This is a genomic window from Enterobacter sp. 940_PEND (assembly GCF_001059415.1).
Lineage (GTDB): Bacteria > Pseudomonadota > Gammaproteobacteria > Enterobacterales > Enterobacteriaceae > Enterobacter > Enterobacter cloacae_M.
Map to the genome: position 1 here is coordinate 1 of NZ_JUMS01000087.1, position 45,060 is coordinate 45,060.

Here is a 45,060-nt window from a genome sequence, read left to right on the forward strand (position 1 = left end):
CTCAAAAACACCATCATACACTAAATCAGTAAGTTGGCAGCATCACCCGACAGTGGTTAAAAAACCCGGCTTCGGAGCCGGGTTTGTATATGTTATTGGTCTAATTTGATCATGGTAAGTACAGATTGAGCCAAGTTATGATAAACCCTATTAGCTTCCTCAATATTCACTTTTATTCCATTTTCCTTACCATTTTTTTCCCACATCCATCGTGCACCAGTCCAGTTCCCATCTTCTTTAGTGAGCTCGAAAATCGGTTTAGACAAACTTTGAGAAACGGGTACCAAACCGCTAAAGTTCTGTACACCTGCTAGATGGAATGGGGCGTCGTGCGTAACCGCTTCTGTAAAAATTGCATCCGAAATAACCATTTCTGACGCACTCAATGCAGGAATTAGTTTTTTATTAGCAACAGTTTTGATGCGTTCGAGCCAGTCGCTATAAGCTTTTGACATCTGCTTGGGTTGCTCCGCATCATCTCCGTCAGAAGAGCTGCTGCTAGTGGTATAGATTCTGTAGTTTTGAGTTATAAAGCCAAGCATTTTGGGATTGGCTTTTGGCAGTGGATGATCCCCTCCAACCTTGAAGGGGGAAATCTCATTGGCCCACTTAGGTAGTACATTACTTAGCGAATCTATAGCCTGATAGCAATAAAAATCAGGAGAAATAGGTATGATAAAGTAATCAGAACTCATCAAAATACACTGATTGGTTGACGACACACTGGGGCTCATGTCGACTAGAACAATATCGATACTATGCTCGTCAGCGATTTTCCTGACTAACTTATTGAAAGCACCTACGAATTTTCTCAATACTGGGAGTGTATTGCTACTTGTCATCGCTGTCGCGATTTGTGTATCAAGTTCAGAAAACCTTATGTTTCCGGCTAAAATGAATAAGTTAGGATTATTAGTCCCTGTAATAGGAGTATTGCCAACTGGCGTGTGTGGTGTGCTTTCTAAAGAAAACTCTGGCGCAAGACTATTGAAAAGATCTGTATTTTGCTTGCTGTCATAGAATTGAACCAGGGATTCATAATCATCCAAACCTAACGTCAGCCCAGTTAAGTTGCATTGAGGATCTGCATCGATGATCAGTACTCTTTGTCCAAGAGCAGCTAGCTTCCATCCGAGATGGAAAACAGTTGTTGTTTTGCTTACACCACCTTTATGGTTAAAAAGAGATATTACCTTAGCTACTATATTTTCCTTTAGCGGTTGAATGTTTATCTCATTATATGATAAGTGGTGATTTCGTTCTATTGTGAAAATTATGAAATGACGGCTGGATCCAATAAAACCCGGCTGCGAAGGCATGCATTTGCTTAACTTAGTAAACAATCCCAACTATTCATCTGTACTCTTGATTCTACCTTTCATGTATTTCTCATATAACTTGTCCAATCCTTTCAGGCGAAGCGCGAAGATTCGAAGCATGTTTTGCTTCTCCTCTTCTGGTAATTGGCGATAGTGCTCTAGTAGGCGCTGCTCATCAGGTTTAATGCCATCTTTTCCCCTACATCTTCACCGAGAAGCCAGGCAACCGAGATGCCTAGCGATTAAAGCCACAGGCTCAGCCAGAAATCTCAGCATCGCGCTTGGAGTAACAAGTATGTCTGTAAGTCATTGGAAGAATCGTGACCAAGGGATGGTCCCGCCAAGTTACATCTTTCCAATTTTCACAATGACAGGTGTAACTCCTCACGAATTACGCCCTGCTGACCTCTATCCAAATCCCACAGACGGTTTACCTAAACAGGAGCCTTAACAATGCAAACTGTTTCAGTTCAACAGAGTAGCAAAGCTTACTCTAATCCACTGATATTCCCGTGTCATCGAAGCGAATCGGCAACGCAGGATACCCTTCATGTTTTTCATGTCTGTGGAGCGCGTTACATGGCAGTCGCGCTGTTTTTTACCTTGGCGATGAGTGTTTCCGTTACGGCGAGGCCTTCCGCAATGTGCATATCAATCACATCGGTACCGAATTCGTTAATCAAATCCAGAAGTATTTCGTAAGTCTGGATGAGCTCAAGGAGATCAAAGAGCGCTTTTTGATCGGCGCGTGAGGGGGAGGAATGGCTAAGCGCAGCCTGATTAACAATCCATTCAAGATTGGTTTTGATGGCTTCTACCTGATTGTAGCTATACATATGCCATAGGCTTAAATCCTCATTTCAAGATTGTATGGGAGAGATATCGTAACGCTTCGCGGTGAAAGCGAGTCTACATGCAGTCGGGGCGAGCTGAAGAAAGGAGAGTGGGAGACTTAATTATGGAATAGTTCGCGTGCTTAGCAAGTCAATTGTTGCGCAAATGGATAAATAAACGCGCGAAAGAGAGGGCATCGGTGTTTAATCCCTTCATTTCGCGCAGGTTATGCTAACCGGATAACGGAGTCAGGTTTCCCAGGCGTGCGGGGCAAACAGATAACCCTTGTTACGCACGGTTTTAATGCGGTAGGGCTCGGTAGCGTTATCCTGCAGCTTTTTGCGCAGACGCGAAATCGCCACGTCAACGCTGCGGTCCATTCCGTCATAGCTCACGCCACGCAGGTTTTTCAGCAGCGCGTCGCGGTCCATAATTTGCCCGGCGTGCGTTGCCAGCTCCCACAGCAGGTCAAAGTCTGCGGTGGAGAGGGCGATAAGCTCGCCGGAGAGCAGCACCTGGCGGTTAATAGGGTCGATAGATAGCGTACCGAAGCGCATCGCTTTGTGCGGCGTCAGAGACGGCGCGGGCGCTTCGCGTTCGATGCTGGCGTGCTGGCGCAAATGCAGGCGCAGGCGGGCAAGCAGGACGGCAGGCGGTGTGGTTTTCAGAATGTAGTCATTGGCGCCCATCTCGAGCGACAAAATGTGGTTCATATCGCTGTCCAGTGAAGTGAGCAGAACGATAGGGCCCTCCCACCGGGCGCGCAGGTCACGGCAGAGCGTCATGCCGTCTTTGCCTGGCAGCATGATATCCAGCAGCACCAGATCCGGGTTTTCACGGACGACCACCTCTTCGGCACGATCGCCGCGAGGTTCAACAATGACGTCCATATCATGTTTACCCAGATAGGCGGCGATCAGTTGCCCGACCTCGGGTTCGTCTTCAACATAAACAATCTTATTCATACAGCGTCTGTTTTCGTGAAAAAAGCCAACATACACCGCGGAACCTTAACCTTCCATTAATCTTTCAAAATTAACGCCGGTTCCGTTATTCTGGCTCTTAATGTTATTTGATTGTTATAGGAAAAAGTATGGGGCTGGCGATCAAAGCCGCGCTGGGCGCGCTGGTGGTGTTACTGATTGGCATTCTGGCAAAAACGAAAAACTACTACATTGCCGGGCTAATCCCGCTGTTCCCGACCTTTGCGCTGATTGCCCACTATATCGTGGCTTCTGAGCGGGGCACGGAAGCGTTACGCACAACCATCGTGTTTGGCATGTGGTCTATCATTCCGTATTTTCTCTACCTGCTTTCGCTGTGGTATTTCACCGGTTTTCTGCGTCTTCCCCTGGCGCTGAGCGGGGCGGTGGTCTGCTGGGGACTCAGCGCCTGGGTGTTAATTTTCTTCTGGAGCCGCTTTCACTAGCGCAGCGGTCGGCCGCCGTCCACGGCAAAGGTTCTGCCGGTGACGTAGCAGCTGGTGAGCAGGTAATCCACAAGATCGATGACCTCTTTCTCGCCCGGGGCGATTTTCATGAGCGACTTATTCAGCGCCTGCTGACGATACTCTGCATCATCGTTTTCGTTAAACAAAATCATCGCCGGGGCGATGGCGTTCACCTTCACCTCGGGCGCGAGCTTGCGGGCAAACGAGCGTGTCATATTATCCAGCGCGGCTTTGCTGGCCGCGTAGGCGATGTGCTTGTCGCTGCCGCGCTCCACCACATAATCGGTAAAGTGAATAATGTCGCCCGCCGCGTGCCCATGACCGCGGAGCAGATCCTGCAGAGCGTGGTTAAGCAGATAAGGGGCATTGACGTGGATCTGCAGCATGGCGGAGAGCGTTTCGCTGAGTGACGTACCGGGTTTTTCGGCTCGCCATGCGCTGGCGTTATGGATCACGGCGCGCAGTCCCGTCGTGGCGGCTTTTACCTTTTCCGCGAAAGCCAGAATGCCTTCATCAGTCGAAAAATCAGCCTGAATGCAGACCGCCCCGGCTTTGCGTAACCCTTCAATCGACGGGTATTCCGTACGGTAGCTGACAATGACCGGATGGCGAAGGTTGAGAAAGTGATGGGCGAGGGCGAGGCCGATACGGCGGCCTCCACCGGTAATCAGTATTGGGCGAAGCGGTGCATTTCCCATCGTATTCTCCTTTACAGTTCAACAATGGGAAAGGCGATGCTAACCCATTAACATCCAGGTTGCCGGCAGGGCAGCAACCAGTAACAGTCCAATTAATGCCATTTCACGGCGTTTCAGCGCGTTCTCCAGCTGATGCGTACGGCGGGCGTAGATAAACACCAGCAGACCCGGTGCGTACAGCACCACCGACAGCAGCAGATGCATAGGCCCGGAAGCATACAACAACCACAGGCCGTAAATACAGGCTCCGACCCCCACGACATAATGCGCCGGGCGTGTGGCAATTTTTAACAGATACGCACCCACTAAGAAATAGGGTACCAGAATCATCTCCGAGGCGATGGTCAGCAGGGTGTTATAGTCAGAACCTGTGAGCCAGATCAGCACCAGACAGACCTGAACGCTGATGTTGGTCAGCCAGAGCGATGCCGAAGGCGCGCTGTTTTGGTTTTGACGGGCGAACAGGCGTGGAAACGCCTTGTGCGTCGCGGCCAGGAACGGCACTTCAGCCGCCATGATGGTCCAGCTCAGGTAAGCGCCGCAGACGGAGACGATCAGCCCTGCGGCAATCACCACGTCGCCCCAGGGACCGAGCATTTTCACCATCAGGCCTGCCATTGACGGGTTACGCATTTCAGCCAGTTCAGGACGCGCCACCACGCCCAGCGACAGCAGCGTCACCAGCAAATAGACCCCCAGCGCGGCCAGTACGGCCAGCAGCGTGGCGCGGCCCACATCGCGTTTATTCCTGGCCCGGGCAGAAACCACGACCGCGCCTTCTACGCCGATGAACACCCACAGGGTAATCAGCATCGTGTTTTTCACCTGCTCCCAGACGGGAACGCCCAGCGCAACGCCGCTAAAATCAAGCTTGAAAACGTCCAGACGGAACGCAATAAAGGCCAGAACGATAAACAGGCCGAGCGGAACCAGTTTCGCCAGCGTCGCCACAAGGTTGATGCTGGCGGCCGTTTGTACGCCACGCAACACCAGCCAGTGGACGAACCACAGCAACACCGAGGCGCCCACAATAGACTGCCAGGTATTCCCGTCGCCAAAGAGGCGCAGCTCAGGCGTATCGGTAAAGAAACTGAGCGCCGAGAAGACGATTACAAGATAAGAGACGTTGGCGATAACGGCACACAGCCAGTATCCCCATGCGGAACAGAAGCCAATCAGCTCGCCGAAACCTTCACGCGCATAGGTGAAAATGCCGCCGTCCAGATCGGGGCGAATGCGGGTGAGCAGCAGCATCGCGAAGGCCAGCAGCAGTATGCCGACACCCGTAATGCCCCAGCCAATGATGAGCGCGGAAGGGCTGGCGACGGCGGCCATATTTTGCGGCAAACTGAATACGCCTGCACCCAGCATTGAGCTTAAAACGAGTGCAGTCAGAGCACTCAGGCCAAGTTTCTTTTCCATTGGCTTCCTGTTATGAAAGGTCAAAATCCAGAATAATTATTTCGCTCAGGCGCATAAAAATGGTGGATCACACTAAGGCGCGGGATTTTACGGAGTGTAACGAATGCATGCAATGACGTGAGGCAGAAATTCAAAAAAAGTAACAAAAAAAGGCGGCATTGCGCCGCCTTTCGTAAACGATGTTGTTACTTGTACAGATCGGCGCTGATGGTCACGTTGTTACCACGTTCCTGCCACTGGCGGGTGATGTGGTAGTACTTCGCCCCTTTCTTCGCCGCACGCTTCGCGACCTGGTAAGAGACTTCCGTCATGTTGCCGTAGTTGCCGGTAAACTTGATGCTGCCGAACGGCACCATCTGCGCTGCAGTGGCGTTGTTCAACTCTTCAATTTTGGTACCGTCCGGCAGCGTAACGGAATAACGGCCACCTTTCGTGGACTGCGTTTCGAAGAAACGGCCCACTTCAGCGCTTGGAGCAGCCGTCGTTGCTACGCCTGGAATTTCAACTTTCTTCGCTTCTTCGCCGCCTTTAGCTAGCGCCGCGCGACCTGCTTCTGAATTCGCCGGGATGGCATCCGGGCTCTGCAGAACACGTTTTTTCGCATCTTTTTTATAGATGAACGCGGTAATACGCTGGTTGCCACCCTGGTTAGCATCGACCTGACGCACGATGAAGAAAGAGTAGGCCCCTTTCTCTTTCGCGGCTTTGGTAATGGCATCGTTCACTTCAGGCTGGCTGCGATAGAAGCCCTGAACGGTGACGGTGTCGTAAGGTTCCAGCTCAATCGCCTGATCTTTCGGCAGTTCAACAACACCGTTGATCACGCGGTTTTTTGGTGCGTCAGCTTTCGGCGCATTGTCTTTGAACAGCGCAATGGTCACGCGCTGGTTACCGCTGTTGCCGTAATCGGACTGGTCAACCACATAAAACGAGGCCGCTCCGTTTTTATCTGCGGCTTTTGATGCAGCGGCGACGGCGTCGCCAATAGAATTATAACGACCCACAATGACCGTATGGTCAAAAGGTTTTAACGCTGCCGCTTGCTCCGGCGTTAACTCTGTTGCGGCATTCGCAGACAGGGCGGTCGCGGAAAGAAGTGCGGACGCCAGGAGTGTGTTCTTAAGCTTCATAAAAATGATCCTTCGCCTTGCGCAAACCATGTACTGGTATTGTTGTTAATTTGAGACGGTCCCGATTATTGCATTTAAAACCCGTCGCTGTCTGCGCCATTTTTCACTGCCTGTGCTTACTGAATCACCGAATTCGATAACATTTAGTGATATGTTGAAAAAACACGCGTTTGACAAGTAAAACTGATAAAGCATATGACTTTTACAAGTTAATTTAATGTTAACAAGTTGTTCTCTTATGGCGCTATATCATGTTTTTACCGCTTCGCTTGCGCGTTTTATCGGTTCTGGCAGTGAATTTAAGGTAAATATCACTGTCAGTGACGCCGATCGCTTATTTTTCACAGATAAAGTAAGAAATAGTGTTTTCTGGCGGTAGATCACGGGCGCTATTTTCAGTAGGTTATAGACAGTTTGTTACTGTTTTATTTTCCGGGGTTAATCATCTCTCGTCGCTCGCGCGATGGCGAAAATTGATACAAACCGCGGGCATTTATCGATAAACCATCATCAAAAACCGATGGAAGGGAAAACTATGCGTATTGGGGTACCAAAAGAACGGTTAGCCAATGAAACCCGCGTAGCGGCAACACCGAAAACGGTGGAGCAACTGCTTAAACTGGGTTTTACGGTCGCGGTTGAAAGCGGCGCGGGCAAACTGGCGAGTTTCGATGACGAGGCCTTTATCCAGGCCGGCGCGGAAGTGGTGGACGGTGCTGACGTCTGGCAGTCGCCGGTGATTCTGAAGGTCAACGCACCGGAAGAGAGTGAGATTGCGCTGCTCAATCCGGGAACGACCCTGGTGAGCTTCATCTGGCCTGCGCAAAACCCGGAGCTGATGGAGAAACTGGCGGCCCGCGGCGTGACCGTGATGGCGATGGACTCCGTGCCGCGCATTTCGCGCGCGCAGTCGCTGGATGCCTTAAGCTCCATGGCAAACATTGCCGGCTACCGCGCTATTGTTGAGGCGGCCCACGAGTTTGGTCGCTTCTTTACCGGTCAAATCACCGCCGCGGGTAAAGTCCCTCCGGCGAAAGTGATGGTGATTGGCGCAGGCGTGGCGGGCCTTGCCGCAATCGGTGCGGCAAACAGCCTGGGCGCTATCGTACGCGCCTTTGACACCCGTCCTGAAGTAAAGGAACAGGTCCAGAGTATGGGCGCCGAATTCCTTGAGCTGGATTTCAAGGAAGAAGCAGGCAGCGGCGACGGCTACGCGAAGGTAATGTCCGAAGCCTTTATCAAAGCCGAAATGGAACTCTTCGCCGCCCAGGCGAAAGATGTCGACATTATTGTCACCACCGCGCTTATCCCGGGTAAACCGGCGCCGAAGCTGATTACCCGTGAGATGGTTGACTCCATGAAGCCGGGCAGCGTGATTGTCGACCTGGCCGCCCAAAACGGCGGTAACTGTGAATATACCGTTCCAAATCAGGTGACCACGACCGCTAACGGCGTGAAGGTGATCGGCTATACCGATCTGCCGGGCCGCCTGCCTACGCAGTCTTCTCAGTTGTACGGCACCAACCTCGTCAACCTGCTGAAGCTGCTTTGCAAAGAGAAAGACGGCAACGTCACCGTTGATTTCGACGATGTTGTTGTGCGCGGCGTCACGGTGGTTCGTGAAGGTGAAATTACCTGGCCTGCGCCGCCTATTCAGGTTTCTGCTCAGCCTCAGGCGGCAACGAAAGCGGCACCTGAGCCAAAAGAACCCGCCAAACCGGCTTCTCCGTGGCGCAAATACGCGATCATGGCGCTGGTGATTATTCTGTTCGGCTGGCTGGCTGACGTCGCACCAAAAGAGTTCCTCGGCCACTTTACCGTCTTCGCGCTCTCCTGCGTCGTAGGCTACTACGTGGTGTGGAACGTCTCCCATGCGCTGCATACGCCGCTGATGTCTGTAACCAACGCCATCTCGGGGATCATCGTGGTGGGGGCGTTACTGCAGATTGGTCACGGCGGCTGGATCAGCTTCCTGAGCTTTATCGCGGTGCTGATCGCCAGTATCAATATTTTCGGTGGTTTCACCGTGACTCAGCGCATGCTGAAAATGTTTCGTAAAGGCTAAGGGGTAGCATATGTCTGGAGGATTAGTGACAGCCGCATACATTGTTGCTGCAATCCTGTTTATTTTCAGTCTGGCGGGGCTTTCCAAACACGAAACGTCTCAGCAGGGTAATAACTTTGGTATCGCCGGGATGGCGATTGCGCTGATTGCCACCATCTTCGGGCCGGATACCGGCAACGTGGCGTGGATCCTGGTGGCGATGATCATCGGCGGCGCGATTGGTATTCGCCTGGCAAAACGCGTTGAAATGACCGAGATGCCGGAGCTGGTTGCCATTCTGCACAGCTTCGTGGGTCTGGCGGCGGTGCTGGTGGGCTTCAACAGCTACCTGTATCACGAACCGGGCCTGGAACCGATTCTGGTGAATATCCACCTGACGGAAGTGTTCCTCGGTATCTTCATCGGTGCGGTGACCTTCACCGGCTCCATTGTCGCGTTCGGCAAGCTGCGCGGGAAGATCTCCTCTAAACCGCTGATGCTGCCAAACCGTCATAAGCTGAACCTCGCGGCGCTGGTGGTGTCGTTTGTTCTGCTGGTGGTCTTCGTGCGTACCGAAAGCGTGGGCCTGCAGGTACTGGCGTTGCTGGTGATGACCATCATCGCGCTGGCGTTTGGCTGGCACCTGGTGGCGTCCATCGGCGGTGCGGATATGCCGGTGGTTGTCTCGATGCTGAACTCCTACTCCGGTTGGGCGGCAGCGGCGGCAGGCTTTATGCTGAGCAACGACCTGCTGATCGTCACCGGTGCGCTGGTGGGCTCTTCCGGTGCGATCCTGTCTTACATCATGTGTAAGGCGATGAACCGCTCGTTCATCAGCGTTATCGCCGGTGGTTTCGGGACCGATGGGTCTTCTTCCAGTGCGGATGAAGAAGTGGGTGAGCACCGTGAAATTTCTGCGGAAGATACCGCAGACATGCTGAAAAATTCGCACTCCGTGATCATCACTCCGGGCTACGGCATGGCGGTGGCGCAGGCGCAGTATCCGGTTGCGGAAATCACCGAGAAGCTGCGCGCGCGCGGCATCAAGGTTCGCTTTGGTATTCACCCGGTGGCAGGGCGTCTGCCGGGCCACATGAACGTGCTGCTGGCGGAAGCGAAAGTGCCTTACGACATCGTGCTGGAAATGGATGAGATCAACGATGATTTCGCCGACACCGACACCGTGCTGGTCATTGGCGCCAACGATACCGTTAACCCTGCTGCACAGGACGACCCGGGTAGCCCAATCGCCGGTATGCCTGTTCTGGAAGTATGGAAGGCGCAGAACGTGATTGTGTTTAAACGCTCCATGAATACCGGCTATGCCGGGGTTCAGAACCCGCTGTTCTTCAAAGAGAACACCCACATGCTGTTCGGCGATGCTAAAGCCAGCGTGGATGCGATTCTGAAAGCGCTGTAAGTTGCGCTGAAACGAAAAAACCGCCGAATTCGGCGGTTTTTTTATTGCCGGGTGGCGCTGACGCGTACCCGGCCTACGGGTTTGTAGGCCCGGCAAGCCTGTGCCGCCGGGCGTCAGGCGTTAATCGTCTTCCGGATCGTCCAGCTCAACCGGCGTCTGGTAATCATCCGGCTTAATGACCAGCAGGTCGCAGCGCAGATGGTCGATCACCTGTTCGGCGGTATTGCCGAGGAACGCGGCAGAAATACCGGTTCGGCCAATGGTGCCCAGCACCACAATCCCCGCCTGCAGGTGTTCCGCCAGGTCCGGGATCACCTCTTCAGGCAGCCCTTTTTCCACGTGGGTCATTTTCTCATCGATGCTGAATTTCTGACGCAGCGTTTTCATGGCCAGCAGATGCTGACCCCGGATCGCGTCGTTGTACACGCTCGGGTCAAATTCAGGCAGCTCAATGGCGATATTGATCGGCGTGACCGGATAGGCGCCCACCAGATGCACTTCGGTATGATTCACCTGGTCGGCAAGCTGGATGGTCTCCTTCACCAGCTTCTCGTTCAGCGAGTTGTGGTAATCCTCTTCGCTCGCGAGGTTTACCGCCACAACGGCTTTCCCGCCTTCAGGCCACGGCTGGTCTTTCACCATCCAGACCGGGCAAGGACATTTGCGCAGCAGGTGCCAGTCGGTCGGGGTGAAGATCACGGATTCCAGCTTGTCGTGCTGGTGCGCCATCTTCAGCAGCAGGTCGTGCCCGCCGGCGACAATTTCCTGGATAATGGCTTCAAAAGGTCGGTTATGCCAGACCACTTTAATATCAATGGGCACACCCGCTTCCAGGTAATACTTCGCCTGTTCACGGATCCACGCGGTACGCTGGCTGATGACGCCCTGACGCATAGCGGTGCGCTCGTCAGGCGACAGAAGGGTGGTCATCTCATACGAGAAGTCATAGATCGGCAAAAACGCTTTGATTTTGCCACCAATCCGTTGATGTAAATACACAGCACGTCGTAATGCCGGCTGATCGTCCTGATTCGGATCGATAGCTACCAGCATGTTTTGATACTTGGCCATACAGGTCTCCTTACTACTGTCACCACAGTCTGTAATTAAAAGAGTAACCTATATATCCTGAATGAAACAGAGGGGAGGTTTTGCCAGATCAATAATTCATGAAAATTTATCAGAGGAAAAGCACCGTAGTCGTCACCGCGATAAACGCAATAAACAGCAGCACCATCACCGCTATCGCAAAGGTCGTGGAGTCCTGAACGTAGGTTTTTTCCTCCCCCTTCATTGGGCCGACAAGCATGATCCAGATGAAGATAAAGGTCACAGAGGCAATCACGACTGAAACGAAAAACAAACTTTCTCTCAATTCATAACCTCAACGAGAACCTTTTGGGTGCTGTGTGGGGACGTGCTACGGTGAAAATATCTTGAAACGGGAGTGATTATACCAGACCAATAAATCACAAGAATTTATCAGTCTGGTCATCAACATGCGGAGAGTTACGCTACGTTGCGGGCGTGCCCGGCAAGAACGGCCAGCGCCTCACCGTTTTCGATAGTGATGTATTTACCTTTAACGGCCAGCATCCCGCTTTTCTGGAAACGGCCCAGCAGACGGCTGATGGTTTCCACGGTCAGGCCCAGGTAGTTACCGATATCGCCACGCGTCATCGTCAGACGGAACTCACGCGGCGAGAAGCCACGCTCGGCGAAGCGGCGGGAGAGGTTGTAGATAAATGCGGCCAGGCGCTCTTCTGCGTTCTTTTTAGAAAGCAGCAGAATCATGTCCTGATCGCCTTTGATCTCACCGCTCATCAGACGCATCATCTGCTGACGCAGGTTAGGCATCTTGCCGGACAGATCGTCCAGGGTTTCAAACGGGATTTCGCAAACCATAGAGGTTTCGAGTGCCTGAGCAAAGCTCGGGTGATGGCCCGTGCCGATGGCATCAAAGCCCACCAGGTCGCCCGCCAGATGGAAGCCGGTGATCTGCTCATCACCCTGTTCGGTGATGGTGTAGCTTTTGATGGTGCCAGAACGGATAGCATAGAGCGATTTCAGTTCGTCTCCCGCTTTAAACAGCGTCTGCCCTTTCTGAATAGGCTTTTTGCGCTCGATGATATTATCAAGCTGATCGAGTTCATGCTCATTCAGAGTAAACGGGATACAGAGCTGGCTGATGCTGCAATCCTGGCAATGGATAGCACAACCGCCAGACTGAATGCGTCGTATAATTCGCTTTTCCGGGATCATAGGTTTGCTCAAGCCTTAATTGATATTGGTCAATTTTAACATCTTTTTGGTAAGTACGTAAGCCTGACAAACCCTCAATAAGGACAAGTGGCGACATTGTGTCGCCATCTTCTTGAAATTCCACAGCTTGATTATGGATTTTTAGCCTAACCGGAAGAAAATTAAGCACAAAAAGCCTGGAAGCTAGAGCAGGAGATACCCTTCGTGACGCAGCAACCACTCTTTTCGCTGCACGCCGCCGGCATAGCCTGTCATGGTGCCGTTGCGGCCAATGACGCGATGGCAGGGCACCACGATGCTGACCGGGTTAGAGCCGTTAGCGGCACCCACCGCGCGTGCGGCGCCCGCGCGGCCTAGCTGTTCCGCGAGCTGGCCGTAATGCATGACCTGCCCGCAGGGAATGGACCGCAGCGCCTGCCACACTTCGCGCTGAAAAGGCGTGCCTGCCGTGGCGGTCGGCAGAGTATCGATGATGCTGAGATCGCCTTCGAAGTAGGCCGCAAGCTTGTCGCTCAGCCCGCCCGGGTTGGTGGCGCGGATACGTTCATACCCCTGTGAGCGGTAGTGAACATGGAGCAGTTCTTCCATGCGGTCGCTGTGCTCTTCCCATTCGACGGCGCGCAGGCAGAACTGCTCGTCCGCGATCACCCACAGCGGCCCGAGCGGCGTCGCAATCTTATCTTCGAGTAATCTCAGCATCCTCATTCCTTTAGTTCAGCCTCGGGTAAATCCCCGGCCCAATCGGCAGGCCGACAAGATACCATGCCACCAGCATCACCAGCCATACCCCTAAAAAGATAAGCGGGTAGGGTAAAACCAGCGAATAGTAGGTACCCAGTTTGGCCTCGGGTTTATAGCGCTGCAGGAAGCCTAAAAACAGCGGAACAAACGGCGAAACCGGCGCCAGCGGAATCACCGAGGAGTCCGCGATGCGGAACAGGATCTGGGCAAATGCCGGATGGAACCCCAGCATCATAAACATCGGCACGAAGATCGGGGCCAGAATCGACCAGATGGCGGAGCCGCTGGCGATAAACATGCACAGCAGGGATGACAGCAACGCCAGGCCGACAAACGCCGGTACGCCGCTTAGCCCGGCTGCCTCCAGCGCGTCGGTCAGGCTCACGGCCATAAACTTGCCCATGTTGCTCCAGTTAAACATCGCCACAAACTGCGCCAGCGGGAACACCATCACGATAAAGCCCGCCATCTCTTTCATCGGCTCGATCATCAGCTGCGGCAGATCGCCCTGACGGCGGATTTTGCCGGTAGCGATACCGTAGGCGAGCGAGACGACAAAGAAAAACAGAATAATCAGCGGCACGATGCCCTGAATAAACGGCGAGGGCAGGACGGTATGTTTAACCGGATCGCGCAATATGCCGTTTTCCGGCACCACCATCAGCGCCACCAGCGCGATAAAGGCCAGCGAGACCACGCCCGCCACGCGCAGGCCGAAGCGCTGCTCTTTGCTCAGGGTCTCCAGCTTTTCATCGCTACGGCCTTCCCATTTACCCAGCCGCGGCTCGATGATTTTATCGGTAATCAGCCCGCCGACAATCGTCAGGACAATCACCGAGCTGGCCATAAAGTACCAGTTGTCGATCACGCTGACGTGCATTGCCGCATCGATGGTCTTTGCCGCCTCCGTGCTGATGCCAGAGAGCAGCACGTCGGTGGTGACGATTAGCAGGTTGGCGGTAAATCCACAGCCCACGCCCGCAATCGCCGACAGCAGGCCCGCCACGGGGTGACGCCCGACGGCGAGGAAAATCAGCGCCCCCATCGGCGGCATGATCACCAGCGCGGCGTCGGAGGAGATATGGCTGAAGAAGGCGATAAACAGCACCATATAGCTGGCGTAACGCGCGCTGACGTGAGAAGCCATCTTCACCATTAATGCAGGCAGCAAGCCCACGCGTTCAGCCAGCCCGGCGCCCAGCACCAGCGCCAGAATGGCGCCGAGCGGGGCGAAGCCGCTGAAGTTTTTAATCACGTTGGGTAAAAACCAGTGCAGCCCGTCAACGCTGAGCAGGTTTTTTACCGCCACCAGGCTGCCGTCAGCCGGGCTGCGCACGCTCACGTCAAAGGCGGAGAGCACGGCGGTGGCGACCATTAAAATCACAATCAGATAGATAAACAGCAGGAAAGGGTGCGGCACTTTATTGCCGATCCTTTCAACCCAGCCATAGAGCTTACCGGATGGGGAATGCGAAGGTATGGAAGACATACTCATGGGCGTTCCTCGGGAGTGTTGTTGTGTTGTGTTTTTTTATTTTAAAGGTGACAGTGTCACGCCCTGTGGGATCGGACACACGTACGGTTTTTCTTGTATTTGTTGTTCGAACTCTTCACGGCATTTTTTCAGCAGCGCCGCGTCCTGCAGCAGGTTAAGCGCGGTTGCGCCCATCACTTTTCCGGCCAGCAGCATGCCTTTGTGGGCAATGGAGGTACGTCCCTGCGCCACCAGTTGCCAGGTGTGCAGCGGCGTGCCGACGGTAAAGCAGGGGCTGAAGCACTGGGCGACCGGCATTTTCCAGCTGACGTCGCCCACGTCGGTTGAACCCGCCAGCACGTTGTCGGTGATGGCGTAAGGCGCGACTTCATCCACCAGCAGCGTCTCCTGATGACGCCGGGCAAAGGCTTTACCCGCATCACCGCCCGTCGCGGCAATATTTTTCAGACTGTTTTGCAGATCGTTGGGCGTCAGGGTGGCGCGGATCTCGCGGGCGAAGGCGCGTTCTTCCTCCGTCCAGAGCGGCGTGCCGTAGTGCTGCAGGGCGCGATACATCGCCGCCTCGAGCGTGCGGTTTGGCAGGTAGCTGGAGCAGGCTTTATCAAAGCGACACTCGACGGTGGTTTCGGTCATCATCGCCGCGCCCTGGGCGATTTTATCGATGCGTTCGTAGATCTGCTGCGCATCGGCCATCTCCGGGGCGCGGATCAGGTACAGCACCTCAGCCTGCGCCTGCACCACGTTGGGTGAAATCCCGCCGGTATCGGTAATGGCGTAATGGACGCGCGCTTTCTCAATGATGTGTTCGTTGAGGAAGTTGGTGCCGGTAGTCATCAGCGTCACGGCGTCCAGCGCGCTGCGTCCCAGATGAGGGGAGTTGGCCGCGTGTGCCGCCACGCCGTGAAAACGCCAGGCGGCCTGAATATTCGCCAGCGTGCTGACGTTAAACATCCCGGCGAAGGCTTCCGGGTGCCAGGTGACGGCGGCATCGACGTCATCAAACAGGCCTTCGCGCACCATAAAGGTTTTCCCGGAGCCACCTTCTTCACCGGGACAGCCGTAAAAACGCACCGTTCCGCTGCCGCCGCGCTGCTCCAGCCAGCTTTTCACCGCCACCGCGCCCGCAAGCGCCGCGGTGCCTAAGAGGTTATGCCCGCAGCCGTGGCCGTTGGCCCCCGGCGTGGCGGATTGCGCCGTCGCGCAGTGCGCCTGCTGGCTTAGCCCGGCCAGCGCGTCGTATTCGCCCAGCAGGGCAATGACCGGTTTCCCGCTGCCGAAGCTGGCGATAAAGGCATTTGGAATACCGCCGGCCTCGCGCGTCAGCGTGAAGCCCTCGGCCTCCAGCTCGCTGGCCAGCCGTTCGGCGGACCAGAACTCTTCGAAGCGGGTTTCAGGACGATCCCAGATCGCGTCGGCAATATCGGTTAACGTCCGACATCGCGTGTCGATCGCATCGGCAATAAAAGCGTAGTTCTCCTGCATTACACACCTCGCGTCCACGGGAAATTGAGCGCAGTTCGCGCCAGCGTTTCAATGGCAATCGCCATGACCTGTTCATCGAAGTCGAATTTTTCGTTGTGATGTCCGGCGCTCAAATCCGTGCCGAACACCATATAGGACGCCATGCCGCCGTTCTCCTGCACGCGGGCCATCATCAGCGTGGCGTCTTCGGAACCCGCTGGCGCCTTCACCTTATCGATGGCGTGAATAATCCCGGAAACCCGGCTCGCCTGTTCGCGCAGGTAATCAACCCACGCCGGTGTCGGCGCGCTGGAGGTTGCGGCGCCCATCAGGCGCATCTCGGCGCTCACGCCGTAGAGCGCCGCTGCGCCGGTAATAACCGCCTGCGCGCGTTCAAAGACATACTGATTAATCGCTTCGCTTTCGCCGCGCGTTTCAACCTTTATCAGGGCATTCGCGGGCACCACGTTGCGTCCGCTGCCCGCCTGCATCACTCCGACGTTCACCCGGGAGGCGCCGTCGCTGTGCGGGGCGATGCTGTGCAGGGCGAGGGCGGCCTGCGCGGCGGCGAGCAGGGCGTTACGTCCGTCCTCCGGTTTACCGCCCGCGTGTGCGGCAACGCCGGTAAAGTTCACGTCAAACTTGGTGGTGGCCATAAAGTTATCGCTGCCGCAAATCACCGTTCCGGCAGGGACGCCGGTACCAATATGGATGGCCGTGAAATAGTCCACGTCGTCCAGCGCCCCGGCGGCAACCATGGCGCGCGCGCCGCGGGTGCCTTCTTCAGCAGGCTGGAAGATCAGCTTGATGGTGCCGTTGAGCTGCGCGTCATTCTGCTTAAGCACCTGCGCCAGCCCCAGACCAATAGCGGTGTGTCCATCGTGCGCGCAGGCGTGCATCATGCCCGCGTTGCAGGAGGCAAACCCGTCGCGGAACGGGCGATGGCTTTCATCCAGCGCTTCGCTTAAATCAAGGGCATCCATGTCGACGCGAAACGCCAGGGTCGGTCCAGGACGTCCGGTATTGAGGGTCGCCACAATGCCGGTAAACCCGCCCTCAAACGGCGCCAGCCATTTCTCTGGCGCGCCCTGCGCCCGCGCGCGGGCAAACTCTTGCGCCAGGGTAGCGGCATCGGGCAGCCCCATCCGGCTTTCGGCATCGACGACGTCGCGGCCCATCGCCAGTTCGTAACCCAGCGAATCGAGGATTTCCGCGACTTTCGCGGCCGTTCGAAACTCTACCCAGCCGGATTCCGCGAAATGGTGAAAATCGCGACGCCATGCGCTCAGCAGCGGGGATAATGTCTGGATGTACTGCGCCAGTGTGTCCATATCTGTTCCTGTCATCATTAAAATATGTGAACTGCTTCACGCTGTGATAGTTTTTACTTATCACTAACCGATTTTTCACAGTTTTAACCGTTCAGGAATTACCCTCGCACATCCCTTTCCATTAAAGTAGATGACAGTTTCTTTACTCTGATAAACAACGGTTATCGGTCGGGCTATGACATTCCAGATTAAATTTCATCAAATCCGGGCGTTTGTTGAGGTTGCGCGTCAGGGCAGCATTCGCGGTGCCAGCAGGACGCTGAATCTTTCCCAGCCGGCGCTGACCAAATCCATCAAAGAGCTGGAGGAGGGCATGGCGGCGCAGCTTTTCGTGCGCAGGAGTAAAGGCGTCGCGTTGACCGAATGCGGTGAGGGCTTTTACCAGCGTGCCAGGTTGATTCTGGAAGAGCTGCGCGCGGCGCAGGATGATATCCGTCAGCGGCAGGGGGAGCTGGCCGGGCAGATCAACATCGGGATGGGGGCCAGCGTTTCACGCACGCTGATGCCCGCCGTTATCACCCGCTTTCATGCGCAGCATCCGCAGGTCAAGGTGCGGATTATGGAAGGGCAGCTGGTGTCGATGATCAATGAATTACGCCAGGGCGAGCTGGACTTCACCATCAATACCTATTATCAGGGGCCTTACGACCAGGAATTTACGTTTGAAAAGCTCTTCGAAAAACCGTTTGCGGTATTTTGTCGGGAAGGTCACCCGGCAATGGGGGCAACGTCAATTAATGAACTTCTGCATTATAACTGGACAATGCCGACGCCGCGGGGAAGTTATTATAAGCAATTAGAGGAGGTATTTAGCGATCGTTCGCAAATACCGCGAATTGGTGTGGTTTGCGAAACATTTTCTTCCTGTATTAGCCTGGTCGCGCAAAGTGATTTTTTAAGCATATTGCCGCAGGAGCTAGGCTGTGACCCGCTGCTGGCACACCGTCTGGTCATGCTGCCGGTTGTCGAATCGCTTCCTAAAGCAACCTATTATTTAATTCAGCGTCGTGATTCACGTCAGACTCCCCTTGCTGAGTCATTAATTACGCAGTTCAGAAGGGAGGTGAGGAAAATAGTCGTCGCGTGAAATACAGATTAAAAAAACAGGATCTGCCCGACATCAGACAGACCCTATAGTACACACAGCAGTACGTCCTTTCGCCAATCCTGAGTATTATTTCCATGAGGCAGGTATATTTAGGTATAACACCTTTCCCGAAAAATGAAAGGCGGGCGAGTGATTGATTTCACGAAATTTTAACATAAATCACGTATTTTACCTTTGCTGAAATTTTAGTTAAGTCTGATTTAAGTTTATTTAATAATTACTATATATATTCATCAGGTTAATATTATTGCCACGCATCGCCCTGTAACGGTGATTGAGGCCGGTCTCTGGCGCAGGTATAGTACAGTCCTCAGATGTAGCCGGAGGATGTCCATGAACCCTGACGACAAATCATTTTTTCTTGACGCCATGGAAGATGTCCAGCCCCTGAAGCGCTGCGCGGATATTCACTGGCAGCCCAGCCGCAATACGCGGACGCGCGAGGAGGTGGATAGCGAACAGCTGGATAACTTCCTGACGCTGGATTTTCTTGACGTGCTTCCCCTGGAAGAACCGCTGGCGTTCCAGCGCGAAGGGGTACAGCAGGGCGTTATTGATAAGCTGCGCACGGGTAAATACGCCCGCCAGGCCAGCTTAAACCTCCTGCGTCAGCCCGCCGAACGCTGCCGTCAGATGCTCTATTCTTTTATTCGCCAGGCCGGACGAGACGGGTTACGCAATCTGATTATCATTCACGGGAAAGGGCGCGAGCAGAACTCGCATCCCAATGTGGTGCGCAGCTATCTTGCGCGCTGGTTAACCGAGTTCGAGGAAGTGCAGGCCTTCTGCGTGGCGCTGCCGCATCACGGCGGCAGCGGGGCATGTTATGTTTCACTGCGAAAATCGGATGAGGCAAAACAGGAAAACTGGGAGCGACACGCCAAGCGCAGCCGCTAGCGGGCGATCTCCTCGCCCGCCGGTGACTCAGAACGTTTCCCAGTTGCTGTCGGTGGAGGCGGTTGTCGTTGCCGGGCGCAGCAGCTGTGGCGTTTTCAGATTGGCCGGGCGCGGGGCGACCGCTTTTTCTTTGCCGTTCAGACGAAACGCCGCTACCGCCTGGCGCAGCTGCTCGGACTGATCTTCCAGTGCCGCAGCCGCCGTGGCGGACTCCTGCACCAGCGCGGCGTTTTGCTGCGTCACGCTGTCCATCTGCGAAACGGCCAGGCTCACCTGCTCAATGCCGCGGCTCTGCTCGTCAGAGGCAGATGAAATCTCACCCATAATATCGGTCACGCGGGTCACGGCGGCGACAATTTCCTTCATGGTGGTGCCAGCCTCGCTGACCTGCTCAGAACCAGTATTCACCCGGCTGACGGAGTTCTCGATAAGCCCTTTGATCTCTTTCGCCGCCTGCGCGCTGCGGCTCGCCAGCGTACGGACTTCACCTGCAACAACCGCAAAACCACGGCCCTGTTCCCCGGCGCGTGCCGCTTCCACCGCTGCGTTAAGCGCCAGAATGTTGGTCTGGAACGCGATGCTGTCGATCACGCCGGTAATATGCGCAATTTGCTGTGAACTGTCGGCGATTTCGTTCATGGTGCGAACCACGTTATCCACGACGTGACCGCCGCGCGCGGCCGTTTCAGAGGCGTTTTTCGCCAGCAGCGTGGCCTGACGGGCGTTATCGGAGTTCTGCTTAACCGTCGCGGTCAGCTCTTCCATGCTGGCGGCGGTCTCTTCGAGCGAGGCGGCCTGCTGCTCGGTGCGGGCGGAAAGATCGTTGCTCCCTGCGGCAATTTCGCCTGCGCCGGTGTAGATGGAATCCGTACTTCCCCGTACGGCGCTGACGGTGGTCACCAGCGACTGCTGCATCTCATGCAGGCCGGCGGCCAGCTGGCCCATCTCATTGCGACCGGAGATAGCGATCTCCTGCGTCAGGTCGCCCCCTGCAATGGCGCGAATATGGTTCATAATGGAGTGGAGAGGTTTTAACAGCAGGTGTTGTAAACCCTGCCAGATGACCACCAGAACCGCGATAACGGCCAGCAGAATAGCCGCCAGCGTCCACTGCATCTGCGTGAAGCTGCTCTGGTTCTCTTCGGTTGCGGCCTTCAGCAGTGTGTTGTTTTCGGCGCGCCAGCGGTTATAGACCGCTTCCATCTCGTCCTGCGCCTGCTGCGCGTCCAGATCGCCATAGGCCTGGTAGTTGTCGGCACGCAGATACTCAATCGATAAGCGCATCACTTCGTGCATCTGGTTCCAGGACTTCTGCATCTCGTCGGTTAATGCCGCCTCCTGGCCGTTAACCTGCGGCAGCTTCTGCCACTCTTTGTTATAGGCTTCGGCTTTTGCCAGCGAGTCGGCTGCGGTGCCAAGCAGTTTATTGATCGCTGCAAGGGAAGCCGGGTCGCGCTGGTTTTTCAGGTAGCGGATCGCCACGCGGGTGACGGTGACGCGCGTTTTCACCAGCGTGTTTACGCTGTCGCTCAGGCTCTCCTGCTGGGCATTGAGCACGCCGGAATTCTGGAAATTATGGCGATCGTTGCTAACGGCAGAGTAGAACAACCCTCCCGTGACAACTTGCAGCAGACAGAATATGGTGAGGGCAAAGATAATACCGGTAATCACGTGCAAATTTTTCAGCATAGCGGTCGTCCGTTAGAAAGGATGCAGAGGTACACCAATACTATCGTCGTATAGAATTTAAACTTTAATTTAACTCGCGCTTAACTAAGGGCTCCGGTAAGGAACCTGTTGTAAATCCGGATCATTTTTATGAGGAAGGTTAACATGAGCAGCATTGATAAAAGCGGGACGTACGCGCTCGGGACGCGGACGGTAAAACGACTGGGCTACGGTGCGATGCAGCTCGCCGGGCCGGGCGTCTTTGGCCCACCGAAGGATAAGCAGGCCGCGCTGGACGTGCTGCGAGAAGCGGTGGCGGCGGGGGTGAACCACATTGATACCAGTGATTTTTATGGTCCTCATGTCACTAACCAGCTGATCCGCGAGGCGCTTCACCCGTACCGGGACGATCTGACGCTCGTCACCAAGATTGGTGCCCGCCGCAACGACAAAGGTGCCTGGCTGCCGGCCTTTTCCGCGCAGGAACTGACGCAGGCGGTGCATGACAACCTGCGTAATCTGCAGCTGGACGTGCTGGACGTGGTGAATCTGCGGATCATGTTTAGCGCACACGGGCCGGCGGAAGGGTCGATTACGGAACCGCTCTCCACTCTGGCCGAATTACAGCAGCAGGGTCTGGTGCGTCATATTGGCCTGAGCAACGTCACGGCAACCCAGGTTGCGGAAGCCCAGAAGATGGTGCCGGTGGTGTGCGTGCAGAACATGTACAACATTGTGAACCGGGGTGACGACGCGCTGGTGGATCTGCTGGCGCAGCAGGGGATCGCGTATGTGCCGTTCTTCCCGCTGGGCGGCTTTACGCCACTGCAATCTTCCGGGCTGAAGACCGTCGCGGATTCACTTGGCGCCACGCCAATGCAGGTTGCGCTGGCATGGCTGCTGCAACGTTCCCCGAATATTCTGCTGATCCCTGGCACCTCTTCCGTAGCGCATTTACGGCAAAACCTCGCGGCGGGGGAGCTGCGGTTGCCGCCTGAAGCACTGGAAACGCTGAATTCGCTGATGGATTAAAGGTGACACGCGCAAAGCCTGAAGGATGCTTCCGGCTTTGCGCGCTTAGGCTCCTGTCTGACTTTTCTGCCTGTGCAGCGCTAATGCTTCCGCCACAATCTCCTGCTTGCTCTTACGCGTCTCAAAGGCGGTGGTTCTGATGTACTCCATCAGATCGGGATCGATGCGGGCGCTCAACATCCTGAGATCGGCCTCCTTTGCCAGACCGCGTGCAACACGCTTGTCTGGATAGTCACGGGCTGGCATTGAAAATATTCTCCAGTAAGTCTTGTTAATTCGTTCGGTAAAATATGCTTTTATCTGACTTAAAAGTCAACATGCAGTGATTTGGTAGTGATTAAATTTCCAAATAAGTCATTATGAAGTATTTGCTATATGACTTTTTAATGACTTATCTTGGCGCGTCTCTTAATGCATTCCGGGGAGAACCGTGGGGCGGGTTATCGGCGGGCAACGTTGCTAAATTAAAACCGCTCAAACTTCAACGCGTTTGGGTTCGCCTTTGGAAATGACCTTGATCCTTGTCCATAATTCGTAATACTGTATTTATATACAGTATCTGGCGAGAAAGGCATTATGGACACTCTCTTTTCTTATCACCCAAAACAAAACATTGAATTACCTTTGTTTTTAGAACGCGTGGCCTGTGGTTTTCCCAGCCCGGCGCAGGATTATGTGGAGGATCGTCTCGATCTTAACCGGCTGGCAGTCAGACACCCCAGTGCGACCTATTTTATCAAGGTGAGTGGAGACTCCATGATTGGGGCGGGGATAGGCGACGGCGATCTGCTGGTGGTCGATCGCTCGTTAAATGCCGAACACGGTGATATCGTCGTGGCGTCGGTCGCCGGTGAGTTTACGGTGAAAGAGCTACAGACCCGTCCGGTTCTGAGACTTCTGCCGCATAATGCCCGCTATCAGCCGATTACCTTTCAGTCCGAAGAGGAGCTGCAGATCTTCGGCGTCGTCACCCACACTCTCAAAACGCATAAACATGTTCGCGCTGGTTGATGTGAATAGCTTTTACGCCTCCTGCGAGAAGGTATTCCGCCCCGATCTGCAGGGGAAACCCATCGTGGTGGTGTCCAATAACGACGGCTGCATTATTTCGCTGTCGCGGGAGGCAAAGCAGTTCGGCATAAAAATGGGTGAGCCGTATTTTAAATTCAAAGAAAAGCTATACCCGTCAAAAGTTTACGTCTTTAGCTCGAACTATGCGCTGTATGCCGATCTCAGCAGTCGGGTCATGCAGACGCTGACCGATCTCGCCCCGGCAATCGAGATTTACTCCATCGATGAGGCGTTCGTGAACGTTTCAGGGGTCAGCCACTGCCTGTCGCTGGAAGCGTTCGGTCACCAGATGCGCACAGAGGTCTTAAAAAATACGGGCCTAACCGTTGGCGTCGGTATTGCCCCGACCAAAACGCTGGCGAAGCTGGCCAACTATGCGGCGAAACGATGGTCCGGCACTGGCGGCGTGGTCGATCTCTCAGGCCGCGAGCGGCAGCGTAAGCTGCTGGAAAAGGTTCCGGTAGAGGAGGTGTGGGGGGTAGGGCGGCGCATCACGAAAAAGCTCAACGCTATGGGGATCACCACGGCGCTGGAGCTGGCGGAAGCGTCGTCCTGGGTCATACGCAAACATTTCAACGTGGTACTGGAACGTACGGCCCGCGAACTGCGCGGTGAGCCCTGTCTTGATCTGGAGGAGTTCACCCCCACGAAGCAGCAAATCATCTGTAGCCGTTCGTTTGGACACCGTATTACCCAATATGAAGAGATGCACCAGGCTATTTGCGCCTACGCGGAACGCGCTGCGGAAAAACTGCGCGGCGAGCATCAATACTGTCGTTTTATCAGCGTATTTGTTCGCACCAGCCCGCATGCGGACAACGAAATTTATTACGGCAATCAGGCTTCTGTCACCCTGATGACGCCCACCAATGACTCGCGCGATATCATCCGCGCCGCCACGGAGGCGCTGGGGCGCATATGGCTCGACGGCTATCGCTATATGAAAGCCGGGGTCATGCTGGCGGACTTTTTCAGCAGCGGCGTCGCCCAGCTTAATTTGTTTGACGATAATCGTCTGCGCGCCAACAGCGCGGCGCTGATGGAGATGATGGACAGCGTAAATCATTCCGGTAAAGGGAAGATATGGTTCGCCGGGCAGGGTATTGAGAAATCCTGGGCGATGAAGCGTGAGATGCTGTCACCGGCCTATACGACGCGGTACGCCGATTTGCCGGTGGCGAAGTAGAAGATGGTTGCGTTATTTCTTTTGCACCAACCAGGTTGCCGCAGCCGCCAGCGCGCCGATCAGCGGCATTTCGCCCGCTCCGGCCAGGAAGTTATAGCGATCGATCTCGTTATTTTTACGGATATCGGCAAGGCGGGTAAGCGCCTCTTTTTCATCCGCGGCGCCAATCTCCTCAAACTGTTTTTCAAACCCCTGAGCGATGAGCTGAGCGGCCGCATCGGTGTTTGCGCTCTCGATCGCAATCAGGTTCGGGCCTTTTTGGAAAAAAAGATAATCCGGCATAAGTGCTCCAGAAAGAGGAGAATACGGTAAAAATACTCTATTCCTGGCGGTTAAAAAATGCACGTCATTTACGGCGGAAAAATCAGTTTTTCTTCAGTATTTCAGGCAGCAACTGCTCAATCACGCTGACGACCTTTCTGACGCGCTGCGGAATAAAGCGGGCGTCAGGATAGACGGCATAGAGGAAGCGATCGGGTAACCGCCACTCGGGCAGCACCGGCACCAGCGTGCCCGCCTGCAGCGCCCTGGCCACGAGCGGTCGCTGCATGCCGCCGATACCGATGCCTGACTCCAGCGCCTGCAGCAGCGCGTCGCTGGTGTTGGCACGGAAAACGGTATTCACGTTGACCTCGACCGTTTCCTCGTCAGAAATCAGGCGCAGGGGGGCATCCAGCGGAATACCGCTGAACCGTACGTGTGGCAGCGTGGTAAGTTCGCTGACGGCGTGTACGGCCTGAGAACCGGGAGCGGCAAACAGCGCGGCTTCAATACGCGCCAGCACGCGAGCCGCGTGCGCCTGCGGAGGCTCGCTGCTCAGCCGTATCGCGACATCCACGCCCTCCGTCACCAGATCGGCAAGGCGGTCATCCAGGGAAATCATCAGCTGCAGTTCGGGATGCAGGCGCTGTAGCGCCAGCAGATGCGGCAAAATGATCTGCCCCAGGCCGCTCGGCAACTGGACATGGACGCGTCCCTGAACGCGATGATCGGCAGGATGTAAACGCCTTTCCGCTTCCCCCATAGCGTCCAGCACAAGCTGCATATCTCGCCGGTAACGTTCACCCTGTTCGGTCAGCTTCATCGTACGCGTCGTACGGTGCAGCAGCACCACGCCAAGCTCATCCTCAAGCGCCGCGATCTGTTGACTGACGGCGGACTGCTTAATACCGGTCTGACGGGCGGCCGCTGAAAACGAGCCCGCTTCAGCGACGCGTAGAAAGGTAGAAATGGCGGTGAGCTTATTATTCATTTAATGATTCTGCTTATAAGTGCCATCGATTTCAGGGGATATCTCCAGAAAAAATAATAGATCACACTGCGTCTGTCACCCTTTCCGGAGAAACACCATGAATAAGATGCAGCAACACAACGTCGCCCTGGTCGCGGGCGCCAGCGGCATTGTCGGCAGACAGCTGGTCAATACGCTCCTGCACCATCAGTGGGAGGTGATTGGCCTCAGTCGCCGCGAGGTAACCCATCCGGACGGCATTCCCGTGGTGAACGTCGATTTACTGGATGCGAGGGATACCGCACGGGCGCTGCACGCCCTGAACGGTGTCACCCACATCTTTTACAGCGCCTGGGCGAACGCGGCGAACTGGACGGACATGGTTGAGCCGAACGTCACCATGCTGCGTAATCTGGTCAGCACCCTCGAAAAAACGGCGCCTTTGCAGACGGTAAGCCTGATGCAGGGGTACAAAGTCTATGGTGCGCATCTGGGGCCGTTTAAAACCCCGGCGCGGGAAAGCGATCCCGGCGTACTGGGTGCCGAATTTAACGCCGCGCAGCTAGCGTGGCTCAGCCAGTTTCAGCTGGGGAAACGCTGGCACTGGAATGCTATCAGGCCGGGCGTGGTGGGGAGCGCGGTACCGGGTAATGCCATGAACCTTGCGCTGAGCATCGCCCTGTACGCCTCCCTGTGCAAGGCGCTGGGGTTACCGCTGCGTTTTCCCGGTTCGGAACAGGCCTGGCACAGCATCGTTGACCATACCGACGCCGGGCTGCTGGCCGAGGCCACGGTGTGGGCCGCCGCGTCACCTGCGGCACAGAATCAGGCGTTCAACGTAAACAATGGCGATATCTGGCGCTGGAGCGAGCTGTGGCCGCGCATCGCACGCTGGTTTGAACTGGACTCTGCGCCGCCGGTGAGGCTGTCATTTCATCAGCTGTTTAACGACTATCGCGGCGTATGGCGCGAGCTTGCCGAAGAGCGGCTGGTGGAAGCGGATATTCTGCAGCTGAGCGACGGGCGGTTTGCCGATTTTGTCTTTGGCTGGAATTACGACATGTTTGGTGACGGGAGCAAGCTGCGCAGGACGGGCTTTACGCAAATGCAGGCGACCGATGCGATGTTTTTCCGCCTGTTCGCGCAGTTGAGAGCCGCGCGGATTATTCCCTGACCGTAAGGGTTGTTGTCATCAACGATCGGCGCGTTATACTCACGCGTTAATAAAAAAGGTATGGTGGGGCAGAGGGATGCACGAGAGTTTAAAAATTATATCAGTCGCGCTGCCCCTCATTGCGCTTTTCATTCTGTTAAGCTTTTTTGTCAGACGCATTCGCCAGGCAAAACGCATCATTTCAGACTGTAACGGGATGAAAAAGATATCTGCCAACCCCTCAATATTTGGCGGGAATGCAGGTAAAACCTGGTTTTATGATGACCTGTTTTTATATGAAGTTAAAAAAACGCCACCCGTAAGATTGCGCTGGCTAACATCATTAAAATCGGGCCGGGAAATACCGAAATAAATAGCAGACGGGTCTGGATTGTTATTTACCGTGATGGTGCTAATGAAAAGCAAGTACAGTTTTATAACAATCTCACCCTCTGGAATCACAACTTCACGGCTTTTATGGCAGCGGTAAAAAGTGCCAATCCTGAAGCAGTCGTTAAAGAACGATCAATCCTCAATCTGTGAAATTATCCCTGCCGGGCGGCCAGCTCGTGACACAGCGCACCAATCTGTTCCACGGCGTTCAGCAGGCGGGGCGTGGGTTCGTTTGCGCAGTTCAGCCGCAGAAAGTGCGTTAACTCCGCGGCAGGGGAAAACAGGGGGCCAGGGCTGACGCCAATGCCCAGCGCCAGCGCGCGACGATGCACCTCCAGCGCGTTGACCCGCTGAGGCAGTTCAACCCACAGCAGGAAACCGGCAGCGGGTACGTTAACGCGCGTACCGGGCGGAAAGCTCGCCTTGACCTGCGCCACGACGGCGCGAACGCCCTCTGAGATCCGGCGCTTCAGCCGCCGCAGATGGCGATCGTAGTCGCCGCTCGCCAGAACATCGCTCGTCGCCGCTTCCAGCAGCGGGGCGCCAGCCCATTCTCCGGCCATGCGGGCCTGTAAGACCTGCGGGGAGTAGCGTCCGGCGGCGATCCAGCCGATTCGCCATCCGGGCGCAAGCGTTTTAGACAGGGAACTGCAGTAGATCACATTCCCGCTCAGGTCGAACGCCTTGCAGGCCGGAGGGCGTTGCCCCTCGCCGACCAGATCACCGTAAACATCGTCCTCAATTAAAGGAATTTCAGCCTCTTCAAGCAGGGCAACCAGTTCCTGCTTGCGCGCGACGGGCATGCTGGCACCCAAAGGATTTTGCACCGTGGGCGAGGCCAGAACGGCCGCGGGGCGGTGGCAGCGAATAGCGTCCGCCAGCGGTTCCAGCAGCAGGCCTTCCACAGGGTCGGTGGGGATCGCTAAAGCCTTCAGGCCTAAATCCTCCAGCAGCAGGAGCGTACCAAAGTAGGCTGGCTGCTCAATCGCCACGACATCACCCGGCTGGCACACGGCCCGAAGGGCCAGGCGCAGCGCCTGCGTCGCGCCTGCGGTAATAATGAGATCGTCCGCCCTGAACCGGGCTCCCCACTGGGCAGAGCGCGCGGCAATCTTGCTTCGCAAATCCCGCCTTCCCGGAGGCAGGCTGTAGCTCTGTCCATGCGCGTCCAGACGACGGCCCGCAGAGTGCAACGCCCGCTGCAGCGCATCTCCCGGCAGCCACGCGGGATCGGGCAGGGCGGCGCCCAGCGGGATCAGCCGGGCTTCTGCACTGCTGAACAGCGACCGGGCCACGGCGGACATGGTGACGGGGACCGGGCCCGGCGTGGAGCGCGTGGGCTCCGCGCGCGGAGGCTGGCTGGTCTGACGGATGTAATAGCCTGAACGCGGGCGCGCAACGATCAGCCCCTCAGCCTCAAGGCAGCGGAGGGCCTCCAGCGCCGTCGGAAGGCTAACGCGCTCGCGTTCGGCCAGTTTGCGCGCGGAGATCATCCTGTCACCGGCGCGCAGCGCGCCGGACGTAATGGTAAAACGCAGCATATCCGCAATACGGCGATAGTGAGGAGAGGACCGGGACGGGGCAGACATGGGTAACTGTTCAGGCTAATTTTCGATAAAACTGACTATACAGCCATTGATGCGCGCCATCTATAGTGTCCGGCATGTTCAGGACAAGGAGGCATTATGCAAAGCGATAACTTCAACATTTCCACCTATTTCAAACGCATAAACTATACCGGACCGGCGGGTGTCGATACGGCCACCCTGCATGCGCTCATGCGCCATCAGCTCTTTTCCGTTCCCTTTGAGAATCTGGACGTACAGGCGGGCAAAGTTGTCTCGCTGGCGCCAGACGATATCGCCGATAAGGTGTTAACGCAGGGACGCGGTGGCTACTGCTATGAGGTAAACGGGCTTTTTGCCATGGCGCTGGAGGCGTTAGGGATCCCTTACCGCTTCGTGGCGGCGCGCCCGATGTTCTACCCCGCGCGGCGGCCGAAAACCCACATGGCGATCGTTGCTGAGGTAGATAGCCGACAGTGGCTTTGCGACCTCGGTTTCGGCAGCTACGGTATTCGTGCGCCAATGGCGCTGGACACGCTTGATGTGGATATCACGCAGGATTTCGACACGTTCCGACTGAGCCGCAGCGCGGAGGGTGAGTATTTGCTTGAGGCGAAGGTTGAGGGAGAGTGGGCCCGGCAGTACGGCTTTGATCTCACCCCTCAGGAATGGATTGATTTCGTTCCGGCCAACTACCTTAACTCCACGCACCCGGATGCCATCTTTGTGCAGAAGAGGGTGGTGGTGCAGCACAGCCCGGAGGGACGCCAGATTTTGCTGGGCGATGTGCTGAAAACCATCACGGCGAACGGCACTGAAACGCGGCAGCTGGCGGAGGAGGAAATCCGCCATGTCCTGAAAGACCGTTTTGCGCTGATCGCCGCGTAATCTGCCGGGAAACGGTGGAGCCTCAGCGCAGTCCGTCTTCTGCGGCGTTGCGCTGAGCTCCCCACTGTAACAGCAGGCTAAACGACGCGGGTAACACGGTCAGCGTCACCAGCGTCGCGACCAGCAGCCCGCCGATAATGGCATAGGCCATTGGCCCCCAGAAGACCTGATGAGAGATCGGGATCATGCCCAGAATGGCGGCGCAGGCGGTCAGACAGATGGGTCTGGCCCGGTGCTCCGCGGCCGCCATAATTGCGGCATCGTTTGCCATCCCCTGAGCAAGATTGCTGTCAACTTCGCTAATCAGTATCACCGCGTTGCGCACGATCATCCCCGCCAGGGCGATGACGCCCAGCAGCGCGACAAACCCCATCGGCGTGCCGCCGGGCAGCATAGCCAGCACGATCCCCGGCAGGCCAAACGGGGCCATCAGGAGGGCCAGCAGCATCCGGGAATATCGCCGCAGCTGAAGCATCAGCAGCAACAGCATGAGGACCAGCGTTACCGGAAGAACGGTAAAGACGGAGCTGTTCCCCTTGTCCGATTCGGCAACCGCGCCGCCCTCTTCAATGCTGTAACCTGCGGGCAGGCTCGCGCGCAGCTTGTCGACCGCCGGACGCAGCGCCGCGGATACCGCTTCAGCCTTCAGGCCCGGGGCAAGGTCCGTTTGCACCGTGATAAAGGGTACGCGCTGGCGACGCCAGATGACCGGATCGTCCACGCCCCAGACCGGCGTCGCGACGGCGCTGAGCGGAATTTTTTTACCGTCATTCCCCTGAATCGTGAGCGAGGAGAGGGTGGCGGTGCTGTGACGTGCATCGTCCGTGGCCCGCAGCACCACGTCGACAAGGCGGTCGTTATCCCTGATGGAGGTGACAACGCTGCCGGACCAGACGGTGTTCAGCGTGCGGGCGAGGCTTTCTGACGATATTCCCGCCGCCCTGGCCGCCGTCTGATTCACCTTAAGGGTGATGACCCTTTCAGGCTCTCCGGCCGTCTGGTTAACGTCGCGTGAGAACGGGGAGCGGCCAATCGCGTCCGTGAGATGGTTCGCCAACGCCCGAACCTGCAGATAATCTGGCCCGCTCACCCGGTATTTGATGGGCCAGCCGACGGGCGGCCCCAGCTCAAGGGGCGACACGCGCGTGATGATGTCGCTAAACTGCGTCGCCAGGAGCCTGTTGAGCTGCGCATGCAGACGATCCCGCGCCTCAAGATCCTTAGCCACCACGACCATCTGGGCGATATTTTCATTTTCCAGCAGCACGTCCATCGGCAGGTAAAAACGGATGGCGCCCGACCCGACGTACGTCGAATAGCGATCGATGTTGCCGTTGCCGGCCAGCGCCTTTTCCAGCTTTTTCACCTCTCTTAGCGTTTCCGGCTGCGACGCGTTGGCCGGAAGCGTCAGGCTGACCAGCAGCTCAGGCCGATCCGATGCGGGGAAAAACTCGCCCTGCATAAACGTCGTGCCGTACGCTGACAGCCCCAGCGCGGCAAGCGCAATCAGCACGGAAGCGAGCCGGTGGCGCAGCGCCAGGCGTAAAAGTCGTCCGTACCCGCGCGCGATCCTGCCGGGGCCTACCGCGTGATGTCTGACTTTTTCCGGCAGCAGCCACGTGCCCGTCAGCGGCGAAAACAGGATCGCGACGGCCCAGGAGCAGAGCAGGGCAATGAGCACCACCGCAAACAGGGAAAAACAGTATTCACCGGCGCTGGAGGCCGCAAAACCAACGGGAATAAAGCCGGCAATCATCACCAGAGTACCGGTGAGCATCGGGAAGGCCGTCGTTTTGAACGCATGGGTGGCCGCATGCCGACGGGAATCCCCCGCTTCCAGCCGCGAGACCATCGTTTCGACGGCGATCATGGCGTCATCCACCAGCAGGCCCAGGGCAATGATCAGCGCCCCGAGCGAGATGCGCTGAAGGCCGATGCCTGCGAGCATCATCCCGGCAAACGTCATGGCGAGCACCAGCGGGATGGCCGTCGCCACGACCAGTCCGGCCCGTAAGCCCAGCGAGACAAATGAAACCGCCAGCACGATAACAACGGCTTCGATAAGCACCCGGATAAATCCGCTTACCGCGTCACTGACCACCGCTGACTGATCGGCAACTTTCACCATCTCGATACCGTGCGGCAGCCCGGCGCTGAGGGCCGCCATTCTGGCATTCAGCGCAGCGCCGAAACGCAGCATGTTGCCCGTTGGCGCCATCGACACCGCCAGCCCGATAGCCGGCTTGCCGTTCACCCGATAGGCCGGGGCCGGTGGCTCGGCGATTTCCCGGGTGACGGTGGCAATGTCGGTCAGCGGAATATAGCGATTGTTCACGTGCAGCGTGACGGCGCGTAAGCTCTCTTCGGTCGTGAGCGCCCCGCTGACCTTGATCGCCATGTTCTCTTTTTCGGTACGCATTGTTCCTGCCGGGACAACCGCATTTTGCGCCCGGAGGGCGTCGGCAACCTCCTGAATATCAAGCCCCATCCCGGCCAGGCGCGCCGGAGAAAAGGCGAGAACCCACTGCTCCTGCTGTTCGCCCAGCAGGGTGGTTTTGCCTATATCCGGCAGGGACATCAGCTCGCGACGAATTGTCTCTGCGCGATCCCGCACCTCCCGCAGGGTGAAACCCTCGGGAATAAAGGCATAAATTGTGCCGAACGTGTCGTCAAACTCGTCGTCCACGGCAGGGCCCTGCACCCATTCAGGCAGGGACGGCGCGATGTCCTGCATTTTTTTGCGAACCTGATACCAGATGTCCGGCACGCGTTGCGGGGGCGTATCGTCACGGAGGTTGACGTGGATAACGGTGCGTCCGGCCCGGGTTTCACTTTCGAGATAGTCCAGCCAGGGCGTTTCCTGCAGCTTTTTTTCAAGCGTATCGGTCAGCAGACGGGTGGTATCCGCCACGGAGGCTCCCGGCCACTGCGCGGAGACGACGGCCGTTTTAATGGTAAAAGCCGGATCTTCGTTACGCGGCAGCTTCTCATAGCAAAACACGCCCATCGCAATTACCAGCAGCATGAAAAAGCTGACCATCTGCTGGTTCTTCAGCGCCCAAGCGGAGAGGTTAAATTTGGCTTCCGGTCCGGTATTCATGGCTGAACCTCCCCAGGCACCACCGGCTCGCCGGACCGCAATGTGCTCACGCCCGCCGTAATCACCCTGTCGCCCGGCTCAAGGCCGGAGGCAATCATGACGGAGGTGGCCGTATAGCTCGCGGGCACCACAGCGCGCAGCTGCGCCCGCGACTGCGGGGTAATCACAAAAACGGCCGGTTTGTCGCCGATGCGGGTCAGCGCCGAGGCGGGAAGGGTGTAGCCGCGCGGGGCTGACGATGGCAACGTGACGGTAACGCTGGCGCCCAGCGCCATGGCCGCCGGCGGGTTTTGCAGGGTGGCCCTGACGCGCCAGGTGCGGGTCTGAGGATCGGCCTGCGGGGTAATATCCCGCAGCGCGGCAGACGCCTGTACCGACGGATCGCTGAGGAGTGAAACCCGCAATTCTGTCTTATCCAGAGGCGGGATCGCATCCGGAGTGGCAATATCAAACGCCACGTCGCGGGCTTCACCCGTTGCCAGCGTCAGCACGGACTGACCATCGCTGACAACCTGCCCCGCAGAGGCGTTCACGGCCGTGATGACGCCCGCCTGCGGCGCGATCAGGCGCGTCCAGCCGAGGCTTTCGCGGGCATTTCGCCATGCGGCCTCGCTGCTTTTTAAGCGCGCGCGGGCGACAAGCCAGTCGGCACGGGCGCTGTCGAGCTGCGTGCGGGCGATAGCACCCGTTGGCATGAGCTTTTGCATTCGACTGACGTTAAGCGCGGCGACCTGCGCCGAGGCTTTGGCACCTTCATAGTCAGCCGCCGCGCCGTCGAGCTGGTTTTTCCCGGTTGTATTGTCAAGCGTGGCCAGCAGCTGTCCGGCAGTGACCCGGTCGCCAATATCAACGCTGCGCGTCAGTATTCGGCCCCCGGTCCGAAAGCTCAGGGTCGTTTCATCGTGGGCATGGATCTCACCGGTTCTTTCCAGCGCGGGAAGGGTCTGGGCGGTCCCGACGACGACGTAGCGTACCGCTCGCGCAGGGTCGGGCTTATTTTCGTGTTTATCACCGCAGCCGGTCAGCGGAAAAATCGCCAGCGCAAGCAGGGCCAGGGGAAGAAAATGCAGCCAGGAAAGGGTGCGCGCCACGCCGTACAAATGATGCAGGCAGTGGCGGAGGGAGAGAAAAAATTCGTCTGACATAACGCCGCTCCATAAAGGGAATGGCGTTATTAAATGCGCGCTACGTCGAGAAAGATTCGACGTTCTGTCAAGGCTTTATCAAGAGTGGATATTTTCATTACCGGACGGGTGCCAGGGCAAAAAAATGCGCACGGCGAGGCCGCCGGTTTCCGGCAATGACGCGCTAATCTCACCCCCATGCGCCTCGCAAATCGCCCGGGCGATGGATAAACCGAGGCCGCTGCCGCCGGAATGCCGCGCGCGGGACTGCTCCTCGCGGCTAAAGCGTTTAAACATTTCCGGTAAGAACTGGGGCGACACGCCCGGCCCGTCATCGGTAAATTCGAGGATGTAATGACCGCTGGCGTAGTGCAGCGCCACCTCGAGGTGGCCGCCCTCGCGTCCGTAACGTAGCGCATTTTCCATGAGGATGGTAACGACCTGTCCAAGACGGAACGCATCGCCTCTGAAGGGGCTGGTGCGCGGGTTGCGAAGCGTTATCCGAAAATGATGCGCGTCAGCCTCGGGCATGATCCAGGCAGCCCGCTCCTGAATCAGCTCATCGAGGCAAAACGGCTGGTCCTCCAGCACGAGGTTACCCGCGTCGGCGAGCGACAGAAGGTGAAGCTCATCGGTGAGGCGGTTGAGGTGCTGGAGCTGTTTCATCACCATGCCGAGCTGCGCCGGGCTGGCATCAAACACGCCGTCTAACATGCCCTGCAGACGCCCGATGGCGGCCGTCAGGGGCGAGCGCAGCTCGTGCGCCATCGCGACGTGCGAGGCGCGGAGCTCTTTTTCATAGCGGGCGAGCTGTCCCGTCATGGAGTTAAAGTCGGTCGCAAAGCTGACCATTTCCGCCGGCGCATCCTCGATCAGTTCCGCCTGACGGCCAAACTGCCCGTCGGCGACATCCTTTGCCGCATCGCGAAGGCGGCTGAACTGCAGCGCCAGCGGCCGGGCGTGTTTGAGCCCCATCACCACGATAAACGGGATCATCACCAGCACCAGCAGGGCCACCGTGGCCCAGTCGGCTGAGGCGATAGACGGCGTGGAATAGCTCAGGCCCCACCAGGTGTCCACAATCGAGTGGAAGCGGGCCGGATTGGCCTGCGGGTTCTGGCTGAGCGTCAGAAACTCCTGGCGGACCGCCGCTGGCATTTTGCCCATTATCCAGTAGTTCTGAACCGCATAGCGCAGCCACATGCAGGTGGCAATGACGATCACGCTGCCGATAGCCAGCGCCAGGATGCGCGCGCAAATCCAGCGCCACAGAGAGGAGTGCTGATTTTTAATCATGGCTGTCTGAACCTGTAACCCACGCCGCGAACGTTGATCAGCACGCCGGAGATCCCCGCCGCTTCCAGTTTTTTACGCAGGTTATAAATGTGGGTATCCACCACGCGCTCCAGCGCCTCGCTTTCCGGCAAACAGTGCTCCAGTAAATACTGGCGGGAGAACGGGTGCGCCGGAGAACGCAGCAGCGTTGCCAGAAGCGAGAATTCCGTTGGCGTAAGATCGAGCATCACGGGCGCGTCGCCGCCGTTATCCACGCACGCCACAATGGCGGCCACGTCCACCTCCAGCGTTTGCCAGCGAAGGATTGCTTCGTCCGTCTCTTTTTTACTGCTGCGCCGCAGCACCGCCTGCACCCGAGCCACCACTTCGCCCGGATGATAAGGCTTCACAACGTAATCATCGGCACCGTATCGCAGGGCGCCAATGCGGTCAGGGGTATCCCCCATGGCCGTGACCATGATCACCGGCACATCGCTTTTACGACGCAGGCCAGCCAGCACCTCGGTGCCGTTAAGCCCCGGCAGCATCACGTCCAGCAGAATGAGGTCGGGCTTCCACCGCTGCGCCATATCCAGCCCGGAATGACCGTCTCCGGTAATGGTCACGTCGTAATTTTCCCGCCGTAAATAGGCCTCGAGCACGCCAGCCGCATCGGCGTCATCTTCAATAATCAGCACTCTTCTGGACAACATCCGTTCACCTTGACCATTTCTTAACACTATCCCGACGATTCATTGATTCAGCCAAATCATACTGCGCCAACGTTGTGTGGCCGCCCCCGTATCAGGAGGCGCCAGCGTCCGTATGGAGAGCAGTATGATAGCGATAAAAAAAGTCCTGTATATGTCCGTCCCGCTTCTGATGGCCGTGGCTTCCGGCGCGCAGGCGGATGATGGCACCGCGTCCGATTCCCTCACCGTCGGGCTTGGGGGGGAGTATGCCCCGCGTTACTCAGGCTCAGACAAGCAGGTGTGGCAGGTGGTTCCTGTGCTGCAGGGACGCAAAGGCGCTTTCTTTATTGATGCGCAAAAAGGGGGGGGATATGACCTGCAAAACGACAGCGGCTGGTATTTCGAACACACGCTGGGCTACGACTTCGGAAGGGCTGAGAAAAATTCTGGCTGGCGTGAGGGCGCAAACAATCTGAAAGGGATGGGGGACATTGATGCCACCCTGAATACCGGCCTTTCCGCGGGCTGGCAGGCCGCGCCATGGCTGAGTATGGAAGGCAAAGCGACGCTGCCGTTAACGGACAGCCAGGGGGCAAGCTATCAGGCCTCCGTGACGCTAATCCCCTTACAAAATAATCAGGATACTGTTGCCTTTCAGTCAGCGGCCCTGTTTGGCGACAGCCGTTATCTGAATACCTGGTATGGAGTCAGCGAGCGGCAGAGCCGCCGCACCGGCTATCGCCGCTATGCTGCGCCGGGTGGATTCTATGGCGTCGACACCAGCCTGACCTGGAGCCATCAGTTCGATGCCCACTGGGGGACGGTGCTGAGTGCGGACTATACCTGGCTGGGCGATCGTGCGATTAACAGCCCGATCGTGATGCGGCGCAATGAGGGGGCTGCAACCGCCGCTATCACCTGGACATTTTAAATTCGAGGAGCACGAGGGGGCGAGAGGATTATTTCTTCTTATCCATCATCGCTTTTAAATCGGCAAACGGGTTAAACGTGGCGACGCCCACGTCTTTTTGCGCGTCTTCCCCGGCCACCACGGTGGTGCCGTACTGATCCGCTTCGGTGTATTTCGAATGTTCGTGATCGTGGCAAAACAGGCACAACAGCTCCCAGTTGCTGCCATCTTCCGGGTTGTTGGTATGGTCGTGATCGATATGGTGAACCGTGAGTTCACGCAGATTTGAATAGACAAACTCGCGCGAGCAGCGTCCGCAGACCCAGGGATAGATTTTTAATGCTTTTTCGCGATAGCCGCTTTCCAGCCGCGCGTAGTTTTTGGGGATCAAAGCCATTGCCGGTTTTACCTGCCATGAAAAGAGTGGGGAAGATTATATCCCATTATGGGGCGGAATGAAGAACCACGCTATTCTGTCAATTTATTTGATGCTTTCCGTTAAATAAACGGCATTTATTCTTATCGGGTAATGCGTAAAGTGGACAGAACGCAACGTATTATCAGGAAAAATGGTTATGAAAAAGATCGGATTTTTATCCTTTGGTCACTGGACGCCTTCTCCGCAGTCCGGCACGCGCTCGGCGGCAGACACGCTGCTGCAGTCCATCGATTTAGCCGTGGCGGCTGAAGAGCTGGGGGCAGATGGCGCGTATTTCCGCGTGCACCACTTTGCCCGACAGCTTAGCTCGCCGTTCCCTCTGCTGGCGGCAATAGGCGCAAAAACGAAAACCATCGAAATCGGTACTGGCGTGATTGATATGCGCTATGAAAATCCGATGTACATGGCTGAAGATGCGGGCGCGGCGGATCTGATTTCCGGCGGTCGTTTGCAGCTTGGCATCAGCCGCGGCTCGCCGGAGCAGGTCATTGATGGCTGGCGCCATTTCGGCTATGTCCCGCAGGAAGGAGAAGACGAATCGGATATGGCGCGCCGTCATACCGAGGTGCTGCTTGAGGTGCTGCGCGGTGAAGGGTTTGCAAAACCTAACCCACAGCCTATGTTCCCGAATCCGCCGGGGCTGCTGCGTCTGGAGCCGTATTCTGAAGGGCTGCGCGAGCGTATCTGGTGGGGCGCCGGTTCCAATGCGACGGCCGTATGGGCCGCAAAGCTGGGAATGAACCTGCAAAGTTCAACCCTGAAGGACGATGAAACCGGCGAGCCGTTCCATATTCAGCAGGCAAAACAGATCCGCGCGTACCGTCAGGCCTGGAAAGAGGCAGGGCATTCTCGACAGCCGCGGGTGTCGGTCAGCCGCAGCATTTTTGCGCTGATGGACGACCGCGACCGGATGTATTTCGGTGCCAGCCGCAACGACAGCGATAGCGTGGGCTATCTTGATGAGAAAACGCGCGCGATCTTCGGGCGCAGCTATGCGGCGGAGCCGGACAAGCTGATTGAACAGCTGAAAAAGGACGACGCGATTGCCGAAGCCGATACGTTATTGCTGACCGTGCCGAACCAGCTCGGTGTGGATTACAATGCGCACGTGATTGAGTCTATTCTCAAACACGTCGCACCGGCAATGGGCTGGCGCGAGTAGTCGTTCCGCTATCAGCCGTGAGATCGTAATGGAAAATCTGGCCCTCTGGTATCGCCGTTTTGGCGAGCCAGAAACCGTTCTGCAATCTGAAACCGCGCCGCTTGGGGCGCTTGCGCCGGGTCATCTGCGCGTGCGAATGCTGTTTTCTCCCGTGAACGCGTCCGATCTTATTCCCATTACCGGCGCCTACCGCCACAGAACCCCGTTACCGGCGGTAGCGGGGTATGAAGGTGTCGGCATTGTCACCGACGCGCCCGCGTCCTTTGCGCATCTGCTGGGTAAACGCGTCCTGCCGCTGCGCGGTCAAGGCACCTGGCAGCGCTATGTTGATTGCCCGGCAGAGTATGCTATCGCCGTTCCGGACGCTGTTGACGCACATCTGGCCGCACGGGCCTATATCAACCCGCTGGCGGCGCAGATGATGCTTACCCGCTATCCGCCTGAAGGAAAGCGGGTGCTGCTGACGGCTGCCGGGTCGGATTGCGCCATTCTGCTGGGGCAGTGGGCACGTCAGTCAGGAGCGGAAGCCGTGTACGGGATCCACCGTTCCCCCGTTCACGCTGAACGGCTGGAGGCGATGGGTATCATTCCCGTCGCGCAGCATGACGCGCAGCGGATTGGCACCGTCGCCGCGCGTGCTGACGTCGTCTACGATGCCACCGGCGGGCCGCTGGCGGAAGCGATCCTCAGCGCGATGCCCGAGCAGGGCATGTTTGTCTGCTACGGGCTGCTCTCCGGGCAAACGTTCAGACAGCAACGGCCCGCGCCGCGCGTGGCGTGGTTCCATATCCGAAACGGTCTGGATGCGCTCAGCGCTGAGGCGTGGCGCGCGGAGTTTGACCGCATCTGGCTTAATTTACCCGCCAGCGGGTACAGCGACGTCACGGTGTATCCGCTGGCGGAATGGCGGAGGGCGATCGGTACGTATCGCGAAGGGGGAAGGACCCGCAAGCCCCTCCTGTCGATGGCGTACTGACCGCTATTTATGGCTCATATCGCTCAGCAGCACGGCGATGGTTTGCCCGCCCGCCGTCTGTTCCAGGCCAATCTTGACGATAATGGTCAGCGGGACGGAGAGCAGCATTCCAACGGGCCCGAGCAGCCAGCCCCAGAAAATCAGGGACAAAAAGACCACCAGCGTGGAGAGTCCCAGCCCTCGCCCCATCATGCGTGGCTCAAGAATGTTACCGAACACCAGGTTGATGACCAGATAGCCGGCCAGCAGGATCAGCGCGTCATAAAACCCGCTGAAAACCAGCACCTGAAGGATAGGGGGGATCGCCGCCAGCACGGAGCCGATGTTGGGAATGTAGTTAAGCGCAAACGCCAGTAACCCCCAGACAAAGGCAAAGCGAACGTCCAGCGCCAGAAGCATCGCCCAGACGACACCGCCCGTGACCAGGCTAATCGCCGTTTTCAGCACCAGATAGCGGGAGACGCTGTCCAGCGCGCGTTGAATCGCCCCCATGCCTTCAACCGGACGGACCATCATCTGCTGCAGCTTTGCCGGCAGCTGCGGCACCTCCAGCAGCATGAACACCACCGTTAAAAACAGCAGGAAAATGGAGGTCATGGCATTGGAAAGCTGCGCCAGCAGGCTGGTGACGATCGTCATCGCCGCGTTGGGGTCGATATATTTCAGGAGCTCCTCAACCGAGACTTCGATACCCGCGCGCTGCAGCCAGGGTTCTAGCTGCAGCAGCGGTATCGCCAGCGAAGAACGGTACTTTGGCAGCGTTCGCGCCAGCTCATTGAGCGAGGTCCCCAGATACGCCACCAGCAAGACCATCGCCACAATGATGATGCTGATAAGCAGCGTGATCGCCAGCACGCGCGGGATGCGCAGGCGCGTCATGCGCTGCACCAGCGGGTTAAGGATCACCGCGATAAACAGGGCCAGAATAAAGGGCACAATAATGTCGGCGGCAAAACGAACGCCTGTCAGTATGATCACCAGCATGCCCAGCATGATGACAATTTTTAACCCGTTCAGGGTAATAATGGGTTTAGCCATGGTGACTCCGAATTTTTCTTTATATTTATAATAAAGGTGAAAGGCGTTGCAATAAACTAACCAAAATCAAACGGTATGGGTAAAGAATTGCAAAGACTTTGAGTAAAATCCTGGCTTATGGTACAAATCTGGTGTGTTTAACTACCGAGGACAATTTTCATCCGCAAAGACGAGAAGCAACAACGCGGATAATTGTAATTTTATGGACAATATGTTCAGGACGTACTCTTCAAACAATACCGCTGTCTACTCCACCTCCTTCTGCCTGCTTTCTGGTGAGCAACACTGGCGCACCGCACTATAGTCATTCCTTCTGCCTGAGCTGGCGCTAAGCGCTTAGCTATCTGATTTCAATTCGTTTTTTTTGGGTTTGCTGCATGCAGTGGGCCACGATGGATTATATTCTCAAGCAGGAGAAAAACATGTTTTACTGGATCCTATTAGCGCTGGCTATCGTCGCTGAAATTACCGGCACGCTGTCTATGAAATGGGCAAGCGTCAGCGATGGCAACACCGGTTTTATTTTGATGCTGGTGATGATTTCGCTTTCTTATATTTTCCTCTCGTTTGCGGTGAAAAAAATTGCGCTGGGCGTCGCGTATGCACTGTGGGAAGGGATCGGTATTTTGTTGATTACGCTGTTCAGCGTGCTGATATTTGACGAAACATTAACAACAATGAAGGTCGCCGGATTAACGACGCTGGTCGCGGGTATTGTGCTGATTAAATCGGGTACCCGTAAGCCTGGCAAACAGCAGAAGGAGCAGAACCATGCAACAGTTTGAGTGGGTTCATGCGGCCTGGCTGGGACTCGCCATCGTGCTGGAGATCCTGGCGAACGTTCTGCTGAAATTCTCGGATGGTTTTCGCCGTAAACTGTACGGCCTGATGTCGATTGCCGCGGTTCTGGGGGCGTTCAGCGCCCTGTCCCAGGCGGTAAAAGGGATCGATCTGTCGGTGGCCTATGCGCTGTGGGGCGGTTTTGGTATCGCCGCCACGCTGGCCGCAGGCTGGGTGCTCTTCGGCCAGCGCTTAAACAACAAGGGCTGGATGGGGCTCATCTTGCTGCTTGCCGGCATGATCATGATAAAACTCGCCTGACGGTCATAAAGCCATCCTTTACAGGCAGCGAAATTCGCTGCCTGTATTACGCTTAGAAAAGCAAAACATGAAGAGGATGGCTGATGTATCGCACATTAAGCTGGCGCAATATTCCCAATGCGAGAACGTTGTTTGCCATGGTCTTTATGGCGGGCATCGGCTTAATCATCTCCGTCGTCGCACTCCTCTATCTTTCCCTGCATCTTATCAGCACCAAAACCAATGAAATTGATGAACACCGCACGGCGCTTTCCGTGCAGGGGGCTATTCAGACATCGGTTAACCGCGTCTCATCTCTGGTGCTTGACAACGCCGTCTGGGACGATGCTGTGCGGGAAGCCTACCGTCCCACGCTTAATACCGACTGGCTGTACGACACCTGGGGCACCGGCTTTAAAATTGATAACCTCTATGACGGCACCTTCGTGCTGGATGAACATTTCAACGTCCTCTGGGGATCGTTTAAAAGTCAGCCTTTTCAGGAGACGAATCTCGATTTTTTCGGTAAGGGGCTGAAAGCCCTTATTGCTCAGCACGCGCGCGCCTTATCAGGCGATAAAAATATTTATGCCGGGATCAGCAAAACGCGAAGCGGCGTCGCCTTTGTGGGCATTGGGCTGATTCGCCCAATGGTCGGAAGATTACAGGTTACCGACGGAACGCGCCGCTATCTGGTGATTACCCGTCATCTGAACGCCAGAATCTTATCCGACCTGGGGGCGACCTTTCAGATCGATAACCTTCACTTTACGCCCGATAAAGTTAACGAGATGAGTATGCCGCTGCGCAGTTCGGCTGGGGAGCTGCTGGGCTATCTGAACTGGCAGGCGCGGCTTCCGGGGGCGCAGGCCGCCCGGGCGGCATCCTCTGATATCACGCAGATTGTTGTGCTGGCATCGGCTCTGATCCTGCTCTTTATTCTGGTGAGCAGCGTGGGGCTTTACAAGCTTGCGCGAGGAGAAAGCCAGGCACGTCTGGTGGCCAGAACGGACTGGTTAAGCCATCTGCCGAACCGGCGAGCGCTTATCGAGGCGCTGGATCGGGTGAGCTTACGCGGAGATATCGACGTCAAAAGCGTGGTGTTTATCGATCTGGATGGTTTTAAAGATGTGAATGATATCTACGGCCACAGCGTGGGGGACGATCTCATCGTGGCGATTGCGAAAACGCTGAGTGAACGGGTGCCGCCGGGCGGGATGCTGGCCCGCATGGGCGGGGATGAGTTTGCCATGACAATCGGCGGTGATGATGCAGAGGCCCGAGCCACCGCGTTTGCCGTTTCGGTGCTGGATTACCTCGCCACCCCGGTTCAGCTGGGGGAACGCACGATCCATATCGGGGCCAGCATCGGTATCGCCAGCGGAACTCTGATTGAATGCACCAGCTCAGAACTGTTTCGCCGCGCCGATATTGCCATGTATCACGCCAAAATGAGTGGGAAAGGGCGGATTACCCACTACGATGCGGAGCTGAACAGCGTCCGGGAACGCAAGCTGGCGATTGAAAATCAGATCCGTAGCGGTCTGGAGCGCGATGAGTTTGAGGTCTGGTATCAGCCGATCGTTGACGCTCGCACTCAGACAATGAGCAGCGTCGAAGCGTTGGTCCGCTGGCCGCGTCGCCCGGAAGGGCCGCTGGGCCCGGATACCTTCATCGCCATCGCGGAGACCAGCGGTCTGATTTACAAACTGGGCCAGTTTGTATTGCAGCGCGCCTGTCAGGATCTCCAGCCATACGGTGACTTAAAGCTTTCCGTTAATATCTCTCCCGCGCAATTTCGCGATCCCGCCTTCGAAGACAAAGTGGCCAGCGTGCTGGAGAGTACCCGTTTCCCGGCCCACCGGCTGCAGCTTGAGGTAACGGAGAGCTATGTGCTGGAAAATCCGGATCGTGCCCGCATGGCAATAGCCAATCTTAAAGCACTGGGTACCGCGGTGGCGCTGGATGACTTTGGCACCGGCTATTCCAGCATTGGCTATTTGCGGCGTTTTAACTTCGACACCATCAAGATCGATAAATCCCTGGCCGGGCTGGTGGACAACGATGAACAGGCAGCCGCGCTGGTGAGCGGCACGGTGCGGATCGCCAACGCGCTGGGGATGGCGGTGGTCGCCGAAGGGGTGGAAACCGAGAAGCAAATGAAACTGCTGCGGCTGGCTGGCTGCGATCAACTGCAGGGTTTTTGGTTCAGCCAGCCGATGCCGATTGAGTCAATCAGGGCACTGCATCAGGTCAGACGATGCTGATTTATTGCTGTGCCAGCGCTTCCAGCTTGTCGCGAAAACCGGTCACAGACAAGGCCCGGTTATCTGCGCGCCAGCGATCTTTCGCCGCCGGTGCAGAGCTCTGCACGCCAATCAACTGCCAGCCGTTATCTGTTTTCAGCATCAGCGGTGAACCACTGTCACCCGGCAACGTATCGCACTGGTGCGAAAGTACGCTGTTTTGCGCCCAGCCCGTCACAATACAGTCGGTGTGGGTGTAAAGCGTATCCAGATGGTCGACAGGATAGCCGGACTGCGTCACATTTCGGTCAGCGGCTTTCAGGGCAGCGGTGAGTGCGTCTTTGTCGCCGTCAAATAACGGCAGCGGCGTAATGCCGGAAGGGGGGTAGCGTAAAACGATCAGGCCAAAGTCCCATGAGGCGGCCGCCGGTGGCACGATCCAGCCGTCACCATCAGGCTTCAGGCGTTTGCCAAGAGACGGATCGACCCGGCCTTCAATGCCGTGGATTTCATAGCGCCAGGTCCCTTTTTGCGACACAAACCGCAAGGCCACCGCTTTATCCGGCTTGCCGTTTGGCGGCGTTAACAGACAGTGGCCTGCCGTCAGGGCAAGCTGAGGGGTGATCAACGTCGCAGTACATAAGTTACCGCTGGCGGTTTCCAGTTGACCTATAGCATCCCAGGGCGCCAGGGTGGGATCGGTGACGCGCGTGCGGTCGTCATGATTGAAAAAAAGCGTCTTGAGCTCTTTCGCGCTAATGGTGTCATCACCGCCATCATCCGCATGTGAGAATCCAGAAAAAAGACCAAACGTTCCCAGTAACAACACAACAGATTTACGCATATCTCACTCTGGTGGGGGGTAATTATGATTATTAAAAGTGAACCCTATGAAAATACTATAGACGGGACAGCGCTAAAGTGGGAGTAAAATCAGCGTACTACAATCAGGAAAGATAAAAATGGCTGGCAATGAGCGCGCATAAAATAAGCAGGATCAGAATCAGCTCAAACCGATAGCGTCGCAGCATACGCCCTCCGGATAAAAAAAACGGCGCGGAACCTGTCCGGTTCAGCGCCGGTTTACCAACGTGCCCCGAAGGACACGGTTAAGCTTGTACTCTTACGCAGCTGGCTGTGCAGCTGGTTTAGCAGCTTCGTGTTTTACTGCTTTTTTGTGATGCTTTTTAGCAGCCTGAGCTTTCTGTTCTACAGCCGG

General features: G+C 56.5%; 44 protein-coding genes and 2 pseudogenes. 19 read left to right on the plus strand and 27 right to left on the minus strand.

The window, feature by feature from the left end:
- Positions 1–92 precede the first annotated feature (92 nt).
- Positions 93–1,319 carry a ParA family protein gene (locus tag ADJ24_RS11835; protein ID WP_048702546.1) on the minus strand — a complete coding sequence of 409 codons (1,227 nt, stop codon included), beginning with the start codon at positions 1,317–1,319 and terminating at the stop codon, positions 93–95.
- 30 nt (positions 1,320–1,349) lie between these two features.
- Positions 1,350–1,561: pseudogene (locus ADJ24_RS25540) on the minus strand (transcriptional regulator); the annotation flags it as partial.
- Between the two features lie 32 nt (positions 1,562–1,593).
- On the opposite strand from ADJ24_RS25540, the gene ADJ24_RS24220 reads away from it, so the two are divergent.
- Positions 1,594–1,770 carry a helix-turn-helix domain-containing protein gene (locus ADJ24_RS24220; RefSeq protein ID WP_233422262.1) on the plus strand — a complete coding sequence of 59 codons (177 nt, stop codon included), beginning with the start codon at positions 1,594–1,596 and terminating at the stop codon, positions 1,768–1,770.
- Between the two features lie 124 nt (positions 1,771–1,894).
- On the opposite strand, the gene ADJ24_RS11845 is transcribed toward ADJ24_RS24220, so the two are convergent.
- Both ADJ24_RS11845 and rstA read right to left on the minus strand, forming a co-directional pair.
- On the minus strand, positions 1,895–2,155 hold the full coding sequence (locus tag ADJ24_RS11845) for a hypothetical protein (RefSeq protein ID WP_023311469.1): 261 nt from the start codon (positions 2,153–2,155) through the stop codon (positions 1,895–1,897).
- A 246-nt stretch (positions 2,156–2,401) separates the two neighbouring features.
- Positions 2,402–3,118, minus strand: a complete 717-nt coding sequence (gene rstA, locus ADJ24_RS11850) for a two-component system response regulator RstA (RefSeq protein WP_021241154.1) — start codon at positions 3,116–3,118, stop codon at positions 2,402–2,404.
- 128 nt (positions 3,119–3,246) lie between these two features.
- Between rstA and ADJ24_RS11855 the strand changes: the two genes are divergently transcribed.
- Positions 3,247–3,582: a GlpM family protein gene (locus ADJ24_RS11855; RefSeq protein WP_023311470.1), complete on the plus strand. Its 336-nt coding sequence runs from the start codon at positions 3,247–3,249 to the stop codon at positions 3,580–3,582.
- On the opposite strand, the gene folM is transcribed toward ADJ24_RS11855, so the two are convergent.
- From folM to ydgH, 3 genes are all read right to left on the minus strand, one after another.
- Complete coding sequence (gene folM / locus ADJ24_RS11860; RefSeq protein WP_023311471.1) at positions 3,579–4,301, minus strand: dihydromonapterin reductase; 723 nt, start codon at positions 4,299–4,301, stop codon at positions 3,579–3,581. The two genes, ADJ24_RS11855 and folM, sit on opposite strands and share 4 nt — an antisense overlap.
- A gap of 39 nt (positions 4,302–4,340) precedes the next feature.
- Positions 4,341–5,723: an amino acid permease gene (locus ADJ24_RS11865; RefSeq protein ID WP_023311472.1), complete on the minus strand. Its 1,383-nt coding sequence runs from the start codon at positions 5,721–5,723 to the stop codon at positions 4,341–4,343.
- Between the two features lie 185 nt (positions 5,724–5,908).
- Entirely contained in the window at positions 5,909–6,853 is a 945-nt protein-coding gene (gene ydgH, locus ADJ24_RS11870) for a DUF1471 family protein YdgH (protein ID WP_023311473.1), read from the minus strand.
- 535 nt (positions 6,854–7,388) lie between these two features.
- Here ydgH and pntA point away from each other — a divergent pair.
- A complete protein-coding gene (pntA, locus tag ADJ24_RS11875; RefSeq protein ID WP_023311474.1) occupies positions 7,389–8,918 on the plus strand; it encodes a Re/Si-specific NAD(P)(+) transhydrogenase subunit alpha in 1,530 nt (509 codons plus the stop codon).
- A 10-nt stretch (positions 8,919–8,928) separates the two neighbouring features.
- Positions 8,929–10,317, plus strand: coding sequence for a Re/Si-specific NAD(P)(+) transhydrogenase subunit beta (gene pntB / locus ADJ24_RS11880; protein WP_032668239.1), 1,389 nt, complete (start codon positions 8,929–8,931; stop codon positions 10,315–10,317).
- Between the two features lie 120 nt (positions 10,318–10,437).
- Here the strand turns inward: pntB and uspE are convergent, their stop codons facing one another.
- From uspE to ADJ24_RS11915, 7 genes are all read right to left on the minus strand, one after another.
- Complete coding sequence (gene uspE / locus ADJ24_RS11885) at positions 10,438–11,388, minus strand: universal stress protein UspE (protein ID WP_023311476.1); 951 nt, start codon at positions 11,386–11,388, stop codon at positions 10,438–10,440.
- A gap of 109 nt (positions 11,389–11,497) precedes the next feature.
- Entirely contained in the window at positions 11,498–11,680 is a 183-nt protein-coding gene (locus ADJ24_RS11890) for a hypothetical protein (RefSeq protein WP_014883604.1), read from the minus strand.
- Between the two features lie 146 nt (positions 11,681–11,826).
- Positions 11,827–12,579 (minus strand): fumarate/nitrate reduction transcriptional regulator Fnr, encoded by a 753-nt coding sequence (gene fnr / locus ADJ24_RS11895; RefSeq protein ID WP_006174991.1) that lies wholly within the window; start codon positions 12,577–12,579, stop codon positions 11,827–11,829.
- Positions 12,580–12,762: 183 nt separating this feature from the next.
- Positions 12,763–13,278 carry a methylated-DNA--[protein]-cysteine S-methyltransferase gene (ogt, locus tag ADJ24_RS11900; RefSeq protein ID WP_023311477.1) on the minus strand — a complete coding sequence of 172 codons (516 nt, stop codon included), beginning with the start codon at positions 13,276–13,278 and terminating at the stop codon, positions 12,763–12,765.
- A gap of 10 nt (positions 13,279–13,288) precedes the next feature.
- The gene (abgT, locus tag ADJ24_RS11905) at positions 13,289–14,815 is read right to left on the minus strand and encodes a p-aminobenzoyl-glutamate transporter (RefSeq protein WP_023311478.1); all 1,527 of its coding nucleotides are present in this window, start codon (positions 14,813–14,815) and stop codon (positions 13,289–13,291) included.
- A 36-nt stretch (positions 14,816–14,851) separates the two neighbouring features.
- Positions 14,852–16,297 carry a M20 family metallopeptidase gene (locus ADJ24_RS11910; protein ID WP_023311479.1) on the minus strand — a complete coding sequence of 482 codons (1,446 nt, stop codon included), beginning with the start codon at positions 16,295–16,297 and terminating at the stop codon, positions 14,852–14,854.
- Entirely contained in the window at positions 16,297–17,607 is a 1,311-nt protein-coding gene (locus tag ADJ24_RS11915) for a M20 family metallo-hydrolase (RefSeq protein ID WP_023311480.1), read from the minus strand. Before ADJ24_RS11915 ends, ADJ24_RS11910 begins: the two co-directional genes overlap by 1 nt.
- A 175-nt stretch (positions 17,608–17,782) precedes the next feature.
- Here ADJ24_RS11915 and ADJ24_RS11920 point away from each other — a divergent pair, with 175 nt between their 5' ends.
- Entirely contained in the window at positions 17,783–18,694 is a 912-nt protein-coding gene (locus tag ADJ24_RS11920; protein ID WP_023311481.1) for a LysR family transcriptional regulator, read from the plus strand.
- Positions 18,695–19,048: 354 nt separating this feature from the next.
- Positions 19,049–19,612, plus strand: coding sequence for a DNA endonuclease SmrA (gene smrA / locus ADJ24_RS11925; RefSeq protein WP_023311482.1), 564 nt, complete (start codon positions 19,049–19,051; stop codon positions 19,610–19,612).
- Positions 19,613–19,639: 27 nt separating this feature from the next.
- On the opposite strand, the gene tcp is transcribed toward smrA, so the two are convergent.
- Complete coding sequence (gene tcp / locus ADJ24_RS11930; RefSeq protein WP_023311483.1) at positions 19,640–21,301, minus strand: methyl-accepting chemotaxis citrate transducer; 1,662 nt, start codon at positions 21,299–21,301, stop codon at positions 19,640–19,642.
- Between the two features lie 144 nt (positions 21,302–21,445).
- On the opposite strand from tcp, the gene ADJ24_RS11935 reads away from it, so the two are divergent.
- The gene (locus ADJ24_RS11935) at positions 21,446–22,312 is read left to right on the plus strand and encodes an aldo/keto reductase family oxidoreductase (RefSeq protein WP_023311484.1); all 867 of its coding nucleotides are present in this window, start codon (positions 21,446–21,448) and stop codon (positions 22,310–22,312) included.
- 45 nt (positions 22,313–22,357) lie between these two features.
- On the opposite strand, the gene ADJ24_RS11940 is transcribed toward ADJ24_RS11935, so the two are convergent.
- The gene (locus ADJ24_RS11940) at positions 22,358–22,558 is read right to left on the minus strand and encodes a hypothetical protein (RefSeq protein WP_023311485.1); all 201 of its coding nucleotides are present in this window, start codon (positions 22,556–22,558) and stop codon (positions 22,358–22,360) included.
- A gap of 330 nt (positions 22,559–22,888) precedes the next feature.
- Here ADJ24_RS11940 and umuD point away from each other — a divergent pair, with 330 nt between their 5' ends.
- Together umuD and umuC are read left to right on the plus strand one after the other, a co-directional pair.
- Positions 22,889–23,323 carry a translesion error-prone DNA polymerase V autoproteolytic subunit gene (umuD, locus tag ADJ24_RS11945; RefSeq protein WP_023311486.1) on the plus strand — a complete coding sequence of 145 codons (435 nt, stop codon included), beginning with the start codon at positions 22,889–22,891 and terminating at the stop codon, positions 23,321–23,323.
- The gene (gene umuC, locus ADJ24_RS11950; protein ID WP_023311487.1) at positions 23,307–24,569 is read left to right on the plus strand and encodes a translesion error-prone DNA polymerase V subunit UmuC; all 1,263 of its coding nucleotides are present in this window, start codon (positions 23,307–23,309) and stop codon (positions 24,567–24,569) included. Before umuD ends, umuC begins: the two co-directional genes overlap by 17 nt.
- A gap of 12 nt (positions 24,570–24,581) precedes the next feature.
- On the opposite strand, the gene ADJ24_RS11955 is transcribed toward umuC, so the two are convergent.
- Positions 24,582–24,851, minus strand: coding sequence for a hypothetical protein (locus tag ADJ24_RS11955; RefSeq protein WP_023311488.1), 270 nt, complete (start codon positions 24,849–24,851; stop codon positions 24,582–24,584).
- Positions 24,852–24,933: 82 nt separating this feature from the next.
- Complete coding sequence (locus ADJ24_RS11960; RefSeq protein WP_023311489.1) at positions 24,934–25,821, minus strand: LysR family transcriptional regulator; 888 nt, start codon at positions 25,819–25,821, stop codon at positions 24,934–24,936.
- Positions 25,822–25,918: 97 nt separating this feature from the next.
- Here ADJ24_RS11960 and ADJ24_RS11965 point away from each other — a divergent pair, with 97 nt between their 5' ends.
- Together ADJ24_RS11965 and ADJ24_RS25545 are read left to right on the plus strand one after the other, a co-directional pair.
- Positions 25,919–26,974 (plus strand): SDR family oxidoreductase, encoded by a 1,056-nt coding sequence (locus ADJ24_RS11965; protein WP_023311490.1) that lies wholly within the window; start codon positions 25,919–25,921, stop codon positions 26,972–26,974.
- A 76-nt stretch (positions 26,975–27,050) separates the two neighbouring features.
- On the plus strand, positions 27,051–27,326 hold the full coding sequence (locus ADJ24_RS25545; RefSeq protein ID WP_023311491.1) for a hypothetical protein: 276 nt from the start codon (positions 27,051–27,053) through the stop codon (positions 27,324–27,326).
- Positions 27,327–27,498: 172 nt separating this feature from the next.
- On the opposite strand, the gene ADJ24_RS11970 is transcribed toward ADJ24_RS25545, so the two are convergent.
- Positions 27,499–28,935 carry a PLP-dependent aminotransferase family protein gene (locus tag ADJ24_RS11970; RefSeq protein WP_023311492.1) on the minus strand — a complete coding sequence of 479 codons (1,437 nt, stop codon included), beginning with the start codon at positions 28,933–28,935 and terminating at the stop codon, positions 27,499–27,501.
- Positions 28,936–29,031: 96 nt separating this feature from the next.
- Between ADJ24_RS11970 and ADJ24_RS11975 the strand changes: the two genes are divergently transcribed.
- Positions 29,032–29,799 carry an arylamine N-acetyltransferase family protein gene (locus ADJ24_RS11975; RefSeq protein ID WP_023311493.1) on the plus strand — a complete coding sequence of 256 codons (768 nt, stop codon included), beginning with the start codon at positions 29,032–29,034 and terminating at the stop codon, positions 29,797–29,799.
- 22 nt (positions 29,800–29,821) lie between these two features.
- On the opposite strand, the gene ADJ24_RS11980 is transcribed toward ADJ24_RS11975, so the two are convergent.
- The 4 genes from ADJ24_RS11980 to ADJ24_RS11995 form a co-directional block, all read right to left on the minus strand.
- The gene (locus ADJ24_RS11980) at positions 29,822–32,899 is read right to left on the minus strand and encodes an efflux RND transporter permease subunit (protein ID WP_023311494.1); all 3,078 of its coding nucleotides are present in this window, start codon (positions 32,897–32,899) and stop codon (positions 29,822–29,824) included.
- Positions 32,896–34,044, minus strand: a complete 1,149-nt coding sequence (locus tag ADJ24_RS11985) for an efflux RND transporter periplasmic adaptor subunit (RefSeq protein WP_023311495.1) — start codon at positions 34,042–34,044, stop codon at positions 32,896–32,898. Before ADJ24_RS11985 ends, ADJ24_RS11980 begins: the two co-directional genes overlap by 4 nt.
- 78 nt (positions 34,045–34,122) lie before the next feature.
- Complete coding sequence (locus tag ADJ24_RS11990) at positions 34,123–35,319, minus strand: sensor histidine kinase (RefSeq protein ID WP_023311496.1); 1,197 nt, start codon at positions 35,317–35,319, stop codon at positions 34,123–34,125.
- Positions 35,316–36,011 (minus strand): response regulator, encoded by a 696-nt coding sequence (locus ADJ24_RS11995; protein WP_023311497.1) that lies wholly within the window; start codon positions 36,009–36,011, stop codon positions 35,316–35,318. The genes ADJ24_RS11990 and ADJ24_RS11995 overlap by 4 nt, the downstream gene beginning before the upstream one ends.
- Before the next feature lie 124 nt (positions 36,012–36,135).
- Here ADJ24_RS11995 and ADJ24_RS12000 point away from each other — a divergent pair, with 124 nt between their 5' ends.
- Positions 36,136–36,921, plus strand: coding sequence for a MipA/OmpV family protein (locus ADJ24_RS12000; RefSeq protein WP_023311498.1), 786 nt, complete (start codon positions 36,136–36,138; stop codon positions 36,919–36,921).
- Positions 36,922–36,949: 28 nt separating this feature from the next.
- On the opposite strand, the gene yajD is transcribed toward ADJ24_RS12000, so the two are convergent.
- Positions 36,950–37,297: an HNH nuclease YajD gene (yajD, locus tag ADJ24_RS12005; RefSeq protein WP_003857471.1), complete on the minus strand. Its 348-nt coding sequence runs from the start codon at positions 37,295–37,297 to the stop codon at positions 36,950–36,952.
- A gap of 178 nt (positions 37,298–37,475) precedes the next feature.
- Between yajD and ADJ24_RS12010 the strand changes: the two genes are divergently transcribed.
- The gene (locus ADJ24_RS12010; RefSeq protein WP_023311499.1) at positions 37,476–38,501 is read left to right on the plus strand and encodes an LLM class flavin-dependent oxidoreductase; all 1,026 of its coding nucleotides are present in this window, start codon (positions 37,476–37,478) and stop codon (positions 38,499–38,501) included.
- Between the two features lie 28 nt (positions 38,502–38,529).
- The gene (locus ADJ24_RS12015) at positions 38,530–39,477 is read left to right on the plus strand and encodes a zinc-dependent alcohol dehydrogenase family protein (RefSeq protein ID WP_023311500.1); all 948 of its coding nucleotides are present in this window, start codon (positions 38,530–38,532) and stop codon (positions 39,475–39,477) included.
- Between the two features lie 3 nt (positions 39,478–39,480).
- Here ADJ24_RS12015 and ADJ24_RS12020 read toward each other — a convergent pair whose 3' ends face one another.
- Entirely contained in the window at positions 39,481–40,515 is a 1,035-nt protein-coding gene (locus ADJ24_RS12020) for an AI-2E family transporter (RefSeq protein WP_023311501.1), read from the minus strand.
- Positions 40,516–40,648: 133 nt separating this feature from the next.
- On the opposite strand from ADJ24_RS12020, the gene ADJ24_RS25855 reads away from it, so the two are divergent.
- The 4 genes from ADJ24_RS25855 to ADJ24_RS12035 all read left to right on the plus strand — a co-directional run bounded on the left by ADJ24_RS25855 (position 40,649) and on the right by ADJ24_RS12035 (position 43,862).
- Entirely contained in the window at positions 40,649–40,819 is a 171-nt protein-coding gene (locus tag ADJ24_RS25855; RefSeq protein WP_085930315.1) for a hypothetical protein, read from the plus strand.
- 118 nt (positions 40,820–40,937) lie between these two features.
- Complete coding sequence (gene mdtJ, locus ADJ24_RS12025; RefSeq protein ID WP_023311502.1) at positions 40,938–41,300, plus strand: multidrug/spermidine efflux SMR transporter subunit MdtJ; 363 nt, start codon at positions 40,938–40,940, stop codon at positions 41,298–41,300.
- Positions 41,287–41,616, plus strand: a complete 330-nt coding sequence (gene mdtI, locus ADJ24_RS12030; protein ID WP_024909144.1) for a multidrug/spermidine efflux SMR transporter subunit MdtI — start codon at positions 41,287–41,289, stop codon at positions 41,614–41,616. The genes mdtJ and mdtI overlap by 14 nt, the downstream gene beginning before the upstream one ends.
- 83 nt (positions 41,617–41,699) lie before the next feature.
- Complete coding sequence (locus ADJ24_RS12035; RefSeq protein ID WP_023311504.1) at positions 41,700–43,862, plus strand: bifunctional diguanylate cyclase/phosphodiesterase; 2,163 nt, start codon at positions 41,700–41,702, stop codon at positions 43,860–43,862.
- A 1-nt stretch (position 43,863) separates the two neighbouring features.
- On the opposite strand, the gene ADJ24_RS12040 is transcribed toward ADJ24_RS12035, so the two are convergent.
- Positions 43,864–44,685: a trypsin-like serine peptidase gene (locus tag ADJ24_RS12040; protein WP_023311505.1), complete on the minus strand. Its 822-nt coding sequence runs from the start codon at positions 44,683–44,685 to the stop codon at positions 43,864–43,866.
- 279 nt (positions 44,686–44,964) lie between these two features.
- Positions 44,965–45,060 (minus strand): annotated as a pseudogene (locus ADJ24_RS25550) (acid-shock protein); the annotation flags it as partial.

What these genes read in the sequence shown, in the direction of transcription:
- ADJ24_RS11835 (WP_048702546.1), bottom strand. Translation starts at nt 1,319, where the DNA reads ATGCCTTCGCAGCCGGGTTTTATTGGATCCAGCCGTCATTTCATAATT.
- ADJ24_RS11845 (WP_023311469.1), bottom strand. Translation starts at nt 2,155, where the DNA reads ATGTATAGCTACAATCAGGTAGAAGCCATCAAAACCAATCTTGAATGG.
- rstA (WP_021241154.1), bottom strand. Translation starts at nt 3,118, where the DNA reads ATGAATAAGATTGTTTATGTTGAAGACGAACCCGAGGTCGGGCAACTG.
- ADJ24_RS11855 (WP_023311470.1), top strand. Translation starts at nt 3,247, where the DNA reads ATGGGGCTGGCGATCAAAGCCGCGCTGGGCGCGCTGGTGGTGTTACTG.
- folM (WP_023311471.1), bottom strand. Translation starts at nt 4,301, where the DNA reads ATGGGAAATGCACCGCTTCGCCCAATACTGATTACCGGTGGAGGCCGC.
- ADJ24_RS11865 (WP_023311472.1), bottom strand. Translation starts at nt 5,723, where the DNA reads ATGGAAAAGAAACTTGGCCTGAGTGCTCTGACTGCACTCGTTTTAAGC.
- ydgH (WP_023311473.1), bottom strand. Translation starts at nt 6,853, where the DNA reads ATGAAGCTTAAGAACACACTCCTGGCGTCCGCACTTCTTTCCGCGACC.
- pntA (WP_023311474.1), top strand. Translation starts at nt 7,389, where the DNA reads ATGCGTATTGGGGTACCAAAAGAACGGTTAGCCAATGAAACCCGCGTA.
- pntB (WP_032668239.1), top strand. Translation starts at nt 8,929, where the DNA reads ATGTCTGGAGGATTAGTGACAGCCGCATACATTGTTGCTGCAATCCTG.
- uspE (WP_023311476.1), bottom strand. Translation starts at nt 11,388, where the DNA reads ATGGCCAAGTATCAAAACATGCTGGTAGCTATCGATCCGAATCAGGAC.
- fnr (WP_006174991.1), bottom strand. Translation starts at nt 12,579, where the DNA reads ATGATCCCGGAAAAGCGAATTATACGACGCATTCAGTCTGGCGGTTGT.
- ogt (WP_023311477.1), bottom strand. Translation starts at nt 13,278, where the DNA reads ATGCTGAGATTACTCGAAGATAAGATTGCGACGCCGCTCGGGCCGCTG.
- abgT (WP_023311478.1), bottom strand. Translation starts at nt 14,815, where the DNA reads ATGAGTATGTCTTCCATACCTTCGCATTCCCCATCCGGTAAGCTCTAT.
- ADJ24_RS11910 (WP_023311479.1), bottom strand. Translation starts at nt 16,297, where the DNA reads ATGCAGGAGAACTACGCTTTTATTGCCGATGCGATCGACACGCGATGT.
- ADJ24_RS11915 (WP_023311480.1), bottom strand. Translation starts at nt 17,607, where the DNA reads ATGGACACACTGGCGCAGTACATCCAGACATTATCCCCGCTGCTGAGC.
- ADJ24_RS11920 (WP_023311481.1), top strand. Translation starts at nt 17,783, where the DNA reads ATGACATTCCAGATTAAATTTCATCAAATCCGGGCGTTTGTTGAGGTT.
- smrA (WP_023311482.1), top strand. Translation starts at nt 19,049, where the DNA reads ATGAACCCTGACGACAAATCATTTTTTCTTGACGCCATGGAAGATGTC.
- tcp (WP_023311483.1), bottom strand. Translation starts at nt 21,301, where the DNA reads ATGCTGAAAAATTTGCACGTGATTACCGGTATTATCTTTGCCCTCACC.
- ADJ24_RS11935 (WP_023311484.1), top strand. Translation starts at nt 21,446, where the DNA reads ATGAGCAGCATTGATAAAAGCGGGACGTACGCGCTCGGGACGCGGACG.
- ADJ24_RS11940 (WP_023311485.1), bottom strand. Translation starts at nt 22,558, where the DNA reads ATGCCAGCCCGTGACTATCCAGACAAGCGTGTTGCACGCGGTCTGGCA.
- umuD (WP_023311486.1), top strand. Translation starts at nt 22,889, where the DNA reads ATGGACACTCTCTTTTCTTATCACCCAAAACAAAACATTGAATTACCT.
- umuC (WP_023311487.1), top strand. Translation starts at nt 23,307, where the DNA reads ATGTTCGCGCTGGTTGATGTGAATAGCTTTTACGCCTCCTGCGAGAAG.
- ADJ24_RS11955 (WP_023311488.1), bottom strand. Translation starts at nt 24,851, where the DNA reads ATGCCGGATTATCTTTTTTTCCAAAAAGGCCCGAACCTGATTGCGATC.
- ADJ24_RS11960 (WP_023311489.1), bottom strand. Translation starts at nt 25,821, where the DNA reads ATGAATAATAAGCTCACCGCCATTTCTACCTTTCTACGCGTCGCTGAA.
- ADJ24_RS11965 (WP_023311490.1), top strand. Translation starts at nt 25,919, where the DNA reads ATGAATAAGATGCAGCAACACAACGTCGCCCTGGTCGCGGGCGCCAGC.
- ADJ24_RS25545 (WP_023311491.1), top strand. Translation starts at nt 27,051, where the DNA reads ATGCACGAGAGTTTAAAAATTATATCAGTCGCGCTGCCCCTCATTGCG.
- ADJ24_RS11970 (WP_023311492.1), bottom strand. Translation starts at nt 28,935, where the DNA reads ATGTCTGCCCCGTCCCGGTCCTCTCCTCACTATCGCCGTATTGCGGAT.
- ADJ24_RS11975 (WP_023311493.1), top strand. Translation starts at nt 29,032, where the DNA reads ATGCAAAGCGATAACTTCAACATTTCCACCTATTTCAAACGCATAAAC.
- ADJ24_RS11980 (WP_023311494.1), bottom strand. Translation starts at nt 32,899, where the DNA reads ATGAATACCGGACCGGAAGCCAAATTTAACCTCTCCGCTTGGGCGCTG.
- ADJ24_RS11985 (WP_023311495.1), bottom strand. Translation starts at nt 34,044, where the DNA reads ATGTCAGACGAATTTTTTCTCTCCCTCCGCCACTGCCTGCATCATTTG.
- ADJ24_RS11990 (WP_023311496.1), bottom strand. Translation starts at nt 35,319, where the DNA reads ATGATTAAAAATCAGCACTCCTCTCTGTGGCGCTGGATTTGCGCGCGC.
- ADJ24_RS11995 (WP_023311497.1), bottom strand. Translation starts at nt 36,011, where the DNA reads ATGTTGTCCAGAAGAGTGCTGATTATTGAAGATGACGCCGATGCGGCT.
- ADJ24_RS12000 (WP_023311498.1), top strand. Translation starts at nt 36,136, where the DNA reads ATGATAGCGATAAAAAAAGTCCTGTATATGTCCGTCCCGCTTCTGATG.
- yajD (WP_003857471.1), bottom strand. Translation starts at nt 37,297, where the DNA reads ATGGCTTTGATCCCCAAAAACTACGCGCGGCTGGAAAGCGGCTATCGC.
- ADJ24_RS12010 (WP_023311499.1), top strand. Translation starts at nt 37,476, where the DNA reads ATGAAAAAGATCGGATTTTTATCCTTTGGTCACTGGACGCCTTCTCCG.
- ADJ24_RS12015 (WP_023311500.1), top strand. Translation starts at nt 38,530, where the DNA reads ATGGAAAATCTGGCCCTCTGGTATCGCCGTTTTGGCGAGCCAGAAACC.
- ADJ24_RS12020 (WP_023311501.1), bottom strand. Translation starts at nt 40,515, where the DNA reads ATGGCTAAACCCATTATTACCCTGAACGGGTTAAAAATTGTCATCATG.
- mdtJ (WP_023311502.1), top strand. Translation starts at nt 40,938, where the DNA reads ATGTTTTACTGGATCCTATTAGCGCTGGCTATCGTCGCTGAAATTACC.
- mdtI (WP_024909144.1), top strand. Translation starts at nt 41,287, where the DNA reads ATGCAACAGTTTGAGTGGGTTCATGCGGCCTGGCTGGGACTCGCCATC.
- ADJ24_RS12035 (WP_023311504.1), top strand. Translation starts at nt 41,700, where the DNA reads ATGTATCGCACATTAAGCTGGCGCAATATTCCCAATGCGAGAACGTTG.
- ADJ24_RS12040 (WP_023311505.1), bottom strand. Translation starts at nt 44,685, where the DNA reads ATGCGTAAATCTGTTGTGTTGTTACTGGGAACGTTTGGTCTTTTTTCT.